The 55,917-nt window shown below is 64.1% G+C and carries 49 protein-coding genes and 1 tRNA gene (2 of these 50 running past the window's edge); 20 read left to right on the top strand and 30 right to left on the bottom strand.

Translation table 11 applies throughout. The features are described from left to right. Positions 1–700, top strand: partial view of a sensor domain-containing diguanylate cyclase gene (locus LNV09_RS01995; protein WP_263555394.1) — the 3' portion only. It extends 1,016 nt beyond the left edge of the window; the window shows 700 of its 1,716 coding nt (coding positions 1,017–1,716); its start codon lies off the left edge, out of view; it ends in the stop codon at positions 698–700. Between the two features lie 11 nt (positions 701–711). Here the strand turns inward: LNV09_RS01995 and LNV09_RS02000 are convergent, their stop codons facing one another. The 3 genes from LNV09_RS02000 to LNV09_RS02010 form a co-directional block, all read right to left on the bottom strand. Then, positions 712–1,728, bottom strand: coding sequence for an HD domain-containing phosphohydrolase (locus tag LNV09_RS02000; RefSeq protein ID WP_263555395.1), 1,017 nt, complete (start codon positions 1,726–1,728; stop codon positions 712–714). Between the two features lie 9 nt (positions 1,729–1,737). Next, positions 1,738–6,315 (bottom strand): PAS domain S-box protein, encoded by a 4,578-nt coding sequence (locus LNV09_RS02005; RefSeq protein WP_263555780.1) that lies wholly within the window; start codon positions 6,313–6,315, stop codon positions 1,738–1,740. 163 nt (positions 6,316–6,478) lie between these two features. After that, positions 6,479–7,249 (bottom strand): ParA family protein, encoded by a 771-nt coding sequence (locus LNV09_RS02010; protein ID WP_263555396.1) that lies wholly within the window; start codon positions 7,247–7,249, stop codon positions 6,479–6,481. 249 nt (positions 7,250–7,498) lie between these two features. On the opposite strand from LNV09_RS02010, the gene LNV09_RS02015 reads away from it, so the two are divergent. Beyond that, a complete protein-coding gene (locus LNV09_RS02015; RefSeq protein ID WP_263555397.1) occupies positions 7,499–8,536 on the top strand; it encodes an SdiA-regulated domain-containing protein in 1,038 nt (345 codons plus the stop codon). Here the strand turns inward: LNV09_RS02015 and LNV09_RS02020 are convergent. Together LNV09_RS02020 and LNV09_RS02025 are read right to left on the bottom strand one after the other, a co-directional pair. Then, the gene (locus LNV09_RS02020) at positions 8,533–9,453 is read right to left on the bottom strand and encodes a CHAD domain-containing protein (RefSeq protein ID WP_263555398.1); all 921 of its coding nucleotides are present in this window, start codon (positions 9,451–9,453) and stop codon (positions 8,533–8,535) included. The genes LNV09_RS02015 and LNV09_RS02020 overlap by 4 nt on opposite strands. 15 nt (positions 9,454–9,468) lie before the next feature. Then, positions 9,469–10,362, bottom strand: coding sequence for a DMT family transporter (locus tag LNV09_RS02025; RefSeq protein ID WP_263555399.1), 894 nt, complete (start codon positions 10,360–10,362; stop codon positions 9,469–9,471). A 93-nt stretch (positions 10,363–10,455) separates the two neighbouring features. Between LNV09_RS02025 and LNV09_RS02030 the strand changes: the two genes are divergently transcribed. The 3 genes from LNV09_RS02030 (at position 10,456) to LNV09_RS02040 (ending at position 13,389) form a co-directional block, all read left to right on the top strand. Then, complete coding sequence (locus tag LNV09_RS02030) at positions 10,456–11,406, top strand: LysR family transcriptional regulator (RefSeq protein WP_263555400.1); 951 nt, start codon at positions 10,456–10,458, stop codon at positions 11,404–11,406. A gap of 154 nt (positions 11,407–11,560) precedes the next feature. After that, positions 11,561–11,836: a TIGR03643 family protein gene (locus LNV09_RS02035; RefSeq protein ID WP_263555401.1), complete on the top strand. Its 276-nt coding sequence runs from the start codon at positions 11,561–11,563 to the stop codon at positions 11,834–11,836. Beyond that, on the top strand, positions 11,836–13,389 hold the full coding sequence (locus LNV09_RS02040; protein ID WP_263555402.1) for an FAD-binding domain-containing protein: 1,554 nt from the start codon (positions 11,836–11,838) through the stop codon (positions 13,387–13,389). Before LNV09_RS02035 ends, LNV09_RS02040 begins: the two co-directional genes overlap by 1 nt. 14 nt (positions 13,390–13,403) lie before the next feature. Here LNV09_RS02040 and LNV09_RS02045 read toward each other — a convergent pair whose 3' ends face one another. Further along, a complete protein-coding gene (locus LNV09_RS02045) occupies positions 13,404–14,039 on the bottom strand; it encodes a response regulator (protein ID WP_263555403.1) in 636 nt (211 codons plus the stop codon). Continuing rightward, on the bottom strand, positions 14,032–15,468 hold the full coding sequence (locus LNV09_RS02050) for a sensor histidine kinase (RefSeq protein ID WP_263555404.1): 1,437 nt from the start codon (positions 15,466–15,468) through the stop codon (positions 14,032–14,034). The genes LNV09_RS02045 and LNV09_RS02050 overlap by 8 nt, the downstream gene beginning before the upstream one ends. A gap of 294 nt (positions 15,469–15,762) precedes the next feature. On the opposite strand from LNV09_RS02050, the gene LNV09_RS02055 reads away from it, so the two are divergent. Then, positions 15,763–16,893, top strand: a complete 1,131-nt coding sequence (locus LNV09_RS02055; protein ID WP_263555405.1) for a PEP-CTERM sorting domain-containing protein — start codon at positions 15,763–15,765, stop codon at positions 16,891–16,893. A 530-nt stretch (positions 16,894–17,423) separates the two neighbouring features. Here the strand turns inward: LNV09_RS02055 and LNV09_RS02060 are convergent. The 5 genes from LNV09_RS02060 to LNV09_RS02080 form a co-directional block, all read right to left on the bottom strand. Further along, the gene (locus LNV09_RS02060; protein ID WP_263555406.1) at positions 17,424–18,317 is read right to left on the bottom strand and encodes a transglutaminase family protein; all 894 of its coding nucleotides are present in this window, start codon (positions 18,315–18,317) and stop codon (positions 17,424–17,426) included. Next, positions 18,314–20,899, bottom strand: coding sequence for a circularly permuted type 2 ATP-grasp protein (locus LNV09_RS02065; RefSeq protein ID WP_263555407.1), 2,586 nt, complete (start codon positions 20,897–20,899; stop codon positions 18,314–18,316). Before LNV09_RS02065 ends, LNV09_RS02060 begins: the two co-directional genes overlap by 4 nt. 68 nt (positions 20,900–20,967) lie before the next feature. Continuing rightward, complete coding sequence (locus LNV09_RS02070; RefSeq protein ID WP_263555408.1) at positions 20,968–24,396, bottom strand: transglutaminase family protein; 3,429 nt, start codon at positions 24,394–24,396, stop codon at positions 20,968–20,970. A 14-nt stretch (positions 24,397–24,410) separates the two neighbouring features. Next, positions 24,411–25,358 carry an alpha-E domain-containing protein gene (locus LNV09_RS02075; protein ID WP_263555409.1) on the bottom strand — a complete coding sequence of 316 codons (948 nt, stop codon included), beginning with the start codon at positions 25,356–25,358 and terminating at the stop codon, positions 24,411–24,413. Positions 25,359–25,371: 13 nt separating this feature from the next. Then, positions 25,372–26,841, bottom strand: a complete 1,470-nt coding sequence (locus tag LNV09_RS02080) for a circularly permuted type 2 ATP-grasp protein (RefSeq protein WP_411969191.1) — start codon at positions 26,839–26,841, stop codon at positions 25,372–25,374. Between the two features lie 290 nt (positions 26,842–27,131). Between LNV09_RS02080 and LNV09_RS02085 the strand changes: the two genes are divergently transcribed. Then, positions 27,132–27,995 carry a transglutaminase-like domain-containing protein gene (locus LNV09_RS02085; RefSeq protein ID WP_263555410.1) on the top strand — a complete coding sequence of 288 codons (864 nt, stop codon included), beginning with the start codon at positions 27,132–27,134 and terminating at the stop codon, positions 27,993–27,995. 308 nt (positions 27,996–28,303) lie between these two features. On the opposite strand, the gene LNV09_RS02090 is transcribed toward LNV09_RS02085, so the two are convergent. Continuing rightward, positions 28,304–28,783 (bottom strand): nuclear transport factor 2 family protein, encoded by a 480-nt coding sequence (locus LNV09_RS02090; RefSeq protein ID WP_263555411.1) that lies wholly within the window; start codon positions 28,781–28,783, stop codon positions 28,304–28,306. A 409-nt stretch (positions 28,784–29,192) separates the two neighbouring features. Beyond that, positions 29,193–30,218: an AraC family transcriptional regulator gene (locus tag LNV09_RS02095; RefSeq protein ID WP_263555412.1), complete on the bottom strand. Its 1,026-nt coding sequence runs from the start codon at positions 30,216–30,218 to the stop codon at positions 29,193–29,195. Between the two features lie 211 nt (positions 30,219–30,429). Between LNV09_RS02095 and LNV09_RS02100 the strand changes: the two genes are divergently transcribed. Together LNV09_RS02100 and LNV09_RS02105 are read left to right on the top strand one after the other, a co-directional pair. Next, positions 30,430–31,077 carry a hypothetical protein gene (locus LNV09_RS02100; protein WP_263555413.1) on the top strand — a complete coding sequence of 216 codons (648 nt, stop codon included), beginning with the start codon at positions 30,430–30,432 and terminating at the stop codon, positions 31,075–31,077. 108 nt (positions 31,078–31,185) lie between these two features. Beyond that, the gene (locus LNV09_RS02105; protein ID WP_263555414.1) at positions 31,186–32,883 is read left to right on the top strand and encodes a mechanosensitive ion channel family protein; all 1,698 of its coding nucleotides are present in this window, start codon (positions 31,186–31,188) and stop codon (positions 32,881–32,883) included. A gap of 6 nt (positions 32,884–32,889) precedes the next feature. On the opposite strand, the gene LNV09_RS02110 is transcribed toward LNV09_RS02105, so the two are convergent. Beyond that, positions 32,890–33,453, bottom strand: coding sequence for a cytochrome b (locus LNV09_RS02110; RefSeq protein WP_263555415.1), 564 nt, complete (start codon positions 33,451–33,453; stop codon positions 32,890–32,892). Positions 33,454–33,581: 128 nt separating this feature from the next. On the opposite strand from LNV09_RS02110, the gene LNV09_RS02115 reads away from it, so the two are divergent. From LNV09_RS02115 to LNV09_RS02125, 3 genes are all read left to right on the top strand, one after another. Beyond that, on the top strand, positions 33,582–34,154 hold the full coding sequence (locus LNV09_RS02115) for a sigma-70 family RNA polymerase sigma factor (protein ID WP_263555416.1): 573 nt from the start codon (positions 33,582–33,584) through the stop codon (positions 34,152–34,154). Further along, positions 34,151–34,342, top strand: a complete 192-nt coding sequence (locus LNV09_RS02120; protein ID WP_263555417.1) for an anti-sigma factor family protein — start codon at positions 34,151–34,153, stop codon at positions 34,340–34,342. The genes LNV09_RS02115 and LNV09_RS02120 overlap by 4 nt, the downstream gene beginning before the upstream one ends. 78 nt (positions 34,343–34,420) lie before the next feature. Further along, complete coding sequence (locus LNV09_RS02125; protein WP_263555418.1) at positions 34,421–35,071, top strand: TVP38/TMEM64 family protein; 651 nt, start codon at positions 34,421–34,423, stop codon at positions 35,069–35,071. 118 nt (positions 35,072–35,189) lie between these two features. Here LNV09_RS02125 and LNV09_RS02130 read toward each other — a convergent pair whose 3' ends face one another. The 4 genes from LNV09_RS02130 to LNV09_RS02145 all read right to left on the bottom strand — a co-directional run bounded on the left by LNV09_RS02130 (position 35,190) and on the right by LNV09_RS02145 (position 39,141). Continuing rightward, entirely contained in the window at positions 35,190–36,761 is a 1,572-nt protein-coding gene (locus LNV09_RS02130; RefSeq protein ID WP_263555419.1) for a hypothetical protein, read from the bottom strand. Next, positions 36,758–37,627: an ABC transporter ATP-binding protein gene (locus LNV09_RS02135; protein WP_263555420.1), complete on the bottom strand. Its 870-nt coding sequence runs from the start codon at positions 37,625–37,627 to the stop codon at positions 36,758–36,760. The genes LNV09_RS02130 and LNV09_RS02135 overlap by 4 nt, the downstream gene beginning before the upstream one ends. Before the next feature lie 502 nt (positions 37,628–38,129). Continuing rightward, positions 38,130–38,204 (bottom strand) — tRNA-Arg (locus LNV09_RS02140). Between the two features lie 16 nt (positions 38,205–38,220). Beyond that, complete coding sequence (locus LNV09_RS02145) at positions 38,221–39,141, bottom strand: LysR family transcriptional regulator (RefSeq protein WP_411969208.1); 921 nt, start codon at positions 39,139–39,141, stop codon at positions 38,221–38,223. 127 nt (positions 39,142–39,268) lie between these two features. On the opposite strand from LNV09_RS02145, the gene LNV09_RS02150 reads away from it, so the two are divergent. The 3 genes from LNV09_RS02150 (at position 39,269) to LNV09_RS02160 (ending at position 42,588) form a co-directional block, all read left to right on the top strand. Then, positions 39,269–40,549, top strand: coding sequence for a PEP-CTERM sorting domain-containing protein (locus LNV09_RS02150; protein ID WP_263555422.1), 1,281 nt, complete (start codon positions 39,269–39,271; stop codon positions 40,547–40,549). A gap of 2 nt (positions 40,550–40,551) precedes the next feature. Further along, positions 40,552–41,904 carry a hypothetical protein gene (locus LNV09_RS02155; protein WP_411969192.1) on the top strand — a complete coding sequence of 451 codons (1,353 nt, stop codon included), beginning with the start codon at positions 40,552–40,554 and terminating at the stop codon, positions 41,902–41,904. A 114-nt stretch (positions 41,905–42,018) separates the two neighbouring features. After that, the gene (locus LNV09_RS02160; RefSeq protein ID WP_263555424.1) at positions 42,019–42,588 is read left to right on the top strand and encodes a c-type cytochrome; all 570 of its coding nucleotides are present in this window, start codon (positions 42,019–42,021) and stop codon (positions 42,586–42,588) included. Positions 42,589–42,642: 54 nt separating this feature from the next. Here LNV09_RS02160 and LNV09_RS02165 read toward each other — a convergent pair whose 3' ends face one another. The 8 genes from LNV09_RS02165 to radA form a co-directional block, all read right to left on the bottom strand. Next, positions 42,643–43,170 carry a DUF2946 family protein gene (locus LNV09_RS02165; RefSeq protein ID WP_263555425.1) on the bottom strand — a complete coding sequence of 176 codons (528 nt, stop codon included), beginning with the start codon at positions 43,168–43,170 and terminating at the stop codon, positions 42,643–42,645. Between the two features lie 2 nt (positions 43,171–43,172). Further along, positions 43,173–44,150 (bottom strand): YheT family hydrolase, encoded by a 978-nt coding sequence (locus tag LNV09_RS02170; RefSeq protein ID WP_263555426.1) that lies wholly within the window; start codon positions 44,148–44,150, stop codon positions 43,173–43,175. A gap of 11 nt (positions 44,151–44,161) precedes the next feature. Then, positions 44,162–44,611, bottom strand: a complete 450-nt coding sequence (locus LNV09_RS02175; RefSeq protein WP_263555427.1) for a YybH family protein — start codon at positions 44,609–44,611, stop codon at positions 44,162–44,164. A gap of 2 nt (positions 44,612–44,613) precedes the next feature. Beyond that, complete coding sequence (locus LNV09_RS02180) at positions 44,614–44,826, bottom strand: zinc-finger domain-containing protein (protein ID WP_263555428.1); 213 nt, start codon at positions 44,824–44,826, stop codon at positions 44,614–44,616. 18 nt (positions 44,827–44,844) lie between these two features. Next, positions 44,845–45,780: a branched-chain amino acid transaminase gene (locus tag LNV09_RS02185; RefSeq protein ID WP_263555429.1), complete on the bottom strand. Its 936-nt coding sequence runs from the start codon at positions 45,778–45,780 to the stop codon at positions 44,845–44,847. A gap of 64 nt (positions 45,781–45,844) precedes the next feature. After that, complete coding sequence (locus LNV09_RS02190; RefSeq protein ID WP_263555430.1) at positions 45,845–46,261, bottom strand: hypothetical protein; 417 nt, start codon at positions 46,259–46,261, stop codon at positions 45,845–45,847. A gap of 11 nt (positions 46,262–46,272) precedes the next feature. Then, complete coding sequence (locus LNV09_RS02195) at positions 46,273–46,635, bottom strand: antibiotic biosynthesis monooxygenase family protein (protein WP_263555431.1); 363 nt, start codon at positions 46,633–46,635, stop codon at positions 46,273–46,275. 2 nt (positions 46,636–46,637) lie between these two features. After that, entirely contained in the window at positions 46,638–48,005 is a 1,368-nt protein-coding gene (gene radA, locus LNV09_RS02200; protein WP_263555432.1) for a DNA repair protein RadA, read from the bottom strand. 85 nt (positions 48,006–48,090) lie between these two features. Between radA and LNV09_RS02205 the strand changes: the two genes are divergently transcribed. From LNV09_RS02205 to LNV09_RS02220, 4 genes are all read left to right on the top strand, one after another. After that, positions 48,091–49,893, top strand: a complete 1,803-nt coding sequence (locus tag LNV09_RS02205) for an HDOD domain-containing protein (protein ID WP_263555433.1) — start codon at positions 48,091–48,093, stop codon at positions 49,891–49,893. Positions 49,894–49,918: 25 nt separating this feature from the next. Then, positions 49,919–51,070: an HD-GYP domain-containing protein gene (locus tag LNV09_RS02210; RefSeq protein ID WP_263555434.1), complete on the top strand. Its 1,152-nt coding sequence runs from the start codon at positions 49,919–49,921 to the stop codon at positions 51,068–51,070. A 66-nt stretch (positions 51,071–51,136) separates the two neighbouring features. Continuing rightward, entirely contained in the window at positions 51,137–51,766 is a 630-nt protein-coding gene (locus tag LNV09_RS02215) for a LysE family transporter (protein WP_263555435.1), read from the top strand. After that, on the top strand, positions 51,766–52,647 hold the full coding sequence (locus tag LNV09_RS02220) for a DMT family transporter (protein WP_263555436.1): 882 nt from the start codon (positions 51,766–51,768) through the stop codon (positions 52,645–52,647). The genes LNV09_RS02215 and LNV09_RS02220 overlap by 1 nt, the downstream gene beginning before the upstream one ends. Before the next feature lie 3 nt (positions 52,648–52,650). Here LNV09_RS02220 and LNV09_RS02225 read toward each other — a convergent pair whose 3' ends face one another. The 3 genes from LNV09_RS02225 to alr form a co-directional block, all read right to left on the bottom strand. Beyond that, a complete protein-coding gene (locus LNV09_RS02225) occupies positions 52,651–53,022 on the bottom strand; it encodes a PspC domain-containing protein (RefSeq protein WP_263555437.1) in 372 nt (123 codons plus the stop codon). Between the two features lie 139 nt (positions 53,023–53,161). Beyond that, positions 53,162–53,566: an alternative ribosome rescue aminoacyl-tRNA hydrolase ArfB gene (gene arfB / locus LNV09_RS02230; protein WP_263555438.1), complete on the bottom strand. Its 405-nt coding sequence runs from the start codon at positions 53,564–53,566 to the stop codon at positions 53,162–53,164. A gap of 6 nt (positions 53,567–53,572) precedes the next feature. Beyond that, positions 53,573–54,682: an alanine racemase gene (alr, locus tag LNV09_RS02235; RefSeq protein ID WP_263555439.1), complete on the bottom strand. Its 1,110-nt coding sequence runs from the start codon at positions 54,680–54,682 to the stop codon at positions 53,573–53,575. A gap of 148 nt (positions 54,683–54,830) precedes the next feature. Here alr and lplT point away from each other — a divergent pair, with 148 nt between their 5' ends. Then, a protein-coding gene (lplT, locus tag LNV09_RS02240; RefSeq protein WP_263555440.1) for a lysophospholipid transporter LplT crosses the window boundary here: on the top strand, positions 54,831–55,917 show its 5' portion. It continues 203 nt past the right edge of the window; the window shows 1,087 of its 1,290 coding nt (coding positions 1–1,087); the start codon lies at positions 54,831–54,833; its stop codon lies off the right edge, out of view.

The raw sequence follows: 55,917 nt of genomic DNA on the forward strand, positions 1-55,917 counted from the left end.
GGCGGGTTTCAATTTTTTGGTCGCTGCGCTGTGCGGCATGCTGGGCACCCTGGTCACGGCCTTGTCGACCTGGAGCATCCTGCCCTTCAGGACTTGGACCTTCCATGCGCTGGAGATTGGCTTCATCCTGGAGGCCAGCCTGCTCGCCCTGGCGCTGGCCTATTGGGTACGCCAGCAGCAGGACGCAGCGCTGCGTGCCGAGCAGATGGCGCGTTTGGACCCTTTGACGCAGCTGCGCAATCGGCGTGCCTTTCTGGAGCTGGCGGGCTCGTGCTGGAGTACCGCGCTGCGCAGTGGGCGCCCGCTCAGTTTGATCATGCTGGACCTGGATCATTTCAAGCAGATCAATGACGAGATGGGCCACAGCGCCGGCGATAAGGCGCTGGTGAAGGTGGCGCGCCTGCTCGATCAGGGCTGCCGCGCCGGCGATATTCTGGCGCGCTGGGGTGGCGAGGAGTTTGTGCTCTTGATGCCCGAGACCGACCTCGGCCAAGCCTGCGCGTTGGCGGAACGTCTGCGTGAGGTGATCGAACAAAGCCGACCGGCGCTCAACAATGTGGCGCCCGAGCTAACGGCCAGCATCGGCGTGGCCGAGCGCGGCGAGGCGCTGCGTCTGGAGGACTTGATCAATGCTGCCGACGCCAAGCTCTTCGAGGCCAAGCACCTGGGACGCAACCGGGTGGCACCAGCGTTGGCTTGACTGAGGCAGGCTTAAAGTTCGGCCGGCATGGTCAGCGGGCCGGTTGCCTCGCGTTCGTCCCATTCGTTCTTGATCACTTGAATCTGCGGCAAGATCGACATGAACACCTCGATCAACCTGGGCTCGAAATGCGTGCCTGCGCCCGCCAACATGGTCGCGAGCACCTGCTCCATCGGCCAAGCGTCTTTGTAAGGCCGACGCATGCCCAGTGCGTCGAATACATCGGCAATCGCGGTGATGCGCGCCGACTCAGGGATGGCTTGGCCAGTGAGGCCGTTGGGGTAGCCGCTGCCGTCCCATTTCTCGTGATGGCATAGCGCGATCTCGGCCGCCATCTTGAACACCGGCGCCTGGCTCATGCAGAGCACCTCAAAGCCGATCTGCGCATGCGTTTGCATCAACGCGAACTCGGCGGTGTCGAGGCGGCCCGGTTTGCACAAAATCGTTTCAGGAATGCCAATCTTGCCGGTGTCGTGCATTGGTGCGGCCAGCTCCAGCAGACGGCGATCGGCCCGGCTCCAGCCGCAGGCGCTGGCGATCGCGCCGGCATAGGCGCCCATGCGCCAGATATGCGCGCCGGTGTCTTTGTCTTTCAGATGGGCGGCGGCGGCCAGCATGTAAATTGCGTCGTGATAGACCTGCTCCAGCTGTGCCACGCCGACCAGCGACAAATGCGCCTTCACACGCGCCAGCACGATCGGCGCCGACACCGGCTTGATGATGTAGTCCACCGCGCCGGCGGCAAAGCCGCGTGCCTCATCCCCGACCTCGGACAAGGAGGTCACGAAGATCACCGGGATCGCGTGTGTGGCCGCATCGGCTTTGAGCTGGCGGCAAACGCTGTAGCCGTCCATGCCGGGCATTTGCACATCCAGCAGCACCAGCGCCGGCGCATGCTTGTGGGCGGCGGCGATCGCGTCGAGCCCGCTGCGGGCGAACACCAGGGGGTAGAGCGGCGACAAGATCTGGCGCAGCACGGCCAGGTTGCTCGGGTCGTCATCGACGATCAACAGCGGCGAATTCGACATGGGCATTTCCTAGGCAAGGTTCAGGCGATCGGCGAGTTCCTGGGTGGCCACTTCTGCTGCCCTGAAGTCGAACGACTCTACCGCAGACCGGATGGGCTGCAAATACGCGGCCGGCAGCCCTGTGGCCAGCTGTGCCAGCAGCGGCTCCACCAACTCCGGTGTATCCGCATCGAGTTTTTTCAGCAAGTCTTTCAGGCCGGCTTGCAATTGCGCGCGGCCTTGCGCCGACTCAAGCGCGGGCGTGGCAAGGGCTGGCGCCCCAGCCTCGCAGCTCGCGCTCACGGCCGCGCCGAAGCATTCGATCGATTGCCAGGCCTGCTGCAGCGCGGTTTGCAGTGGCGGCCATAGGATCTCGGTCGCAGGGTCGGCCAGCAGCGCACTTTCAGCCTCTGCGCACAGCCGGGCCAGCCGGCTCAGGCCCAAATTACCGGCCGAGCCCTTGACTTTGTGCAGCAAGGCTGGTGCATTGTTCCGGTCGGCTTGGAGCTGGGTCAGCAGCTCTTGATGCTCGGCCGCAAACAGCTTGAGGTGGCGGCCATAGAGTTGCGCGTCACGCCAGACCTGCAAGCCATGTTGGTGATCCAGGCCGTCGAGTTCGCCCAAGGCTTGCAGGGCCTGGCTGAGCTTCGCGTTCGGACCGGACGGCGTATCTGGCCTCGCTTGCGTCACCGCCGGCTCGCCGATTTGCCCCTTGGCGGGCAGCCACTTCAGCAGCGCCGCATAGAGCTGGCGCGGCTCCACCGGTTTGGGCACAAAGTCATTCATGCCTGCGGCCAAACAGCTTTGCCGGTCTTCCTCGAACACATTGGCCGTCACGGCCAAGACCGGCAACTTGGCCCGCGCGGGCAAGCGCCGGATGGCACGCGCCGCAGTCAGCCCGTCCATCTCTGGCATCTGCATGTCCATCAGCACCAGGTCATAGGCCTCGCGGGCCACGGCCTCTACCGCCTCGCGGCCATTGCGCGCCAAGTCCACCTGCAGCCCGCAGCCCTCCAGCAGCAAGCGACCCAGCTCAAGATTGATTTCCACATCGTCCACCAGCAAGATGCGGGCGCCGCCATGCTGGCTGCGCAGGGCCTGCTCGAGCTCGCTGGCAGCGCCCAAGATGGGCAGCGCCAGCTGGGGTTCGCCGCGTGCGAGCCGGGCGGTGAACCAGAAGGTGCTGCCCAGGCCGGGCTCACTCTGCGCGCCGGCCTCGCCGCCCATCAGGCGCGCCAGCAACTGGGTGATGGTCAGGCCCAGGCCGGTGCCGCCGTATTTGCGGGTGATGGAGCTGTCCGCTTGTTGAAAGGCCTGGAACAAGGAGCCCAGCTCTTGCGCGGGAATGCCGATGCCGCTGTCTTGCACCTCGAAGCGCAGCAAAACGGCTTCGTCCGGGGCCGCTTGCGCGGCTTGAGCCAACTGCACACGCACGCTGATCCGGCCTTGGTCGGTGAATTTGAGCGCGTTGCCGACGAAGTTCAGCAGCGCCTGGCGCAGCCGCGTCTGGTCGCCGCGCAGCCAGTCGGGCGTGCCCTCGCCCCTCTCCATGCTCAGTTGCAGGCTCTTGGCATGGGCCTGGTCGGCCATCATCGAGTAGACCTGGTCGAGCAGGGCGTCGAGGTGGAAGTCGCGCTGCTCCAGCGTCAAGCGGCCGGCTTCGATCTTGCTGACGTCCAGGATGTCGTTGATGGTGGCCAGCAGGTGCGCGGCCGCCACGTCAATCTTCTTCAAGCGCAGCAATTGGCCGGGCCTCGGCTCGTCGCGGCGCAGCAGATGGGTCAGGCCGATGATGGCGTTCATCGGCGTGCGGATCTCGTGGCTCATATGGGCCAGAAAGCTGCTCTTGGCCAGGTTGGCAGCCTCGGCGGTTTGGCGCGCCAGCGCCAGCTCGCTGGTGCGGTCCACCACCAGCTCCTCCAGATGGTGGCGATGCTGGTTCAACTCTTCGCCGATGCGCTTGCGTTCGGTGATGTCCTCCTTCAGCGCCACGTAATGCGTGAGCTTGCCGTCGGCCTGGTAGATCGGCGTGATGATGGCGAACTCGGCATACTCGCTGCCGTCTTTGCGGCGGTTGGACAACTCGCCTTTCCAGATCTGGCCCTGATTCAAGGCCGCCCACAGGCCGGCATAGACGGCGTCGGGCGTATGGCCGGACTTCAGAATCGAAGGTTTCTGGCCCAGCAACTCTTCGCGGCTATAGCCTGAGGAATCCACAAAGGCCTGATTCACATATTCGATCCGCGTGTCCAGGTCGGTGATGAAGATGCTTTCCGGGCTTTGCTCGATCGCCATCGACAACATGCGCAGGCGCTGCTCATTGGCTTTTTGTTCGGTCACGTCGATCACGAAGGCCAGCACGCAGGGCTGTTCGTCCAGCTCGGTCACTTCGCCCGACAAGCTGATGGTGCGCAGCTCGCCGCTGCTGGTGCGCCACTGCGTTTCATAGCCGATCAAGCGACCTTGCTCGCGGATGATCTGCATCCATTCCTGACGCTGCGACTCGCGCTGCCAGAAGCCCAGCTCGGTGGAGCTGCGGCCCAGCACTTGCTCGGCCGTCCAACCCAACTCGCGCTCGAAGTTGCGGTTGACTTGCAGGATGCGACCTTCGTTCAGCGTCGTGATGGCCGCCGCAATCGGGCTGGACTGAAAGGCGGTGGCAAAGCGCCGTTCGGAGCGGCGCAATTCGGCTTCGGCAAAGGCACGCTGGCGCTCGCGCTCGAAGTTGGCCAGTGCATAGTCCACCTCGCCCGCCATGGCCAGCAGCAGCTGGCGTGTTTCGGCGTCGAAGGCATCGACCTCGGCAGCGGTCAGCACCAGCACGCCGCAGGCGCGCCCGTCACGGTGCAGAGGCAGCGAGGCGCTCGCTCCCCAGCCATTGGCAAGGCCCAATTCCAGCCAGGGCCGGGTGCGTGGGTCTTTGATGAAGTCTTGTACCCAGCAAGGCGCATCCTCCCGGATCGCCGGCCCGGAAGTGCCTTGGCCGCCCGCTGCCAGCGGGTCCACGCTGACCGGCACCTGGTCCATATAGTCGACAGCGACGCCAAAGCGCGCCTGCGGCCTAATTTGCAAAGTGAGCGGATCCACAAAGCCAATCCAGGCGGTTCTGAGACGGCCCAAGATCACCGCGCTGCGGCACATGCGGTCAAACAATAGCTGCTCGTCCTGGCTGTGCAGAATCGCTTGGTTGGATTCGTACAGCGCCGCATAAAGATCGGCCTGACGCTGTATCTTTTCGGCGGCGTAGATGCTGTCGCTGATGTCTTGTACGGTGGCCAGAAAAAGGCTGACGCTGCCATCGTCGGCGCGCAGGCATTTCACATTGACGTCGGCATGCACGGTGTGGCCGTCTTTGCGGAAGTAGCGCTTTTGCAGGCGATAGCCCTCGGCCTCACCGCGCAAAACGCGCTCGAACAGCGGCAGCTCCTCGGCCAAGTCTTGCGGGTGCGTGATCTCGGCCCAGTTCATGGTCTGCAGCTCTTGGCGCGAGTAGCCCAGCAAGTCGCACAAATAGTCGTTGAAGTGGCCCAGGGTCTTGGACGCCGGCTGCGAGCTGGCCATGCCGATAAAGGGCAGCTCAAAGAACTGCTGAATCTGCCGCTCGGCTTCACCTTGCTTGACCAGCAGGGCCAGGTCTTGCTCGCGCTCTTGCGCACGCTGCATCTGAGCAATCGCCGCCAATAGCGAGGTCATCGCCAGCAAGCCCATCAAGCCGCCCCAGAACAAGCCCTCGCGCACCGGCTGCAAGACCTCGTCGCGATTCATCTTGGCGAGCAAGGTCCAGGAGCTGCCGCGCACTTGCCGGTAGGCGCCCAACACGGCCACTTGGGCGTGGTCCAGCCCTTGCGTCCGGCCCGGCCCATGGGCAAGCAGCGCTTGTGCGGCCGGCCGTTCGCTCTCGCTCAATGGCAGGCGCAGAGGTGCCGAGCCTGCCGGCCGGTGCTGGGGGCTGTTCAAAAACAGCGCCGCGTCGCCATCGCGGCGCAGCAGCAGAGTTTGGCCGCTGTCGCTGACCACCGGCCAGCGCTGCATATAGGGGAATAGAAACTGCTGCGGATCAATGCGCAGCAGCACGGCGCCTGCGACCACCTGTGCAGCGCCGTGGTGATGGATCAGCGGCACCATCAGATCCAAGCGCATGCGACCCTGCTTGTCGGCCCCGAGCTCGGCGACTTGCAGCTCGCCGGTCTGCACGGCTTGGCGCACCAAGGCGGCGTCCGGCGCGTTCGCCTGCAAGGGCTCACCGGTACTCAGCACAGCCTCACCCGAGCTGCTGAAAAGCGCAACGGCGGCATAGCCATAGGCTTGCTGAATGGCCAGCAGCTGCTTTTCTACATGCTGCCGATTGGCATCGGTGCTGGCGCTCTTCAAGCTCAGCACCTCGTCGATCAGGCTGCCATTGCTCATCAATGCGCGGCCGTCGCTGAGCCGCTCACCCAGCCAAGACTCGACCTGCTCCGTCTTCAGCTGGGCAATCGCCTCCAAATTGGCAAAGGCCTTGTTTTCGGCCTGCGGTGTGGCCCAGTGCAGATAGGCCCAAGCCAGCAAGGGCAGCGCTGCCGCCATGCTCAACAGCATCAGCAACAAGCGTCTGTGGCCCCTGGGCATCTTCAAGTTCAGCTGCTCTCAGATGTGGCGCCGCACCATGGCACCTGTGACGCATTGCGGGCTTGCGAATGCGTCTTTTGATCCTAGCAGGCGCAAGCGCCTGAAAATTGCCAGCTAAGCCGGGTGAAGGTCGGCTATTTCGCTATTTGCTGCTACGCCGGGCCTAGCCCTGACGCAAGGCCTCATACAGCGCCACGAACTCCTGTGTCAGCTTGTGGCGCGGGTCCAGATGGATCATCGGACGTGCCAGCTCATGCGACTCCTTGACCTTGACGCTTGCGCTGAGGTAGGGCGCCAGCACCGGCAGGCCCTCGTCAATCAGCGCTTGTACGGTGCGCTGCGGCAGCGCGGCGCGGGCCTGGAACTGGTTGACGATGATGCCCTCGACTTCCAATTCGGCGTTGTGATCGGCCTGGATTTCCTTGACGTTGTCGAGCAACTCATACAGCGCGCGGCGCGCGAACTCATCGCAGTCAAACGGAATCAAGCAGGTCTCGGCCGCGATCAGCGCCGAGCGGGTGTAGAAGTTCAGCGAGGGCGGGGTGTCGATCCAGATTTCGTCGTAGTCCTCGCCCAGCTCCACCAGGGCCTCGCGCAGCTTGTAGATTTTGTAGCGGCTCTCGAGCTTGCTGTGCAGCTCGTCCAGCAAGGGGCTGGCCGGCATCAGGTGCAAGTTTTCCCAGGGTGTTTCGATGATGAAGTCGCTGGTCTTGGGGTTGCGAACGCTGAATTTCAGCGTCGTTTCGAAGAACTCGGCGGCGCCGGGCTGCTCTGCATCGGCAGCCTCACCGAGCAGATAACGGCTGGAATTGCCCTGCCGGTCCAGATCGACCAACAGCGTGCGCCGGCCCTGATATGCGGCAATGGCCGCGAGATTGCTGGTGATGGTGGACTTGCCGACCCCACCTTTTTGATTGAAAACAACGCGGCGCATTCGCTTATCCCTGGCTGAATTGCAATGGCGCTATTGTGCACTGCAGCAAGACGCCGCGAGCTCAGGGTATCCGCCAGATTGCCGGCCTAGCTGCCTGCGCGCCCCCTCATCCGGGGTGTCTGAAGCGCGCCGATGTGGGCTTTTGTGACAGTCCCCATAAAACTGTCACATGCTGCGGCCACACTCGCGCCGCTTTGGCTTGTTTGCCATCCTTCGGTTCCATCCTCGTTCTCCACCCTCTGGCCCATCATGAAACTCAATCAATCGATCCTCGCCCTCGCGGCTACCTTGTTGGCGACAGGCTTCGCCCAAGCCGGCAGCTCCCTCAATCTGAACAACTACAAGGTGGACGGGGTTTACGCCTTGGACATCTTGGGCGGCACCACGGCCGGACAGATTTCGGGTCTGGAGGCCTCGGCGGTCAGCTATGCGAGCGACCGTGGCACGCTGTTCTTTGTCGGCGACGAAGGCACCGGCGTGGTCGAAATCTCGCGCACCGGCCAAACCCTGGGCAAGATGGCCTTCGACTGGGCCGGCACCGGCAGCACCAAGCATGACACCGAAGGTCTGGCCTACCTGGGCAATGGCGTGCTGGTGGTCAGCGAGGAGCGCTTGCAAGATGTCTACCGCTTCAGCTTTGTGAACGGCGGCAGCGCGGCTTTGAAGAACAACTTTGTGTCCATCGCCAATAACGCGGTGGGCAACAACGGCATCGAAGGCATCAGCTATGACGCGCGCGGCGATGGCAGCTTCATCACCATCAAACAGCAGACGCCCCAGAACATCTTGAGCGGCGGGCTGAGTTTTGCAGCGGCCACCGGCGCCCCGCCGAGCAACTCCGGCGACGGCTCCACCCCGCCGGGCGGTGGCGTGTCCACGATGGTCAGCTTGTTCAATCCGGCTTCGATGGGCCTGAGCACCTTGTCGGATGTGCAGACGCTGTCCTCGGTGGATGCCTTGGCGGGCAGCGCGGCTGCCGACAATCTGCTGGTGCTGAGCCTGGGCTCGCGCAAGTTGGTGGAAGTGAACCGCCAGGGTCAGGTGCTGAGCAGCTTTGATCTCAGCAATGTTGTGCCGAATAACGGCATCGAAGGTGTGACCGTTGATGAGTTGGGCAATATCTATTTGGTTGCCGAGCAGGACCAAACCGGTGGCGCTTTGCCTGGCGTGAAGTCGCAACTGATCGTGCTGTCGGCGATCTCGCCGGTGCCCGAGCCTTCGACCTATGGCTTGATGGCCTTGGGTCTGGGTTTGCTGGGCCTGCGCGCCCGCCGCCGCCAGGCCTAAGTCGACGCAGATGGGCCCACCCTTTCGAGGCCCAGCCCGCGCAGCAGCGGACCCAAGCTAGCAATCCGCTGCTGTGATTGCGCCCACAGCATGCCGCGCGCAAATGCGGCCTGTTCTAGCAAGGCCGGCTGCGCCTGGGCCAAGTCCAGCAGCAGCAGCCGGGCCACTTCGGCGTCATTGTTTTGCCCCAGCAAGTCCTGCAAGGCGGACAACTGAGCCAGTGTCGCCTTGCCCTTGGCAGCTTCAAGAGTGCCGAAGAATTCGTTCGCATAACGCATTTTCTTGACGGCAATGCGCAGCTGATGCCTGGCCGCTGCGCTGGGCTGTGCTTGCGCCTTCAGCGCAGCGGCCCGCAGCTTCTTCTTGCGGCGCCTCAGCATGGCCGCAGCGGCCGGTGCAAGCGACTCACCAAGCGCTGTCGGGCGAGGAGCATCAGCGCGCCAGCTGCAGGCTTTGAGCCATTGTTCGAGTTGCTTCACCAAAGCTTGGTAGCGCTCTGTCTTGAGCGTACGTGCGGCTGCGCCGCGACGGCGCTTGGCTGTGGTGACGCTGATATGCAGCAGCACTTGCAAATCTTCACTTGGGCCGAGCGCCATCAAATTGGGCAGCGTGCTGCCGGCCAGCACCTCGGCGTCGCGCGCTGCCCCCAGCCGCTGCCCCAGCCATGCGAGCTCGGCCAGCAGCGCCGGCGGCGGCGCAATCCAGGGTTTGAACAAAACCAAAGCCGAGCGCAGCCGGCGCAGGCCGACGCGCATCTGGTGCACGAACTCGGCCTCGGCGCTGTGCCGCAAGCCCGCCTCGTTGGCGCGTACTTGGCGCAGGCAATTGCGGGCGATTTGTATAAAGCCTTGCTCCAGCGTGATGCCGGGGCGGAGCTTGACGGGCCGGGCTTTGGACGGTTTGAGCGAGTTGGGCATGGCGGCCAGCTTAGCTCAGCCGCGCCGCATGCTCGTCCACAGCGCCGCCAGCACGATCAGCGCGCCGCCTGTCCACGCCAGCGGGCTCAGCGACTCACCCAGCCACAGCACCGCGAACAGCGCGCCAAAGGCCGGCTCGCTGCCCATCAACAGCGCCACCCGGCTGGGTGAGCTGTGCTTGAGCGCCCAGTTCTGCGCAAAGAAGGCGAACACGGTGCAGCCCAAAATCAAATAGACACTGGCCGACCAAAATGCGGCGTCACCCGGCAAGGCAGGCAGGCCGTTCGGCGAAAGCAGGGCGAGGCCGAGGCTGCCCAGACCGATCACGCCGGACTGCACCGCCGTCAAGGCCAAAGCGGGCGCGCGCCGATCACGGCTGAGCTTGCTGGTCATGCAAACGGTGATGGCGCGCAGTAGTGCAGCGCCCAGCATCAAACCGTCTCCCAAACCGATCTGGCCCAGCAAGCCGCCACTCAACAAGGCAGCACCCAGCAGCGAGACGGCCGCAAAGCCGAACATCGCCCGCGCCGGCCGCCGCCCCAGCAGCCCCCATTCGACAAAAGGTGTGAACACCACGCACAGGCTGATCAAAAAGGCTGCATTGCTGGCTTGCGTCAGCGCGACGCCAAAGGTCTCGCACAGGAAGATCAACAACATCAGGCCGCCCAAGGGCAGGCCGCAGACCAGCGCGTCGCGGCGCTGTTCGGCATCGGCCCGCAGCAAGGCCGGCAGCAGCAGGGCGAAAGTGACGGAGAAGCGCAGCGCCAAAAAGCCCAAAACCGGGTAGAAAGCCAGCGCGCCCTTGGCCACGCCGTAGCTGCTGCCCCAGACCATGGCCACCAGCAAGAGCATCAGGTCAGACAGGCGCAGCAGATGTGTATGGGGATGGGGCAGGGTCAGGCTGGACATGGTTTTTTGGAAGGCGAGTGCAAGAGACCTGTGGATTATTCAGTTTTGCCTTGGCGGTGATAATCTGGCAGTTCGGAATAACACTTGTGCGCCATGAGCATCAATTACTCGTTTGAGGCTTTGCCGGACATGGCTATGTTTGCCTGCGTCGTCGAGGCCGGCAGCTTCTCGGCGGCGGCGCGGCAAGCGGGTGTCAGCCCTTCGGCGGCCAGTCGGCAAGTGGCGCGCCTGGAAGCTTTGTTGCGGGTGCGGCTGCTGGAGCGCACGACCCGCAAGCTGCGCCTGACCGAGGCAGGAGCGGCCGCGTATGCGCAGTGCCAGCAGATGCTGGCGGCGGCGCGCGAGGTGATGGCGCTGAGCGACAGCGGCCAGGCGGACAAAGCGGCACGGCCCAGCGGACTCTTGCGCGTCAGCTGCCCCAAGGCGATCGCGCGCCATTTGATCCATCCTTTGATGCCGGCCTTCCTGGCGCAATACCCGCTGGTTGATGTGCAACTGATCGTCACCGACCGAACCGTGGACCTGTACCAAGAGTCGATTGACCTGGCGATCCGTGTCGGCGACGCGCCGCCGCCGGGTCTGGCCGGCCGGCCCCTCTTGCGCCTGCGCCATATCCTGTGCGCCAGCCCGGCCTACCTGCGCCAGCATGGCAATCCAGTGCATCCGCGCGAACTGGCAGCGCACAGCTGCCTCTATCTGGGGGAAGACGAGCGTGACCGGCAGTGGCGCTTTACACAGCGCGGCGGTGAGACGGCCACGGTCAAGGTCAAAGGGCGTTATGTCGCCAACCACAGCGAGCTGCGACTGGAGGGCGCGCTGCATGGTTTAGGTATCGCCAGCCTGCCCGAGTTTGTCGCCCGCGAGGCCTTGGCGAGCGGGGGCTTGCAGCCGGTCTTGGCGGACTGGGAGCATGGCACCGACTACGCGGGCATGGCCTGGCTGCTCTACCCGTCGAACCGCTATGTGGCACCCAAGCTGCGGGTCTGCATCGACCATCTGGTGGCGGGTTTGGCGGACGAGGCGCCGCATCGCATCAGCGAGTGATCATCAAACGGCCCTGGCAGCGAGCCGCACGCGTCGACAGAGTCAGGAAAATACCCTGTCGAAGTGCTGGGCCTTGCTCGGACGGCCAGAATCGCGCCTGTGCCAAAGGGCTTAACGAGCCGCTCGGCCCCGCTGCCAAACTCAGGATACTCAGATGAACCAGGCGTTAGTCAAGACCGTCCCCTTTGCACCGACGCAAGCCGATGTTTCCCGTATCGTCGAGATGGCCTGGGAAGACCGGACATCGTTCGACGCCATTGAGGCCCAGTTCGGCTTGAATGAGTCCGCTGTGCTTGCACTGATGCGGCGAGAGCTGAGGCCTTCATCGTTTCGCATGTGGCGCCAGCGCATGGCCGGCCGCCGCACCAAACATGCGGCGCTGTGCGGCGCCAAGTTGCTGCGCCACCGCGCGACCCATACCCGCCAGTAATGGATCTCGGCAGCGTGCCTGCGCGGCGGGCTTTGGTCTGGTTCAAACGCGATTTGCGGGTGCACGATCATGCGCCGCTGGTGGCCGCTCAGGCCTGCAAGGACGCGCTGGCCTTGTTTGTCATTGAGCCTGAATGGCTGCAAAGCCCCGAGTGCGATGCCAGTCATGTGGAGTTCTTATTGGCATGCTTGGCGGAGCTGCGCGAGGCCTTGGCCTTGCGGGGTTTGCCCCTGCTGGTGCGAGTGGGCTCCGTCGTACCGGTGCTTGCCCAGTTGCACAGCGAGCTGGCGTTCACCCATCTATTGAGCCATGAAGAGACCGGCCCGGGGTGGACTTATCGGCGCGACCTGCAGGTAGCAGCCTGGTGCAAGACGGCCTCCATCGCGTGGCAGGAATTCACCCAGACCGGGGTGGTGCGGCGCCTGCCCAGCCGTACGGGCTGGGCACAGCGCTGGCAGGCGCGGATGGACGCGCCTGTGCATAGGCTGGACGGTAGTTTCACTGCGGCGGTAGCGCTTGCCCAAGCGGAGCTGCCCGACCTAGCCAGCCTGGGGCTGGCGCCGCACCGCAAGACCTTGCAGGCGGCCGGTGAAAAGGCGGCGCGGCGCATGCTCAAAAGCTTTCTGCAAGTACGTGGCTACAACTACCGCAAAGCACTATCCAGCCCCTTGAGTGCCGAACAGGGGTGCAGCCGTCTGAGCCCCCACCTGGCTTTCGGCACGCTCTCCCTGCGCACGGTGCACCAGGCCACCGAGCAAGCCATTGCCCGCGCGCCTGACCGCGAGCTGGCCTATGCGCTGCGCGGCTTTGCCGGGCGGCTTCGCTGGCACTGCCACTTCATGCAAAAGCTCGAAGATGAGCCCGGCATCGAGTTCCACAACTTTGCCCGTGTCTGCGATGGCTTGCGGGAGGACGACTTCAATGACGGCCATTTTGCGGCTTGGTGCACAGGTCGCACGGGCTACCCCATGGTGGACGCCTGCATGCGCTCGCTGGTCGCCACGGGTTGGCTCAACTTTCGCATGCGGGCGATGCTGGTGAGCTTTGCCAGCTACCACTTGTGGCTGCATTGGCGCCAAACCGGCCTGTTTCTGGCGCGGCAATTTCTGGACTACGAAGCGGGCATCCATTGGAGCCAGATGCAGATGCAAAGCGGCACCACGGGCATCAATACGCTGCGCATCTACTCCCCGACAAAACAGGCGCTGGACCAGGACCCGCAGGGCTTGTTCATCCGCCGCTGGGTGCCCGAACTTGGCCGTGTGCCGCTGCCGTATTTGGCCGAGCCCTGGAAGATGGACTTGAGCGTTCAGCGCCTGGCAGGCTGCGGGATCGGCGTCGATTACCCTTGCCCCATCGTCGACGACAAGGCGGCGACCCAGGCCGCCAAAGACCGGATGTATGGCTTGCGCAAGACCGAGCAGGCGCGAGAAGAGGCCGACCAAGTGCAGGCCCGTCACGGTTCGCGCAAAAGTGGCTTGCCGACCTCGGCGCCGCGGCGCAAGAGCAAAGCAGCTGTGCCCCCTTCGCTGCAGGGCGAGCTGTTCGCTTGAACGGCCAGCCGGGCCTAGTGCTGCACCCGGCTCGCCAGCAGCGCCGCCTCGACGCGGCTGCGCACCTGCAGCTTTTGCAAGATATTGGTCACGTAATGCTTGATCGTCTTCTCTGACAGGAACACGCGCTCGCCGATCTCGCGGTTGGTCAGGCCGGTGCCGATCAGCGCGAGGATCTCGCGCTCGCGCTCGGTCAATTCCTGCAGCGGGTCAGGCGCCCGGCCCTGCGTCAGCGACACCAGCATCTCGGCCGCGATCGACGGCGACACATAGACCTCGCCGGCCACCGCCGCGCGCACGACACGGGCCAGCTCCCGCGCCGACACGCCCTTCAACACATAGCCGCGCGCGCCGGCCTTCAGGGCAGCGAGTAGCTTGTCTTTGTCCTCCGAGCCGGTCAGCATCACGATGGCCGTGGCCGGGCAAGCCATGGCGATTTTTTCGGCCGTCATGATGCCGTTCCAGCCGGGCATGCTGATGTCCAGCAAGACCACCTGTGGCAGCAGGCTTTGGGCCAGCGCGAGCGCCTCTTCGCCCGAGGCGGTCTCGCCGACGACCTTGAAGTCGGGGTCCAGTCCCAGCGAATGCACGACGCCCTGGCGAAACAGCGGATGGTCATCGACGACCAGGATCTCTATCAACTCAGTCATCATCATGTCCGTCTGGATGCAAGGGTAGCGTGACCCGGATGGTGGTGCCTGCAGCAGGCGCGCTGCGTAGCTCGAAAGTGCCGCCCAGCACCTCGACGCGCTGGCGCATGCCGCGCAGGCCCAGCTGCGCCTCAGCCACCGCTGCCTGTGTATCGAAGCCCGGGCCGCTGTCGCTGATCTCGACGTGCAGGTGGGTGCCGTCGTGATGCAACAGCACCCGGCATTGCCGGCCCTGCGCATGGCGATGAGCATTCGACAGCGACTCCTGCAGCAAGCGGTACAAGGTGACCTTGACCCTGAACGAGGGCTCGGGCAAATCGCCTGTGGCGCCTGTGGCTGCGGCGGCGGTCGAGGTCTGCACGTTGACCACCGTGCCGGTCTTGCCCTGGAAGTCGCGCACCACCCGCGCGACCAGCTCGGCTGCACCGAGCGGGCCGATATCAGGCAGTTCGAGGTCGGAAGAGATGGCGCGCAGGTCCAGCAACGCCGACTGCACCGCCAGCCGCGCCGGCTCCAGATGCTTGCTCGACCAGGCCGAGGGCCCGTCAGCGCCGTCACCGGGCGTGGCATCGGCCGCGTTTTGCAACTGCATCAGCGCAAAGCCGAGATCCTGACCCGGCCCATCATGGATGTCAGCGGAGATGCGCTGCAGCAGGTTTTCGTTCAGCGCAGTGGCGCGCTCGGCGGCGCGGATGACGCGCTCCTGCAATTGCTGGTTCTGCTGGTTCAGCTGCGTCAGCTGCAGGACCTTGTCGCTGAGCTCGGCGCGCTGCTGCACGATGGTGCGGCTGCCGCGCCGCACCAGCACGAACAGCATCAGATAGGTCGTCAGCATGCTGCCTGCGACCAGCAACCAGCTGCGCCGCTGCGCCGCACCGGCCTCGCGGTCGACTTCATCCGGCCGCTCGTAGAACTCGGCAGCGGCGATCACCTCGCCGGTGCGGTCCGCGTGAATCGGCGTGTAGGTCTCGATCAGGCGCGGCATCGGCTGGCCATGCTGGGTTTGCTCGGCATTCGAGCGCGCACTGATCTCGGAAAAGATATGCCCGGCCAGCGCATCCGCCAGCCCGTGGTCGATCGGGAACTTGCGCCCCATCGTTGCCGCGTCGTTGCTGTACAGCACCAGACCGTCGGGCCGCCAGATCTTCAGCGAGACGATTTTCTGCCCCAGCGGCGTGTTGGCGAGGTCGGCGCCGATAGCTTCGATATCCGCCGCGCTGAGTACGTCGCCACGTCGCAGCGTCTGCACATGCGGTGCCACGAAGCTGTCGACATAGAGCGCCGTCACCGCGCCGATGCGGTGCACCACGCTGTCCTCGACCTGGCGGCCTACCCACCAGCCAATTGCCAGCGTCGCGCCGAGCAGGATGGGAAAGCTCAACAACAAGAATTGCTCGGACAGAGAACGGTCGGTGAAGAGGTTTTTCATGGAGGGGAATCGGCTGCGCGACTGGATCTGCAATGCTGCATTCGCCAGGGTCGCAAGTGTCGGAAGGGTCGGGCCCGCGCCGTCAGCCTAACCCACTCGAGCGCCCGCCGCCATGGACCAAGGTCTGAAAATTTCCCGACCTTGGCCGGCCCGAATAAGCGCCGTTCAGGCCTGCCATTGCGGCCTCGTCCTGCCTAGCATAGGTCCGGTGAAAAGCAGTCCTGCAAGGGCGGCGCGGCCTGCGCTGCGAGCCGGCGGCTTGCCACCCACGCAACTCAATCGAAGGAGCTAGACATGACGATGAAATCATCCAAGCGGGCGCCCTGGCGCAAATCGGCAGTGAGCCTGGCGGCCTGGCTGGCCCTGCTGACCGTGCCGTTCGGCGTGCAGGCGCAGGTATTCGGCAGCCTTGGCAACTTTGATGCCGTCAACGATACCGGCCACGAGGCTCATGGCTTTGAAATTGAAATTGAGGACTCTTCCTTCGACCGCAGCAAGATCTACAGCGTGTTCGGGCTGGACCGCGACTTCGGCGTGCCGCCGACCTCGGTCGAACGCTACGGCGCCCCGACCATCATCGACCTGCCCGGCTTCGGCGTGCGCATCCGCTACCAGGCCAACTTCGCCAATGGCGCCTGGAGCGTGGGCACGCCGACCGGCCCCTATCCGCTGGCCGGCGACAGCTGCTGGGCGCTGGGCAACCCCTCGTATAACTCCGGCGCATTGACCTGTGACCATTTCGGCATCGGCACCTACGGTTCGCCTGCCAAAGTCAATTACAACTGGTTGGTAGACCCTGGCAATAGCGGCACGCTGACGGCGCAGCAAGCATCCATCCCGGTGGTGAACTTCGCCTACGCAGGCGCGCCGGTGCCGGCGGGGCAAGCGCGGCCTGTGGTGGCCGAAATCGAGGCGCACAAGGCCGAGAACGAATTGTTCGGCACGCCGTTCTGGGTCAAGGTGTTTTCCAAGCATGTTGACCATAACGTCAAACTCGAAGATCTACTGAAGGGTCATGCCGATGTGCCCAAGGACGCCGAAATCGAGACCGAATTTGAGATCTTCCAAGCCGGCGACAACAATGGCAAAAAGCTGGCGAACCTCGCCCTCAACCCGGCCGATGCCGCGCTGGTGCTGCGTTATGAGTTCTACAAATACATCGGCGACCTGAGCGCGTCCGGCGAAGCGCTTTGCAGCGGTGGCGGTGGTGGTGGTGGCGGCGGCGGCGGTGGTGGCCACGGCGGTGGAGGTGGCGGCGCCGGTCCAGCCGATTGCGGCGGGCTGGGCGACTATGTTGGCGCGCAAATGGCGGCTTTCAACGCCGTGCAGCCGCCGCTGGCTGCTGCGGTGCCGGAACCCGGCAGCTTTGCGCTGTTGTTGGCCGGGCTGGCCTACTTCGGGCTGCGCTTGCGGCCGCGGGATTAGGCCATTCGCGCGCTCCAGCGCAGGTATGACGGGCATGGAGCGCTGAACCAAGGGCGTCCGGCAGAGCTGCAAAGCTCTGCCAGGCGTTGCAGTGTGGGCGGGCTCCTAGGAGGGTCAGACTTGGAAAATGATGGCTTAGCCACGCAACGACCGCTGCTTCGGCACGCTGCCTGGAGTTTGGCCAGACGGCCCGCCGAACCTGGAAGCCGGCTCAGCGCCCGGAGCCGCTGCTTGGCCGCCAGGCTGACTGCATGAAAATTTTCTATCAGGCCGGCTGGGCGCGAACCTCAGGCAGCGTAATTTTCCCTTCTATCCTCTCCATCCAGGCTCAAATTTCTTGTTCCTGCAGTAGCCAAGAAGGAATTAGCTAGCCAGGATGGAGGGGATGAAAGCAAAAAACGGGCGAGTGGCCCAAGCCATGCGCAATCCCTGCCAAGAGTTCATTCCGAGTGGCAATACCGGGCACTTGGAAGCCGCGTCAAACCCAGTCTGGCCATGTCACGATGACGAGTGCAAACGCACGAATCGCCTCACCCCAGCGGCGTCACCGTCACCTTCACTTGCAACTGCTGCGCCCCGCCGCCCAGCACGATGCCGCGCATCGGCGTCACGTCGCTGAAGTCGCGGCCCCAACCCAAGGTGATGTGCTCGCCCTGCACCAGGCAGCGGTTGGTCGGGTCAAAGTCAATCCAGCCATGCAGCGGGCAAAACACCGACACCCAGGCATGCGAGGCATCGGCACCGACCAGGCGCGGCTGGCCGGGCTTGGGGTGGGTGAGGATGTAGCCGCTCAAATAGCGCGCCGGCAGGCCCAGGCTGCGCAGGCAGCCAATCATCAGTTGCGCAAAGTCTTGGCAGACGCCGCGGCGGCCGCTCAAGACCTGCTCCAGCGGCGTCGAGATCTCGGTCGCCTCGGCGTCGAACTTGAAGTCGGCAAAGATGCGCTGGGTCAGGTCCAGCGCTGCCTCAAGCACCGGCCGGCCGGGGCGAAAGCTCGGGCGCGCATAGAGCTCCAGCGCCGCGCTCAGCTCGACATGCGGCGAGGCGTAGAGATAACGCGTTGCTTCCAGGGTGTCGGGTGACTGTGCGCGCTGCACCAGGTCACGCGCCAACTCCCAGGGCTTGGAGCCCTGCAGCTGGGCCATGCTGGGCCGCTTGCTCAAACTCACCAGCGACTCGGCATGCACGTTGAGTGTCTTATGCGGCGCCATCAGGGTCAGGCGGCGTGTCGGGTTGCCGAAATAGTCGCGGCCCTCGCTGGCCTCATGTTCGCCGGGACGCACCAAGACCCGGTGCGATTCGGTCGCCTGCAGGGCAAAGCTGCGCGGCGTCAGATGCAGGTATTGCTGAGACAAGGTGACCGGGCTTTGATAGCTGTACTCGGTCTCATGCTCGACCCGGTAGCGGATGCTGGTGGCATTCATCGCTGGGCCGCCTTCTCGCCGGTGTAGCTGAAGAATTGCACGCTGACCAGCTCGGACATCGATTCGGCGGCACGCCGTATGCGCAGCAGCAACTGCGTCAGACGCGCGTTGCCGGGATACAGCTCGGTGGCCGGCGCCAGCGCCAACAGCTGCTCGCGCACGGCCTGCATCTCAGTGCCACCAAAGCTGCTGCTGGTCGTGCAACTGCCGGCGGCCAGCGCAATCTTGTCCATACCCTTGGTGATGCCGTCGAGCTGGAACAGCACCGAGCGCGGGTTGCTGGCGTCCAGCAGCAGCAGGTCCAAGACCGGCAGCCACTCGGGCTGAGCGCGGTAGCGTGCGCGGTAGGTGACGATGCTGTCGGCCAGCTCCAGCAGCCAGTCCAGCTCGCCGTCGGCGTCCATGCTCAAAGCGCTTTGCAAGACCTGGCATTGGTACTGCAAGCGTTCCAGCCGCCGGCCCAGCGACAAAAAGCGCCAGCCCAGATCGCGGTTCATGCCGTCCAGCGCAAAGCCGGCCATCGTCATCGAGGCGGCGGCGGCCTCGTCGAGCAAGGTCATCGCGTCGGCTTGCGACAGACGCTTGGCCTCGGGCGGCGTTTGTTGCAGCATGCGATTGAGGGCGCGCCAGTTGTCTATCGATAGCCGCTCACGTAACTGGCTGGCGCTGCGGTAGAGCTGCTGCTGCTGGCGCGCCAGGCCGGGCACTTCGGGCGACACCACGGCCAGCAGCAAGGCCTGTTCGACCTGCGCGTCGCTCAGTGGCGGCAAACGCTCGGCGGCTTCCTTGTCTTTGGGCGGGTTCTTGCCGTCGAGCAGATGATGTTGCGCGCACAGCGCCTTGACGGTCGGCCACTCGGCGCCTTGAGAAGCGGGGCGCAGGTTGAACAAGAAGTTCAGGCTGACGCGCAACAGGCGTGCGATATTGTCGCAACGCTCGGCATTGCGGCCGAACCAGAACAGGTTCTCGGCTGCGCGGCTCGACACATGGGTGTCGTCGCGCACCAGATCGGCCGCCGTGGTGGTGCGCGAGAGCGGCCGGTGCACGTCTTGCAGTGGCAGCTCGCGCGCCTGCACCCAGGTGTCCTTGCTGCCGCCGCCGCGCTGCAGCGTGATCACGCGCACATCGGGCCCGGTGGCCACGCGCGTCAGGCCGCCGGGCATCACCACATAGCCGGTCGGCGTGGCACAGGCATAGACGCGCAAGCCCATTGCACTGGCGCCCAGGCCACCATGCGAGCCTGCACGTGAGCCATGACCTGGCTTGCTCAAATCGGCGCGCCAGACCGGCGCCTGCGACAGATGCACCAGTTCCTGCGCCACATAGTCGGCCGGATGAGCGCGCAGCTTGGCGATGAAGGCCGCCCGCTCGGCGCCCTTCAGGTCTTGGCCGAAGACGGTGAACTGGCGGCTTTGCGGGAAGCTGGGCTTGATCACCAGCCGGTCCAGCTTGGCGATCACCTGGGCCAAGGCGGCCGGTTCGCCGCACCACCAGGTCGCGACAGATGGCATCTTCAGCGGCGCACCCAGCACGCGCTGCGACAGCGCCGGCAAAAAGCCCAGCAAGGCACCCGACTCCAGCAGATTGGAGCCCAGGCTGTTGGCGATCAAGACATTGCCCAGCCTGGCGGCTTCAATCAGGCCAGGGATGCCGAGGCTGGAATCGGCGCGTAGCTCCAGCGGATCGCAATAGTCATCGTCGACCCGGCGCATGATCACATGCACCCGCTTCATGCCGGACAAGGTCTTGTGCCAGACCATGCCATTGCGCACGGTCAAGTCCGAGCCTTCCACCAGCGGCAAGCCCAGGTGGCGCGCCATATAGGCTTGTTCGTAATAGGTCTCGTTGTAAGGGCCGGGTGTCAGCAAGACGATCAGCGGCGGCTCGCCGGCGCGCAGCGGCGTGCTGCCGCTGTTGGCGCATTGGTGGCCCCAGTAGCTGAGGCTGTCGCGCATTTTGTCGAAGAAGCCGGTCAGGGGACGCACATTCAGGTCGCGCATCAGATCGGGGAAGGTGCGGCCAATCACCGCGCGGTTTTCCAGCGCATAACCGCTGCCGGACGGTGCTTGTGTGCGGTCGGCCACCACCCACCAGCGGCCGCTGGGCGCGCGCGCCAGGTCCACCGCATAGAAGTGCAGGGCAATGCCGTCGCGGTGGCGCATGCCATGGCAGGGGCGCAAGAAGCCGGCATGACCGTGGATCAAGGCCGGCGGCAACTGGCCCTGCTGCAAGAGCAGTTGCGGGCCGTAGACGTCCAGCAAGATCTGATTCAAGAGCGTGGCGCGCTGCGTCACGGCGGCCTCGATCTCGGCCCACTCGTTGTGCGGCAAGATCAGCGGCAGCACGTTCAAGTCCCAGGGCCGGCCGGCGCCACGCGTGTCGGCGTAGACGTTGTAGGTGACGCCGTTTTCGCGCACCTGGCGCTGCACCGCCTCGTCGCGCTCGCGCATCACGCCCGGTGCTTCGCGCGCCAGCGCCGTCAGCAGCGCGCGCCAATGCGGGCGGGGCTGACCGTCGGCGCCCAGCATTTCGTCAAAGCGGTCGGTGGCGGCCGGGTAGCCGGCAAGGAGTCGAGAGGGCACGGTGTGGCGAGCAGGTTCGCGAGGGGACTAGAGGGCCGTGATTATCTCTGCACGCGTGGCCACCACGTTCACAGCGGCTGCCAGCGCAGATCCAGCGTCAGCGGAAAGCTCGGGTTGAGCGGCTCCTTGAACACCGTCATCGGCCCCGGCGTGTGGCCATGTGGCCAGAAGCGCGCGAAGCGCCTCGCCTCGGCCGCATTGGCGTTGACGGGCGAATGCTCCTCGCTGCGCCCGCCCGGATGGACGACGTGATAGGTGCAGCCACCGATCGCGCGGCCACTCCAGGTGTCGACCAGATCAAAGGTCAGCGGCGCTTGCACGCCAATCGTCGGGTGCAAGGCCGACCAGGGGCTCCAGGCGCGGAAGCGCACCGCCGCCACATATTCGCCAGGGATGCCGGTCGGATGCAGCGGCAGCATGCGGCCATTGCAGGCGATCACGTGGCGCCCATCGGTCAGGCCACGCACCAAGAGCTGCATGCGCTCGACCGAGGAGTCGACATAACGCGCCGTGCCACCGGCGGCCATTTCCTCACCCAAGACATTCCAGGGCTCGATCGCCTGCCTCAGCTCCAGCTCCACGCCCTCATAGACGACGGTGCCGAAGCGCGGGAAGCGGAACTCGATGAAAGGGTCGAACCAATGGTCCTCAAAGGCATAGCCGGCCGCACGCAGGTCGCGCGCCACATCGCGGATATCTTGCGCCACAAAATGCGGCAACATCCAGCGGTCATGCAGTGCCGTGCCCCAGTGCACCAGCTTGGCCTGGTAAGGCTGCTGCCAGAAGCGCGCCACCAGCGCGCGCAGCAAGAGCATTTGCAGCAAGCTCATGCGCTCATGCGGCGGCATCTCGAAGGCGCGGAACTCGACCAGGCCCAGGCGCCCGGTCGGGCCGTCGGGCGAGTAGAGCTTGTCGATCGAGAACTCCGAGCGATGCGTGTTGCCGGTCAGGTCGACCAACAGGTTACGCAAGAGGCGGTCAACCATCCAGGGCTTGTCGCCCGGCATCATGCCCGGCAAGACCCGGTCCATCTGCTGGAAGGCGATCGCCAGCTCATACAGATTGTCGTCACGCGCTTCGTCCACGCGCGGCGCCTGGCTGGTCGGGCCGATGAAGGTGCCCGAGAACAGATAGGACAGGGCCGGGTGGTTCTGCCAATAAGTGATCAGGCTTTTGAGCAGATCGGGGCGGCGCAGCATCGGGCTGTCTTCGGCGGTAGCGCCGCCCAAGGTCGCATGGTTGCCTCCGCCGGTGCCGGTGTGGCGGCCGTCGACCATGAACTTCTCGGTGCCCAGGCGGCTCAGCCGCGCCTCTTCATAGAGCGTGCCCATGGTGTAGACCAGCTCGTTCCAGCTTGCCGACGGATGCACATTGACCTCGATCACGCCGGGGTCCGGCGTCACGCTGAGTAGCTTGATGCGGGGGTCGCGTGGCGGGCCATAGCCTTCGATCCACAGCTTGAGCTGCAGCTTGGCGGCACTGGCTTCAACGATCTGCACCAGGGCCAGATAGTCTTCGATGCGTTTGATCGGCGGCATGAAGACATGCAGGCGCCCATCCCGGACTTGCACGCACAGGGCAGTGTGAATGACGTCGCGTGGTGCCGGCGTGGCGTTGTGCTGGCCGGCCAAAGGAGGCGGCGTTGCCTCGGATTCGGCACTGGTCGAGCGACCCAGGGTGGCACGCGCCAGCCGTTTGGCCGCCGCCAGCGCGGCGCGTGGGCCCCGCTGAGTTTCGCGGTCAGCATGGGTCAATTTGACGTCCAGCGTCGCCTTGGCTTCCAGCAGCGCGCTGCGTTCGGCAAAGGGGTCGAGATCGAATTCGGCTTCTTGCTCTTCCGGCAAGACCCAGGGCAGCGAGTTCAGCGGCAGTCGCAGGCCTAAGGGGGAGTCGCCGTCGATCAGGTACAGATGCTCGCGCTTGAGCGGCCAGGCCGAGCTGCGCCAGCTGCTGCTCAGGCTCACGCCGGGCTCAAACGGTGTCGGCGCCAGTGGCAGCACATAGCCCACGACTTCGCCCAGGCCCTTGTCCAGCAAGCGGGCCAGACGGCGGCGCTGCTCGGAGTCGCTCAGATCAGCGAACAGCGGGTTCAAATTGCTCGGCAGGCCCTCTTCGATCTGCGCCTGCTGGCGCACGTCTTCATAGGCGGGAATGGCGCTGGCGGCGGGCAGATGCAGACCCTCCAGCAGCGCGGCCATAAAGCGTTCGGCTTCGGCCTTGCCATAGCCGTCGTTGCTGCCTTCTGCCGAGAACAGCGAGGCGTCGCGCCACATCGGCTGGCCGTCGACCCGCCAATAGATATTCAGCGCCCAGCGCGGCAGCGGCTCGCCCGGGTACCACTTGCCCTGGCCGTAATGCAGCATGCCGCCGGGGGCGAAATGTTTCTTGAGCCGCAGCATCAGCTGGCCGGCCAGCTCGCGTTTGTGCTCGCCATGCGCCTCGGTATTCCATTGCGCGCCGTCCATATCGTCGATGGACACAAAGGTCGGCTCGCCGCCTTGCGTGAGGCGCACATCATTGCGCTTGAGGTCGGCGTCGACCTGCTGGCCCAGGCGGTCTATGGCCTGCCAGTCGGCATCGGAATAGGGCTTGGTGACGCGCGGATCTTCATGGATGCGGGTCACCGTCATCTCATGCACGAAAGTGACTTCGGCCTTGTCGGTGAAGCCGCTGACCGGAGCAGCCGACGAGGGCAGGGCGGTGCAGGCGAGCGGGATATGGCCTTCGCTGGCCAGCATGCCCGAAGTCGGGTCGAGGCCAATCCAGCCGGCGCCGGGGATGTAGACCTCGGTCCAGGCATGCAGATCGGTGAAGTCGACCGCCGTGCCGCTGGGGCCGTCGAGCGAGGCTTGATCGGGCTTGAGCTGGATCAGATAGCCGGACACAAAACGCGCGGCCAGGCCCAGCGAGCGCAGGATCTGCACCAGCAGCCAGGCGCTGTCTCGGCAGGAGCCCGAGGCTTTTTGCAGCGTCTCCTCGGGCGTTTGAATGCCCGGTTCCATGCGCAGCAAATAGCCGATGCGGACCTGCACGCGCTGATTCAGATAGACCAGAAAGTCATTCGTCGGCAGCGACGTGCTGAGCATCTCCGTGCGTACCGCCTCTATCCATTCCTTCAGCATCGGGCCGGGCGGGTCGACCTGCAGATAGGGCCCCAACTCCGCCGCCAGTTGGGCGGGGTAGGCAAAGGGGAAGCGTTCGGCGTACTTTTCGACGAAGAAGTCAAACGGGTTGATCACCGTCATATCGGCGACCAGATCGACGGTGAAGCTGAGCTCTTCGGCCTTCTCGGGGAACACAAAGCGGCCGATGTAATTGCCGTAGGGGTCTTGCTGCCAATTGATGAAATGCTCGGCCGGCTCGACGGTGAGCGAGTAGGAAAGGATGGGCGTGCGCGCATGCGGCGCTGGCCGCAGCCGCACCTCATGCGGTGACAGTGTCACAGCGCGGTCGTAGCGGTAGCTCGTTCGGTGATGCAGTGCGACGCGGATGGCCATGTGTGCCTAATTAGTTAAACCGACGGATTCAAGAAGTCGCGGCTGATACCCACCCCGAGCTTGCCGACGCGATCCAGAAACTGGCTCAGGAAAACATGCAAGCCAGGTTGCAGGATTTCATCGATGCTGGCGAACTCCAGGTCGGCATGGATACGGCCGGCCAAGCGCAGCGTCTCGCCCGACTGGTTGTTGGCGACCCGCTTCAAGTTGCTGAGCAGGCGCGCCATGCAATGCGCCAGCGAGCGCGGCATATCGGGCCGCAGAATCAGCAGCTCGGCCACCTTGTCCGGCGTGATCACATTGCTGTAGACCTTGCGGTAGACCTCAAACGCCGACACCGAGCGCAGCACGGCTGACCAATGGTAGAAGTCGCGCGCCCCAGGGCCGGACGGCTCGGCCGCCGCTTCGAGTGCGTGGAACTTCACGTCCAGCAGCCGTGCGGTGTTGTCGGCCCGCTCCAGGAAGGAGCCGATGCGCAGGAAGTTGAAGGCCTCGTCCTGCAGCATGGTGCCCACCGTCACGCCGCGCGACAGATGCGAGCGGAACTTGACCCATTCGCACAGAGCGGCCGGGTCTTGGCTCAGCAAGCCGTCGGCAATCATCCGTTTGAACTCCAGCCAGGTCTGGTTGGTGGTTTCCCAGACTTCGGTGGTCAACGTGCCGCGCACCGCGCGGGCGTTCTCGCGCGCTTCGCGCAGGCAGCTCAGGATGGACGAGGGGTTGCGTTCGTCGCTGACCATGAAATGCTTGACGCGTTCACTGTCGATTTCGCCCCAGCGGGCTTGATAAGGCCCGGTCAACTCGGAGATCGACAGCAGGCTGCGCCAGCCCTGCTCGGCGGCCTCGGCCGACTGCGGCAGCAGCGAGGTCTGGTAGTTGACGTCCAGCATGCGGGCGGTGTTTTCGGCCCGTTCCATATAACGGGAGAGCCAAAACAGGTGGTCTGCGGTTCTTGAGAGCATTGTTCTTATTCCTTCAATCTTCCAACACCCAAGTGTCTTTAGTACCTCCGCCCTGGCTGCTGTTGACGACCAGCGAGCCCTCTTTCAGCGCCACGCGGGTCAGGCCGCCGGGCACGATTTGCACCTTTTCTCCTGACAGCACAAAAGGCCTCAGGTCGATGTGGCGCGGCGCAATGCCAGCCTCGACAAAGGTCGGGCAGGTCGAGAGGCTCAGCGTTGGCTGGGCGATGTAGTTGCTCGGGTTGGCCAGCAAGCAGGCGCGGAAGTCTTCGATCTCCTGCTTGGTCGCTGCCGGGCCGACCAGCATGCCATAGCCGCCCGCACCATGCACCTCCTTCACCACCAAGTCGGCCAGGTTGTCCAGCACATACTTCAGGTCATCTGCCTCGCGGCAGACATGCGTGGGCACATTGTTCAGGATAGGTTTTTCGCCCAGATAGAACTCGATCATCTTGGGCACATAGGGGTAGATGGACTTGTCATCCGCGATGCCGGTACCGATGCCATTGGCCAGATTGACATTGCCGGCCTTGTAGGCCTCGACCAAGCCCGCGCAGCCCAAGGTCGAATCCTTGCGGAAGACCTTGGGGTCGAGGAAGTCGTCATCGAGGCGCCGGTAGATCACGTCGACCCGCTTCGGGCCGCGCGTGGTGCGCATATAGACGATGCTTTCCTTGACGAACAGGTCTTTGCCTTCGACCAGCTCCACGCCCATTTGTTGCGCCAAAAAGGCATGCTCGAAATAGGCCGAGTTGTACATGCCCGGCGTCAGCACCACCACGGTCGGCTCGCTCTTGGCGTTCATGCTGTGGGGCCCAACGCTGCGCAAGGTTTCGAGCAGCAGGTCGGGGTAATGGGCGACCGGGGCGATGCGGTGCTGCGAGAACAGATCGGGGAACAGCCGCATCATCATCTTGCGGTTTTCCAGCATATAGCTGACGCCGCTGGGCACACGCAGATTGTCTTCCAGTACGTAGTAGCTGCCGCTGCCGTCGGGGTTGGCGGCGCGCACGATGTCGATGCCGGCGATCTGCGAGTAAATATCGCGCGGCACGTCAACGCCCATCATCTCGGGACGGAATTGCGCGTTGTTGAGGATGGGCGCCTCGGGCACGATGCCGGCCTTGATGATCTCCTGGCCGTGGTAGACATCGTGAATGAAACGGTTCAGCGCGGTGACGCGCTGACGCAGGCCGGCTTCCATCTCGCGCCATTCCAGGGCGGGAATGACGCGCGGGATCACGTCGAATGGAATCAGGCGTTCGGTGCCTTCGCCGCTGTCCTTGTCGCCATAAACGGCGAAGGTGATGCCGACGCGGCGGAAGATCACTTCCGCTTCTTCTCGGCGCAAGCGCATGGTTTCTTCGGTTTGGCCGGCCAGCCAGCGCTCGAAGGTTTGGTAATGCGTCCGGGCCGTGGGCCCAGGGAACTCAAAAGTGCCCGGTGCGCCATTGAAGTGCATTTCGTCGAAGCGGGATTTCATTCATGCTCTCCTTTGTCTTTGATGTGTGAGCAATATCCGGGCCATGCGCTCGCTGGTGCGTGCGAAAGCGCCTTGCGTTCAAAATCGGGCCTCGCTGCACCAGCATGGTCGCATGCGTCGCACCATCTTGGTGTTGACTGTTGCGCCGGCCGATGACAATTGAGCCAGTGCGGGAAAGTGCGTCCTGACAGAGTGGAACGCGCACCGCATAATGGCGACCCGCAGCGCAATACCGGCTGACGGCTGCCTTTTTAGTGCCCGCGCTGGCCCCGCTCAAACCGGAGCCTTCCATGCTCAGATTCCAATTCACCGTTGAGCTGAGCTACGAGATCGAAGCGCCGGGTTGCGATTTCATTTTCAATCTGCATGCCGCACAAACGCCGCAGCAGACCGTGCTGCAAGAAACGCTCAGCAATAGCCAGGGCGTCAACTCCGTGCTCTACGTCGACGCGCTGACCCAGACCCGCTACCTGCGCCTGCAGGCGCAGGCCGGCCAGCTGACGATGAACTACAGCGCCAGCGTTGATCTGGACCATGTGCTGACGCCGCCAGAGCTGCTGAGCGAACTGGCCGTGGCCGATCTGCCTGGCGCTGTCCTGCCCTTTGTCTACCCCAGCCGCTATTGCGAGTCGGACCGGCTGTACCGGCTGGCGGTGCAGGAGTTCGGCAAGCTGCCCAAGGGCTATGGCCGGGTGCTGGCGATCCGTGACTGGGTGCAGGCGCGCACCAGTTTCCAGGCCAACTCGTCCACCGGCACCACCACGGCGGTGGATACGCTGGTGGACCGCGCCGGTGTCTGCCGCGATTTCGCCCACCTGATGATTGCCCTGTGCCGGGCCTTGAACATGCCGGCCCGCTTCGTCACTGGCATCGATTACGGGCTGGACTTGAGCCTGCGCGCACAGGATTTTCATGCCTATGTGGAGGTCTATCTGGGTCAGCGCTGGTATTTGTTCGACCCCTCGGGCGTGTCGATCCCGATGGCTTTGATTCGCATCGGCACCGGCCGCGACGCCGCCGACACGGCCTTCGCCACCATCTTCGGCGGCGTGCGCGGCGCTTCGCCGGTGATCCACATCGAGGCTGTCGCTAACGCCCAAGGTCAAGTGGTGCTGCCCGAGCATGTGAAGCAGGGCCTGTCGACTGCGAATTGAACGCCGCCTGCCGCACTGCGCCGGAGTCCTATGGCGCAGTGCGTCATATGCTGGAGGGCGCAGTGTTGGCGGTGCTGAGCAATACAAGCGCGCAGATGCCGAGCTTGCAGATCGAGTCCTGGGCGATGGTGCTGTCGGATGTGGCGGCGACCGACCGACCCTGCAGATTGGGCCCGCGTCAACTGGCGATTGAAGGGCAGCGGCCGGAGCTCTTTGGGCCAGCAAGTCGAGAAGCAGTCTCTGGCTCCGGGCCGGACCGTCATAGCGGGTGTAGGGGCCCTGGCTGGCATTCGCAGTCAGTCAGGTAATCAATCCGGTCCATGCCCATAGCTGAACGCCCGAGTGATGGCCCAAGCGTTTCCTTGCTGATGCCACAAGATCGTAAATTCGGCGCGTCCCTCACAAGGGTGCGTCGCGCCGCCAGCCTTGAAGTGGCAGAACTGGTGCACGCCACGCGCCAACGCCCCATAGTCCTTGATCGGCCATACCTTGAGCGTGCCCGGGACCAACTCGCGTTGGAATTTTCCGCACACGTTCTGCCTCGTTTGGGAAATCATCGCGTCGCGCGTCCAGGTCACCCCGCCAAGGTCGTGATAGAACTCGACTTCAGGGGCGAAGTAGCTCGCGTATTCGTCCAACTTGCCGCTTGCGCTGCAGTCGTTGAAGGCTGCAAACGCAGCGCTGTCAAGCGCGGCGATCGTCGCCGTGAGCTCCGCTTCGGGCGAGGCATGGGCCGCGTTTGCGGCGATCAGACTAGCCGCAAGCAGCAGGCGCGGGATTGGATTCATGGTGATCCTTGCGAAGTAGGAATGCCGGACTGTGCTGTGATGGGCGGTCATCAGGCAAGCATGGCGAGACCATCGGCTGGCATGTGGTGATAGGCCGCAGCAGCGGCCGACGAGCATGGTCGGCAAAGCGCAAGGCCTGACCCTCTGGCCCGTTTTGCTTTTCTTTATCCCTTTCATCCTGGCCAGAGATTTTCTCCGTCGCCGCGCGCCCAGCTTCGCCTTGCCAGACAATTTTTAGATGGCGCCCGTGACCACGAAAGAACCTGAGCCAGGATGGAGGGGCAGAACGGGAAGAAGGGGGAGAAAGGGAATCCGGGGCTAACTGCGCGGGCTGAAGATCTCGCACAGCCGGCTACCTGCACTTTGCTGGCACGGCCCCCAGGTCAAAACCAGTCCTGCGCTTTCATCATCAATGCAAATGTTCCCGCCATGCGCTGGGTGCTTGGCCCGTCCAACGTCGGAAGGCGCGCGTAAAGCTGGAGATCTCCGCAAAGCCAAGGATAAAGGCGACGTCCTGCACATCATGCTCGGGGTCGCGCAAGAGGTTCTGCGCCAACTCCAGGCGCGTCTGTTGCAGCAACTCGGCGAAACCGAACTGCTCCACTTCGAGCCGGCGCTGCAAGGTGCGTTCGGTCATGTGCATGCGCTCGGCCACCGCTGCGCGCGAGATGTGGCCCGAAGGCAGCATGGTCAGCAAATGGGCCCGCACTCGGTGGTGGGTGGCGCCGCTGTTCAATTCGGCCAGCGTGGCCGCCAAAATCTTCTCCGCGCTCAAGGCCATGCCGGGGTGGCCGCCGGGCAGCGGCGCGTCTAGCTGCGAGGCCGTGAAGGCCACCGCCGTGCAGGTCGCGTCCACCTCGACCGCGCAGCCCAGGCTGGCCGCCAGCAGCGCCGTGCCGGCATTGCGCCCATGGGCCAGACGCACGGCCGTGGGCGTGAAGGCTTGGCCGCTGGCGCCGGCATAGGCGCTGCGGCACATTGCGCCGACCACGCCGGCCCAGGTGTCATGGGTGAGCGCCAGCACACCGGGGCTGGCGTGATACTGCAGCCAGACCAGTTCGCCTTCTTGTTGCACGCGTAATACCGCAATAGAGCTGACCAAATCGTAGTAGCGCACCAAACGCCGGGTTGCCTCGCGCAAGCTGGTGCTGGCCAACCAGGCCATGCCCAGCAGCCCCAAGGCACGCAGATTGAATTGCCCGGCTATCTCCACGGCCAGTCCGGGATCATGCTCGCAGGCGGCCTCGGCCAAACGCCAGAACTGGATGGAGTCGCGCTGGCTGATGCGGCTGCGCTGATCGAGCAATTGCTGCGGGCTGATATTGGCGCGACGCAGCAAAGCGTCGCCGTCCAAGCCGCGCAGCAGCAAGGTCTGATGCAGCGGCAGCAGCAGCCCGCTGGAGACGCCATCACGTTGTCGAGTGAGTTTGGGCACGCTGGGGCAACTCCATTTCAATCTGCAGAAACAACAGTAACGTCGATCTTAGCCGGCTTGCCTTTTCGGCGGGGCGTCTTAAAAACCGACGATTGTCCGGAACTGTCAAAGCCCTGGCTTCTTCGGACATGGGGAAAACCCTGACTATTTTTTAGCATGCTTCACATGGCCGCTGTAGTTGGCGGGCCAGCACAGCCAATCTGGAGATGCGATGTTTGACTCAGGGCCTAAATCACCTAAACCACCCAAGGCGTTGGGTTTTCAATTGCCGGTCGATGCCCGTATCGAGACGGTGTTTGCGCTGCTCAATCAGCGCCCGGAGTTTGCGCGCATCGGTGCGGAGTGCGTGTTCGCAAGAGATGAAGTCGCGGCGTTGTTGAAGCTGTCGGGCGACCCCTGGACGGCCGCCATGCTGGCCGAGTTGGCGAATGCACGCTGGCAGGCGGAGGCCGTGGCCGAGAGTACGCGCTATGACAAGGTGGTGCTCAGCTTGCTGGGTACCGTGCGCACGCGTGACCATACCCTGCGCTTGATGAGGCGGGCCGTCAATCGACCGATCGAGGCCGCAATGTTGCAAGCGCAGGAGTTGCTGAGCCGAATTCAAGCCGACAAAATGCCTTTGACCGAAGCCGCCCGCCGGCAAATGGATGAAAACCTGCTGGGCCTGCAAAGCGCCTGGTTGCTTTACAGCGATCGCCTGTTGGCAGCCTATATGCTGCTGCGTGACCAGCCCACAGCTACCAGCGCGCCAGCGCGGCCCGAGCCCGCCAGCCAGCGGGCTGCCGAGACCCGGCCCGGCAGCGTGGAGTCAGAGCCGTTGAGGCGCCGCCACACCGACGGCTTGCCGACCCTGCACTGAGGGCGATATGCTCGCGCGGCGCACGAGGCCGACTCGGCGCCGGGTCGTGCGCCGTTGATATTTCTTCGCGACGCTTACCCGCCGACCGTTCTGTCCGGGTGCCTGTCAATGCGCGTTATCAATGCCGTCCTGAGTCTTTCCCCCGCTGCTGGCCTGCGTGGCCAACGGCAAGTTTGGCGGATGGTGCTGGGCTTGGTATTGCTGGCATGCGGCCCCGGTCTTGCGGCTGCGCAGGTGCCGGCAGTGACAACAGCGCAAGCCGCCTCGTCCGCCAACAGCTCTGCACCTTCGACGCCGGAGGCGGCGGTGGTCATTTTCAACCGCACCATCGCGGTCTACAGGGCGCCGTTTCTCGGCGTTAGCCCAAGCGAACGGGCTCGCCGCACGCATCTGTATATGAACGAGGTGCTGGCACGCACAGGTGCCGGCGAGGTGACGGTCAAGCACGAGCCGCAAGGCCGCATCGTGATGATTGACGGCGAGATGGCCTTGGTCTTGACGCCCGAGGATGTGGACGTGAATGGGTCCAAGACCTTGGACGAGACCGCCGCAGCGGCCAAATTCCAGCTCGAACAGGTGATTGCCGAGACGCGCGAGAGTCGCGACGAATCGCGCCTGCTGCGCGGCCTGCTGATCGCCGCCGTCGCGACCTTGGTGTTTGTCGGCCTGGTCGTGCTGTTGCGGCGCGGTCAGCGTGCGCTGGCCGCCTGGTTGGCCGGGCAGATGAGTCGGCGCGCGGCCGAGCTTGAAGTCGCCGGCACTCAACTGCTGCAGGGAGACAAGGTCTTGACGGCGGTCAGCTTTGTCGTGCGCGGCGCGGGCTGGGCCTTGCTGGCGCTGCTCAGCTATGAATGGCTGAGCCTGGTCTTGAGCCAGTTCCCCTACACCAGGCCCTGGGGTGAGCAACTCAGCGGTTACTTGTGGCAGGTGGTGCTGCGCCTGGCCGGCGGTATTTTGGGTGCCTTGCCGGACCTGTTTGTGGCGCTGCTGATCTTTTTGCTGGCGCGGGCCGTGGTCAATTTGGTCAACCCTATTTTCAACCGCATCGAGCGCGGCGAGGCTTCGCTGGGCTGGCTGGACCGCGACACCGTGCGGCCCTCGCGGCGCATCATCAGCACCGGCATCTGGCTGTTCGCGCTGGTGATGGCCTACCCCTATTTGCCCGGCTCCAGCAGCGAGGCCTTCAAGGGCGTCTCGGTGCTCCTGGGGCTGATGATCTCGCTCGGCGCATCCAGCATCGTGGGCCAGGGTGCCAGCGGCATGATCTTGATGTTCACGCGCACCATCCGCGTCGGCGAGTACGTGCGAATTGACGGTAACGAGGGCACCATCACCGAGTTGGGTATGTTCAACACGCGCATCCGCACGGGCCTGGGCGAAGAGTTGTCGATCCCGAATTCCTTGGTGATGGGCTCGGTGACGAAAAATTACTCGCGCGCCGTCAAGGGCCCCGGCTTCATCGTCGACACCACCGTAACGATTGGTTATGACACGCCCTGGCGGCAGGTCGAGGCGATGCTGATCGAGGCGGCGCATCGCACGCCTGGTGTGTTGGTCAACCCCTCGGCGCGGGTGTTCCAGACCGCACTGTCGGACTTTTACCCCGAGTACCGCCTGGTCTGCCAGGCCGTGCCCAGCCAGCCGCGGCCGCGCGCCGAGGTCTTGAGCGCCTTGCACGCCAATATTCAGGATGTGTTCAATGAATATGGCGTGCAGATCATGTCGCCGCATTATTTGGGCGACCCGGCCGAGGCCAAGTTTGTGCCCAAGACAGCTTGGTTTGCGGCGCCGGCCAAGGGCGGCTGAACGCGACTATTTGGCGGCGATTCGCTGGCCCAGCATGCGCCGCAAGACACCGTCTTTGTAGACCAGATGATGTTTGAGCGCACCGGCGACATGCAAGAGCAGCGCCAGGATCAGCAAATAGCCGATCCACTCATGCATGGCCTCGCCGAACTCGGCCACGCTCTCGTTATAGGGCAGGGCCTCGTTCGGCTTGTCTGCGCTGTGCTGGCTGGGCACGATTTGAAGGCCGAAGACGGCGATGCCGTGGCCGCCGGCGCCCGAATTCATCATGCCGCTGATCGGCATCAGCAGCGTTGCCGTGATCAGCAGCCAGTGCACCAGCTTGGCCATGCGGTGCTCTAGCGGGGAGCCCCCGGCCAGTTGCGCGGGCCAGCCGTTCTTGACGCGCCAGACCACGCGGGCCAGGATCAAAACAAACATCAGCACGCCGACCGACTTGTGTATCGGGTAGAGCACCCAGACTTCGGCATTGCTCATGTAGAGGCCCACAGCGGTGAGCGCGATCATGCCCAGGCCAACCAGCCAATGCAGAGCGACGGAAGCGGGGCTGAGTTTGGCGGCGGTATCCATGGACGTAGTTTGTTAGTTGTGGACTGGACATTCTGGCAGTCTTTGGTGGCGGGGCTGATGGTCATAGGGCCTGTCACCGCGCTGTGTTTACACTGCGCCCTCAAACCTGCCGGGACTCGCCTTAGTTCATGAACGACATCGCCGCCCAATTGAACCTGCTGCGCCCACAGTTGCTGAAGTTTGCGCAAATGCAATTGCGCAATGCGGCTTGGGCCGAAGATGCCGTCTCCGAGACGCTGCTGGTGGCAATCGAGAAGCCGCAAAGTTTCAGCGGCCTGTCCCAGCTCAAGACCTGGCTGATCGGCATCCTCAAGCACAAGCTGGTCGATCAGATCCGCCGCAACTGCCGCGAGATGTCAAGCACGCAAGAAGACGCCGAGGATCTCGACGAGGATTTGTTCAAGGCCGATGGTCATTGGCGCGAGCGGCCCAAGGACTGGGGCGACCCCGACCATTGCTTGCGTCAAGTCGACTTTATGAAGGTAATGGAGGCCTGCGTCGAGCACCTGCCCGGGCAGCAAGGCCGGCTCTTCATGATGCGGGAATGGTTGGAGTTGGATACTGAGGAAATTTGCCAGCAGCTGAGCATCAGCCCGAGCAATCTGTGGGTGATGTTGCACCGGGCGCGGCTGCGTCTGCGCGAGTGTCTGCAACTGAATTGGTTTGATGCGCAGGAATTGCAGGCGGGGGTGGCGACATGATTGGCCTGCCCAATTGCAAAGAAATCACGCGCCTGGTGCTGGAGGGTGAAGAGCGCCCACTCGGCCGAGCCGAGAAACTTGTCGTTCGAGCGCATTACCTGATCTGCCGGGGCTGCACCAATTTCGGCAAGCAAGTCGAGCTGATGCGCAAGGCTTCGGCGCGCTGGCGCAATTATTCCGAAGACTGAAGCTTGAAGGGCGTAAGGTTTTAGAGTTTCGAACGACCAAGCGGTGCTGTCATTGCATTGCCCAAGGGAGTTCACCGTGTGTACAAGCAACTCATCAACGCCCATTCGTCGGGGCAGGTGCCGAACGGCACAACAATTGGCTCGCAAGCCGCGTTGATGCGCGCGCCAATCGTGCGCATTTTTGCGCTGGCCGTCATCCTGCTCCTGCTCTGGAGTCTGGTTCGACTCACGGGCTTGCAGGTCTTTTTCACGCAGGCCCGGTTGCAGGAGGTCTTGCTGGGGCACCCAGTCCTTGCCGTGTTCGGATTTAGTCTGCTCTTCATGGGCGGCAATTTGGTGCAGGTGCCAGGTTTGCTTTTTCTTGCCGCTGCTGAACTCACCCTAGGGCCACTGAGGGGTGCAGCGCTGACCTATTTGGCGGCCTGCCTCGCCTGTATCAGCACCTTTGCTGTGAGCAGAACGATCGGTGGCGATGCGCTGCGCTGTTGGGATTCGGGAAGCCTAGGGCGGAGCCTGTTTGCGCAACTCGACCGCCGCCCCACGCTCACCGTGTTCGGCCTGCGCCTGTTGTTTCAGACGGTGCCGGCCTTGAACTACAGCTTGGCTTTGTCCGGCATTCGATTTCGGCACTACTTTTGGGGCACGCTGCTCGGCCTGCCTTTGCCCATCTTGCTTTACAGCATCTTCATCGAGCAAGTGGCGGGGTGGCTGCATCTCGCCGCGCCGTGATTCGCCTCAAGGTCCGCTGCTGCCGCTGGATCAGATCTAGACCGATCCGAGCTTTGTGCGCGGCGTGCCGGCTGCACAGTGCCGAGGTACGGGCACGGGGCACGGGCACGCGCCCAGCTCAAGCGTGCCGCCGCAAGTTCAAAATCTGCCCCAGCGCCAGCAGTCCAAGCCCCATGGCCAGGTAGCTGCCCACGGTCACTGCAGTCGCCGAACCATTGAATCCAAGCGGATCGAACCAGGCCAGCTGGGGTGTCTGCACCGACAGGTAGAGGCCGAACAGGAACAGCGACAGGTAGGCGCGGCCACTGCCGGTGCTCTGGCCCAGGAAGCTGGCCAGCGCACTGAGGAAGACCAAGCCGCTCAGCAGTGCGGCGGCCAGCAGGGGTGCACCCACTCCCCAGCGCAGCAGCACCGGCAGGCACAAGATCAGCCCCAGGGCCAAGCTGGCCAAGCACTGCCGCAGAAAGCGTGCCCGCGGGCCACCTGGCGCGGCGCTGGTCAGCGCCAGCATGCCCACCTGATGGTCGCGCGCGGAGACGTCGCTGATCAGGATCCCCCACAGCGTGGCCGCAGCGCACAGCACCGAGCCCAGGCTCGCCGTCGGGCTGGCGACGCCGGCCACCATCACGCCCAAGCCCAAGAGCAGAGCCAAAGGGCTGGCACTCAGGCTGACCAACACCTCGGCCGCCACCTGGCCGGCCAGTCCCGGCCAGCGGGCGCACCAGGGCAACAGGCGATTCGCGCCCCGGCCCAGCGGCTGCAGCAGGCGCTGCACCCAGGCCAGCCAGGCTTTCTGCTGGCCTGGGCTGGCACGCACCTTGTCAGGCGAATAGCGATGGAACAGCCATCCCGCCAGGCCCAGCGGCAGCAGCGCCAGCAAGGCCGAGCCTGCACGTAGGGCCAGCAGCTGCAGGGTCCAAAAACTACCCTGCAATTGCACCGGGGCGAGGCTGCTGTCAAAACCCGAACCACCGAGGCTGAATTGCCGCACCTGCAGCAGCTCGGACATGCGCAGCAGATGGGTGGGCAGGCCCGCAATATCAAACACCAGCCAGGTCGTGATCTCACGATGCTCGGCGCTCATCACGATGGGCAGGGCGGCGAACTGGGCCGCCCACAGGCAGAAGAACAGCAGGTCGCCGCGCTTTCCCATCAGCGGCGGCCAGGCGTCAGCCAGCACGGCCATACTGGCCGTGAACATCAGGACGGGGCCAAGTACCAGCGCATAGGTCGTCAGATAGACCAGCGGTTCCAGCGGACCTGCGCCGCGCATCAGGTGCAGAACGCAAACAGTCAGGAGCAGACCCAGCATCAAGGTCGCGAGATAGAGCAAGGCACCCAACCAGCGCGCCAGCAACAAGGCGCTGTTGCTCACCGGCGTGGCCGCCAGCACCGCCGCCACGCCGCTGCGCAGGTCCAGCTGTGTGCGACCACGGACCAGGTAGAAGCCGGCCAAGCCCATCAGCATGCCGGCGATCAGCGCTGTGCCGAAGGCCAGGGTCTGGCTTTGATAGGCCAGGCGCTGCTTGCCCATGACCATCAGGGCGCGGCCCGTGGCCGGGTCGGCCACCAGCAGCCAGCACAGGGCCACCATGACCAGCAAGCACACCAGGCTGCTCAAGCGGCGCGACCGCAGGCGGAACTCATCCTGCACCAGGGCCCGTACGGCCAGCAGAGCGTCGCGGCTCATGCCGCCACCGCGTGCAAGGCATAGCGCTGCGCCATCAAGGCTTCCTCGAGGCTGGGTTCGCCCAGCTGAGCATCGTGGCAAGGCTGCTGGCCATGGGCCATGCGGACTTGGATGCGCTCGCCCTGACGCTGCGCATGCAGCACATGGACCTGGTCGCGCAGTTCTTCGTAGTGGGCCGGCTCCAGCAAAGCCGTCCAGATGCGGCCGCGCGCGCCTTGCAAGAGCTGCTCAGGCGTGTCGAAGGCCACCAACTTGCCCTGGCGCAAGATGGCCAGGCGTTGGGCCATGTTCTCGATGTCGGAGACGATGTGGGTCGAGACGATCACCAGCTTGGAAAACCCGATCTCGGACAGCAGCTTGCGAAAGCGCAGCCGCTCCTCGGGGTCCAGGCCGGCCGTGGGCTCGTCGACGATCAACACGTCGGGATTGTTCAGCAGAGCCTGTGCGATACCTAGGCGCTGGCGCATCCCACCGGAGAAGCCGGCGGCCATGCGATGGGCTTGCTCATGCAGGTTGACGAGTTCCAGCAAGCGCTGGATGCGGGCCGGGTCGCGGACACCCTTCAGTGCTGCGAAGTACTGCAGGAACTCCAGCGCGGTGAGGTGGGCCGGCACGCCGAAGTCCTGCGGCAGATAGCCCAGACGACGGCGCATGGCCTCGGGTTTGGCGACGATGCATTGGCCGTCTAGCAGGATGCGGCCGCTGGTAGGCCGGCTCAGGGTGGCCAGCAGCTGCATCAGCGTGCTTTTGCCGGCACCGTTGTGGCCCACCAGTCCCACCACGCCAGGGCCCAAGTCGAGCGACACCCCGTCCAGCGCGCGCAGCTTGCCGCCGTGAACCTTGACCACCTCTTGAATGCTCAGCATCGCCAGTCCCCCAGCCCTTGTCGGACGCTTGAAAAGTAGGCAGCTTTCACCCAGGAATAAGTGGCATCCACCAGGTCGCAGATAAGTTGAGCATTCACGTCAGGGAGGTCTATCGAGTTGCGCCAGATGCCGCGAGGGCTGCTGCTGCGGCTATCGGACGCCGGAAGGCGGCGTTGCGCGCCCAGGCAAGTGCATATCGGTTGATTGAGCGTGACGTGGCAATATCCCGCGTGGCTCAAGCTTTGACCGCGCGGAAGTCAAAAATTACACGACGCATCGTCCACGATGAGATGGCCAAGAACGGGTTCGCCTTACGGTGGACTGAGAGTAGGGATGTACTCAGCAGCGTGCGAAGCACGGTCGCTGCTTTGGAGGACGGCACCCAGCCTCGACACACGTTTCCGGCACATCCTGAGCAGGCCAAGAGTTCCGGCACTTGCTGAGCGTCCGCTCAGGAAATGGCGGATGCCACAGCTTTGTGAACCCTGGTGATTCACTGATTTGGTGCGACCGGCAAGAATCGAACTTGCGCCTAAGCCTTCGGAGGGCCCAATGATATCCACTTCACCACGGTCGCTGGCTGGAGCGGCATTCTAACCCGCGCCTGCTTGGGTCTTGGCAAACTCGGCCAGCAGGGCCAAAAATGTCGTCACTGCAGCGGCAGGCGCAGCACGCCGGCGCACCAGCGTCATCGGCGCATCCAGCAGCTTGGCTTCCTTCAGCGGGCAATAGACGATCGCCTCCGGGTGCGTGCCCTGCATGGACGCGGGCACCACCGAGATGCCAGCGCCGGCGGCAACCAAGTTGAGGTTGCTCATCATGCGGTCGACTTCGGCCGCAATGCGCGGCTTGACGCCGAGCGCCGCGCATTGCGCCAGCAAATTGGCATACAGGCCGGGCGCGCCAGGGCGCCGTGCCAGGATCAAGGCTTCGTCATGCAGATCGACCAAGCTCAGGCGCGGGCGGGCGCTGCGGCCAAGCAAGAGCCGGTGATCGATGGGCAGCGCCAGCACCACCGGCTCGCGGAACAGCGTCTCGAACAGCAGCTCGGGGGGCTCGCTCACCGGCACGCGTATCAGCCCGCAGTCGAGCCGCTGGGCCAGCACGGCGGCCGTGATGTCGGCCGCATTCGCTTCACTCAGCGCCAGGCTGATGTCAGGGTAGCGGCGCCGGCATTCGCGCAGCGCGGCCGGTGTGAAGCGGTGGGCCGCCGCCGAGCTGGTGAAACCCAAGCTCACACAGCCCCGCTCGCCCTGCGCCAAGCTTGCCATACGCTGCTGCATATCGGCCATGTCCTGCAAGAGCTGGTTTGCCTCGGCCTGCAGCAAGCGGCCCGCTTCGGTCAGCCGGACGCCCTTGGGGTGGCGCTCAAACAGCTGCAGGCCCAGCTGCAACTCGAGCGCCTTGATTTGCTGGCTCAAGGGCGGCTGCTGCAGGCCTAAGCGGGCCGCCGCGCGGGTCATATGACCTTCTTCGGCAACGGCCTGAAAGTAGCGCAGCTGGCGCAAGTCCAAGGGCAAGCTCGTCATATGCAAAAAGTATTGAAATAACCGAATCGGCGTATTTGACCTTATGTTGTCTTGTGCCCATAGTCCGCTCCAGCCGGCCGCCGAGCCGCCGCACTTCAATTGGAGACAAGACATGAGCCCATCCCTCGCCCGACGATCAGCCCTTTCTGTGCTGTGCCTGACCCTGCTGGGCGCCGCCGCTGGCGCGCAGGCCGATCCAATCACGATTTTGTTCGTCGGCAATAGCTACACCTTTGGCCGCGTCGACCCGGTGATGAGCTACAACGCGGCCAATGTGCATGACCTCACCGCCGCCTTCAATGCGATCAATCCCAGCGGCACCAACAGCTACCCGCTGGTTACGCCGCCCGCCACCGGCGGCTCGTTCGAGCAACACCCCTGGGGCGGCGTGCCCGGCGTGTTCAAGAAAATGACCGATCAGGCCGGGCTTGACTACGACGTGTCGCTGTCGACCCGCAATGCCGCCTCGCTGCGCGGGCAGTTTCTCAACACCGCCAACGCGACCTGGGACTTGCGCGGCAATGTGGCCTCGCAAAGCTGGGGCAAGGTGGTTTTGCAAGAGCAAAGCGATGCGGCGCTACCGCCGGGCAAGGGCAAGAACGCCAACCTGGCCACCTTCAATGCCTATGCCGATCAGTTCGAGCGCTTCATCCATAACGGCGCGGCGCAGGCCTATACCGAGACGCAGCTCTTCGGCAGCCTGGCGGCCTGCACGGCCACCGGTTTGAGTGCCGCCAGTTGCAACCTCAGCCGCGTGATCCCGAAGAACAACAACGCCAATGCCAACACGCAGATCTATCTGGAGCAAAGCTGGGCCCGGCCCGATATGGTCGAGGCGCACAAAATCACCACGCCGGACAAAACCACCCCGAACGGCGCGCCCATCGTCGACACCAGCAGCGCCGGCGGCGCGGCGACGCTCTACTACGGCAGCTTGGCCGGCATGACGAATGACCTGCACAAGTCCTTCTACGACAAGGCGGCCAGCAACAGCGGCTTTGCCGGCGTGGCGCCGGTGGGCGATGCGTTTCAGCGCGCGGTCGACCAAGGTCTGGCCTTGGGCCAGGGCTTTTACGATGCCAATGGCCTCTATGTCGAACCGAGCGATGGCAGCATGAATCTGTGGTGGTTGGACCGCACCCATGCCAGCAAATACGGCTCCTACCTGAGCGCCCTGACGCTGTTCGGCAGCATCACCGGGCTCGACCCGCAAAGCCTGGGCCGGCAGGAGCAGGCGGCGGCCGATCTTGGCATCAGCGCCGATGCGGCTTGGGCGCTGCAAGGCGTGGCGGCAGCGCAGCTGGGCTTTGCCGTGGCGGTGCCCGAGCCCGGCACTTGGGCACTCAGCTTGGCCGGCCTGCTGCTGATAGGTTTGCGCACACGCCGGAAATGAGCATGCGCGAGTTATCGGTTTGTGTCGGCGCGTTGTTGGCGGCGCAGCTTCTATCTGGCTGCGCGCGCCCTTCCATGCCGTCAACCCATGCCGAGCTTGCCCCGCAGCCACGCGACTGCCCGGCCGATTTGGCCGCAGGCACGCGCTGCCTGGGCGGGCAAGACTCGGCCGGCGCTTTCTATCTGATCGCGCTGCCCAAGGACTGGGCCGGTGTGCTGGTCTTGCACGCGCATGGCGGGCCGGAGTTGGGTCCACCCAAGGCCGAACGCGTGGTCGAAGATTTGAAGCGCTGGGCCATCATGGTCAAGGCGGGTTACGCCTGGGCCGGCTCGAGCTTTGCCCAGGGTGGGGTGGCCGTGAGTGCGGCGGCCGCTGACACCGAGCGCCTGCGGCAAATCTTTGTGGCCCATGTGGCCCAGCCCAAAACCACCATCCTGCATGGCCAATCCTGGGGGGCCAGCGTGGCGGTCAAGGCCGCCGAAAAATACGCCGCGCCTGACAGCATTGCCCCAGCCTACGACGGTGTTTTGCTCAGCAATGGCGTGCTCGGCGGCGGCACCCGGTCCTACGACTTCAGGCTCGATCTGCGCGTGGTCTATCAATACCTCTGCGCCAATCATCCCAGGCCCGACGAGGCGCAATACCCCTTGTGGATGGGCCTGCCGGAAGCTGCCAGCTTGACGCGGTCCGAGCTGGCCGCCCGGGTGGAGAGTTGTCTGGGCTTGGCGATACCCGTGCCCCAGCGCACACCCGAGCAGCAGGCTCGCCTGCAAACCATTTTGAAGGTGATTCAGATCCCGGAGCGTTCACTGCTGGGGCATTTGAACTGGGCGACCTGGCATTTTCAGGATGTCGCACTCAAGCGCAGTGGGGGCGCGAGCCCCTGGGGCAATATCGGCGCGCGCTACAGCGGCTCGCTGGACGACGCCGCCTTGAATGCGGGCGTACTGCGCTATGCCGCCGACCCGCAGGCCGTTGCCAAGTTTGGGCAGGATAGCGATCTCAGCGGTCGCATCGGCCTCCCTGTGCTGGCGGTGCACGGCATTCATGACCCGATCGCTTTTGTCGAGTTGGAGTCGCAGTTCCGCGCCACGGTGGCGGCGGCGGGGCAGTCCGGCCGGCTGGTGCAAACCTTCAGCGATGACGGCGAACACAGCTATCTGAGCGACCCGGTTTATCCGGCCTTGATGGCGGAGTTGTTGGTCTGGGTCAAGCAGGGCGATAAGCCCAGTCCGGCCAGCGTGGCGCAACGCTGCAAGATGATGGAGTCTCGTTTCGGCCCCGGCTGCCGGCTGCTGCCGACCTATCAAGCGGCTGAATTGGAATCAAGGGTGGCGCCACGCCAACGGCCTTGATCCCGGTGCGTCAACGGGCTAGATATAATCTGCCGGTTTTGCGCCCTGCGTATTTGCGGGGCACAGCCCTTTTTTTTCTCTGCCCAACACGGCTAATCGGCCAACGAGGATTTCATGAGCGCAAACAACAATCACGAGAACGCAAAAGCTCAAGCGCACGCTCACGAGGAAGAGGCCCATGAAGGCCCGATCAAGACGCCCAAACAGCTGGCTTGGGCGGTGTTTTTCGCCTTCGTTGTGCCCATCATCGTGATCATCATGCTGGCTAACTACGTCAGCACCGACACGAAACCGGCCGCCGGCAGCGAAGCTCTTGAGGCGATGGCCGTGGCCGGGCGTATTCAGCCCATCGGCAGCATCGAATTGAAGGATGCGAACAACGTCGCGACGCTGAAGACCGGCGAACAAGTGTTCCAGGCGCAATGCGCGGCTTGCCACGCCACCGGCGCGGCCGGTGCTCCCAAAGTCGGCGACGCAGCAGCTTGGGGCCCGCGCATCGGCGCCGGCTTCGAGGCGCTGCTGCACTCGGCCTTGAAGGGCAAGAACGCCATGGGCGCGCAAGGTGGCGGCGACTTCAGCGACTTCGAAATCGGCCGTGCGGTGGTCTATATGGCCAACCAGGGTGGCGCCAAGTTTGACGAGCCCAAAGCTCCGGCAGCAGCGGCTTCGGCAGCCGCTAACTGAAGCGGCTTTCCAGAGCAAAAAAACCGACCCGCTGAGGTCGGTTTTTTTATGCGCTCAAGGCAAGGGATTCAAGACCACCCGATGCCGCTGCAGTAACTCGGCATGCGTGCTGGGCCTGGGCGCCCAAAGTCCGGCATCTACGGCCTGTGCCGCCCAGTCCATGTCCATGCTGTGCGCCAGACCCAGGCCCAATGGGGTTGAGAGGAAGAGGCGGTCATGTTCATCCAGCCAACTGGACTCGACCTTGCAACTCAGTCCGGTGTGCGTGTGCACCAAGCCGTCATTGATCAAATCTGCGCCCAGCCTGAACACCCAGGGTGCGGCTTCGAGCTGCAGATAGACGCGTTGTGGCCCGTTCTGGAAGAACCAGCAGCCCGACTCGTCTGCCGCGTAGTTGCGCTCAATGAACTGGCGCAGCTTCTCATGCGTGATGCGGCTGCCTTTGATTTGGGGGAACGGCCCCGCCGCCTGGATGCGCTCGTCGCGCATATACCAATCGCCGCGCGCGTCCAGCGCCAGCCAGCCGTAGCAATGCGGCACATTGGGCCATTTCTTCAGCGCCGCGGCGACGATGGCATCCATCGCTAGAGCGCCCGCGCCAACCAGTCACAGACTTGCTCGGGCATGCCGAACACATGGCCGGGCGGGCGACCTTGGGCGAAGCCGACATGGCCGCCCTGCGCCGGCTGCCAGAGCTGCACATAGGACCCTGCATCTTGCTGGCGCGGCAGGCTGGCGGCCGGCACAAAGGGATCATTGCGAGCGTTCAGCACCAGCGCCGGGATGCGGATGCGTTTCAGATGCGGCTTGGCCGAGGCGCGCGCCCAATAGTCCTCGGTGCTGCGAAAGCCATGCAGCGGCGCGGTGAACAAATTGTCGAACTCGTACAGATCGCTGGCCGCGCGCAGCCGCTCGCCGTCGAACAGGCCCGGATGCTGCTGCAGTTTGCGCAGCGCCTTGGGCACCATGGTGCGCAAAAACATACGGGTGTAGACGAGGCGGTTGAAGCCTTGGCCGATGGCGTGGCCGGCCGCAGCCAGATCGACCGGCGAGCAGATCGAGCAGACCGCCCGCGTGGTGGCGGCCGCACTCTGGCCGTGCTCCTCGGCCCAGCGCAGCAAGGCGTTGCCGCCCAGCGAAACACCGGCCGCCAGCACCGGGCCATCATGCATTTCCTTGAAGCGCGCCAGCATCCAGCCCACCTCCTCGAAGTCACCCGAGTGATAGGCGCGCGGCGCCAGATTCAGCTCGCCCGAGCAGCCGCGGAAATGCGGCATCGCAAACGCCCAGCCGCGCGAGCGTGCAACGGTGGCGAAGGCTTGCGAGGAGTGGCTTTGCGAGCTGCCTTCCAGACCGTGGAACAAGACCAGCAGCGGTCGCTCAATGGCCGGGTCATCACCGGGATAGTCCAGCCAGTCAACATCGACAAAATCACCGTCGGGCGTGTCCCAGCGCTCGCGCCTGAAGTCGAGCTTGGGGCCTCCGGTATGGCGGGAAAAGAGCGCGGGCCAGATGGTCTGCGCCTGGCCGCCCGGTAGCCAGCGTGGGGCTTGGTACTGCATAACACTGGGTTTCAATGCAAGGTCGCCGGCTCTTCGATGACTTCCTGGATGTCATGCGCGGTGCCGGGGCTGGCATGGTGCACCACCATGCGCCAACCCATCGCCGTCTTCAGGTAGACATTGGTGGCGATCACCCAGGCGCTTTGCTGACCCCCGCTGCCTTCTACGATGACACGCTCCAGCACCTGATGGATGGCGGTCTCATTGGTCTGCATGCGCCGAACGCGTTCGGGATGCACCGAGATCGCGCCTTGGGCGAACACGACCTCGAAGGCCGCCCGGATCGCACCGAGGCCAACCACGCGCGGCCCGCCAGGGTGGACGCAGGAGACCTCCTCCTCGTCCGACCAGACTGCCATCAGCCGGCTCAAATCGGCCTGCTGCAGCGCTTCGTAAAACTGCGCCTCGGTGTCTTCGGGCGAGGACAGCAGCGCAGCGGCCGGCACTTTGGGGTGATGCATATTCAGTGGTGGCCGTGCAGCACTTCACCGGCCTTGAGCTTGTAGACTGTGCCGCAATAAGGGCACTTGCCTTGGCCGTCATGGCTGAGGTCGATGAAGACCTTGGGATGGCTGCTCCAAAGCGCCATCTTCGGATTGGGGCAGGCGACGACGCCGGGGCCTTGTACGTCGGCGGCGCTGACTTCAACGATGGATGTGTTGGTGCTGTTGCTCATGATGATTTCTCTCTCAGCTCAGACCAGGCTGAGCCAATGCGCATATTTCGGATTGCGGCCGTTGACGATGTCAAAGAACGCGGCTTGGATTTTCTCGGTGATCGGTCCACGTGTGCCGACATAGCTGCCGGTGCCCAGCTCGATGCGGTCCAGCTCGCGGATCGGCGTGACCTCGGCGGCGGTGCCGGTGAAGAAGGCCTCGTCGCAGATATAGACCTCGTCGCGGGTGATGCGCTTTTCCACCAGCTTGAGCCCCAGGTCTTCGCAGATGTGGAAGATCGTATTGCGGGTGATGCCGTTCAGCGCGCCGGCCGACAGATCGGGCGTGTAGACCACGCCGTTCTTGATCACGAACAGATTCTCGCCCGCGCCCTCGGAGACAAAGCCCGAGGCGTCGAGCAACATCGCTTCGTCATAGCCATCCTCGGTCGCTTCCATATTGGCCAGGATCGAGTTGGTGTAATTGCTAACAGCCTTGGCCTGCGTCATCGTGATGTTGACATGGTGGCGTGTGTAGCTGCTGGTCTTGACGCGGATGCCGCGTTTCATGCCGTCTTCGCCGAGGTAGGCGCCCCAGGCCCAGGCGGCCACCATCAAGTGAATCTTGTTGCCCTTGGGGCTGATGCCTAGCTTTTCGGAACCAATCCAGACCAGCGGGCGCAGGTAGCAGCTTTCCAGCTTGTTCTCTCGCACGACCTGGCGCTGCGCCTCTTCGACCTGTTCTTGGGTGAAGGGGATCTTCATGCGCAAAATCTTGGCGCTGTCGAACAAGCGCCGGCTGTGCTCCTGCAGGCGGAAGATCGCCGGACCCTTGTCGGTCTTGTAGGCGCGCACGCCCTCGAAGGCACCGCAGCCATAGTGCAAGGTGTGGCTCAGCACATGGATCTTGGCGTCACGCCATTCCACCAGCTCGCCGTCCATCCAAATTTTGCCGTCGCGATCGTCCAGTGACATGGGCCTGTCCTTGCTGCATTGAAAGGGGGTTTAGCCGCCAATTCTAGCGGCGCTGCCGCCGGCCTTACTGGTTTTGCAGGGTCGATGCCGGCAGCGTGTCATCCGGCTCGGCCGGGCGGTTCAGCAACCAGCTGACAACATGGCCCTTGCTCATCACGACTTCCAGCTGCACGCCGCCGGCGTCGATCCAGCCATAGGTCTCGGGGCTGTCGCTGAGCTTGCGGCCCAGGCTGCGGCTCAAGGGCAGCAGGTCGATCAGCTTCATGCCGACTTGCAACTTGGCATTGAGCATCACCGCGCTATCGATCTGCCCAACCGGTGCTTCGGAGGCCGTGCGCATGATGCGCATCAGCCGTCCGAACTGCAAAAGCAGCCAGAACACCACCACGCTGAGCGCCAGGATCACGCCCTTCCAGCCCCACAACAAGCCGCCAGCGATAAAGGCGATGACGGCCAGCGCACTTCCAATCCAAGTATTCATGGGAGCGAATGCTAACCGCGTGACGCCAACATCGGATCGGCGCTGCCATCTGCAGCATCCCAACCGTAGGCGCGCTCGACCTTGGCGATGCGCAGCGCATAGTGGCTGTACCAGTCGGCGCGGCCTTGGTTTCTTGCCTGCTCATGCTCGCCTTGGCGGCGCCAAGCAGCAATGTCTTGCAGGCCGCGCCAATAGGACACGGTGATGCCTAAACCGTCGGCGCCGCGCACGCTCTCGACGCCTAAATAACCCGTTTGTTGCGCCGCCAGCTCGACCATGCGGTCTGCCATCTCCGCATAGCCCAGCTCGACCGAGTTACGCTGGCTGGTGAAGATCACCGCGTAATAGGGAGGCTCGAACTCGAAATTCTTCATCGTCACAGTCCTCTGGCCAGATCCATCGCTTCTTCAATCCGCTCGACCGCATGCACGGTCAGCCCCTCGATTGCCTTTTTCGGCGCGTTCGCCTTGGGCACCACGGCGACGCTAAAACCGAGCTTGGCGGCTTCCTTCAGCCGCTCCTGACCGCGCGGCGCCGGGCGCACCTCACCGGCCAGGCCGATCTCGCCGAAGGCAATGAAACCCTTGGGGAGTGGGCGGCCGCGCAGTGAGCTTTGGATCGCCAGCAGCACCGCCAAGTCGGCCGCCGGCTCGCTGATGCGCACGCCGCCGACCGCATTGATGAACACATCCTGATCATTGGTCGCGACGCCGGCATGGCGGTGCAAGACCGCCAACAACATCGCCAAGCGGTCCTTGTCGAGGCCGACCGAGAGCCGCCGCGGACTCGGCCCGCCGCTGTCGACCAGCGCTTGCAACTCCACCAGCAGCGGCCTTGTGCCTTCCAATGTGACCAGCACGCAAGAGCCCGGCACCGGCTCGCCGTGGGTACTCAGAAAAATAGCGCTCGGATTGGCAACACCTTTCAAGCCCTTCTCGGTCATCGCGAACACGCCGATCTCGTTGACGGCGCCAAAGCGGTTCTTGATCGCCCGCACCAGCCGAAAGCTCGAATGCGTGTCGCCCTCGAAGTACAGCACCGTGTCGACGATGTGCTCCAGCACGCGCGGGCCTGCAATTGCACCTTCTTTGGTGACATGGCCGACCAGCACGATGGCGCAGCCGCTGGCCTTGGCGGTGCGGGTCAGCTGCGCCGCGCATTCGCGCACTTGGGCGACCGAGCCGGGTGCGGATGACAGGTGTTCGGAATAGAGCGTCTGGATCGAATCGATCACGCAAAAAGCCGGGTGTTCGGCCTCCAGCGTGGCGAGGATTTTCTCCAGGCTGATTTCGGCCAGCACCCGTACCTTGCTGCCGGCCAGGCCGAGGCGGCGCGAGCGCATCGCGATCTGCGCGCCCGATTCTTCGCCGGTCACGTACAGCACCGGCAGCTTGTGGGACAAATCTTCAATCGCCTGCAAAAGCAAGGTGGACTTGCCGATGCCGGGGTCGCCGCCGATCAAGACCACGCCGCCGGCGACGATGCCGCCGCCCAGCACGCGGTCCAGCTCTTCCTGGCCGGTGGGGGTGCGCTCGAAGTCGGCGGCTTCGATCTCGCTCAGCGTGGCTACCGGCTGGCTTTTGGCCAGCGCTTGATAGCGGTTGTTTTTCACGCTGACGCCGACTGTGTCGGCGACGCCCTCAATCAGCGTGTTCCAGGCACCACAAGATGGGCATTTGCCCAGCCATTTGGGGCTCACGCCGCCACAATCGCTGCAGGTGTAGATTGATTTTTCTTTGGCCATGGGGCAGATTGTCCCTGCAAGTCGGGCTTCAGGTTTTTAGCAAAACTGCCGATGGTCTTAGTTCCGTCAACAGGGACCGTAAAGAATGACTACAGAGATATCGGAGCTGCCGGCCGCCGCAGCCGAGGCGCCCGCAGAGGCAGCCGGCGCTGCGCAAGCCGAACTGAGCGCAGAAGAGCAAGCCGCCGCTGAGGCCGAGGCTGCCCGGCTGCAAGCCCAGCGGGATGCCGAACGTGAGGCCGAAGAAAAGGCCGCGGCCGAGCGCGAGGCGCGCCACAAGCGCCTGATGCAAAAGATTGCCAAACAAGCCGACTTCGCTTCGATGAAGGACTCGGTGCGCTTGATGCAAAAGATTTCGCGCTCCGAAAACGCCCATGCGCGCGCGCTCAGCGGCGCGATCTCGGAAGACATCGCGATGACGGCCAAGCTCTTGCGCCTGGTCAATGCGGCGTTTTATAGCTCGGCCGGCGGCGGCTCCATCACCAATTTGCAGCGCGCGGTGGCGTTGATGGGCTTTCAGACCGTCGGCATGATGGCCAATTCACTGATGCTGTTTGACCGCCTGCCCAAGGGCTCGGACGGCAACCGGCTGCGCGAGGAGTTTGGCCGCGCCCAATTGGCCGCGCTGCTGGCGCAGCAGTTTTGCAACCGCAGCAAGCAGCTGGAGGTGGCCTATCTGGCCGCTTTGTTCCAAAACCTCGGGGGCATGTTGGGGGGCTTGCATTTCCCCGAGGAGTTGCACGGCTTTGAAGAAAAGCTGGCGGCGCGCGGCCTGGACGTCGGCAAGCAAGAATGGATGGACGCACGCGACAAGCTGGCGCGCGAACATTGGGGCGTGGACATCGAAGACATCGCGATCGACGTGGCCGGGCAATGGGGTTGGCCCGAAACCGTGCGCAACGGCATGCGCCGCCTGCAGCCCAGCAGCAGCGAGCGCGCCGCCAGCGCCGAGGAATACCAGCGCGTGCTTTGCACTTCGGCCAATGTCTTGGCGGCTCAGTTGCTGGGCCTGCCCGGCGGCGGCTCGGCAGAAGAAAAGGCCGAGGCCCGGCGCGCCTGCGTCGAACGCTTTGCGGCCGAGATGGCTGTGCCTTTGAGCCTCAACCCCGAGCCGCTGGTCGAGGAAGTGGCGGGCGTGCAGCAGGTCTGGGACGACTTGGCGCAGGTGCTCGGCTTTGGCCCGGTGGCGGCGCCTGCGGTGGCGAAAAAACCCAAGGAGGCCGAGCTGGCCAGCAAGCCGGCGCCCGCGAAGCTGGGCGCTGCGGCGCCAGTTGCTGCGCCGGCAGCAGCGGCCAAGCCCACCGCCATAGCCGCCGCCAAACCGGCAGCGCCAAGGCCCGTAGCGCCGACGCTGCCGGTCAACCCGGCGGTGGCCGAGTCGCTGTCTGACGCGCTCGAAAAACTCAGCGGCCTGGTCTTGGCCGGAGCGCCTGCCGGCCAATTGCTGCAGCTTTGCATGCGCCAGATGCATGAAGCCTTGAACCTGCGCCGCGTGGTGGTCTGCCTGCGGGACGGCAGCGGCGCCATGTTGAAGGGCGGCATGGGCGTGGGCGAGCGCGCAACGGCTTTGGCGCCGGTATTCCAAATCCCGCTGCAGCCGCCGAACGAACTGTTCGGCCTGCTCTGCAGCAAGGGCGCCGATACCTTGATCTCGGACACCGCTGACCCGGTGATCGCGCAGCGCCTGCCGGCCTGGTTCCGCAACCAGGTGCAGGCCGGCACCTTTGTGCTGCTGCCCATGGTGGCGGGCGGCCAAGTGCTCGGCGCCTTCTACGGTGACAAGGCCGATGCGGGCACCTTGCAGATCAGCGAGCGGGAGTTGACCTTGCTGAAGACGCTGCGCAACCAGGTCGTGATGGCCTTGCGCTTTGGTGGCGGCAACAACTAAGGGCTTTCCCCCCGGACCACAAATCATGCAATTGCTGAAGCTGGTCGCGGAACAAATTCGGATCGGGGCACGCCTGCCCTTCAATGTGCGCGACGCCGAGGGCGGCCTGCTCTTGGCCTGCGGGCAGATCGTCATCAGTGCGGCGCAGCTGGCCGCCTTGTTGGCCCGCGGCATGTATGCCGATATGGCGGAGCTGCGCGCCCTGCAGGCCGGCGACAAGGTGCCCACCGAGCCGCCGCCGCTGGCAACGCGCTGGGCGCAGGCGGTCTGGGCCGTCGATGCAATGTTGAAGACCTTGCCCGACGGCCTGCACTTCATGGCAAGTTGCGATGAGGCGGCCAGCGAGGTGATCGCCCTGGCAGTGCAAGATGGTGATCTGGCGCTCTACCAAACCGTGCGTCAAGAGGGGCTGCAATTGCGCCTTTACGGCCTCACGCATGCCTTGTACGTCGCCACGCTGAGCCTGATGGTGGCGCGCCGACTGGGCTGGGCCGAGGTCAGGCAGCGCAGAGTCGTCAAGGCGGCCTTGACGATGAATGTCAGCATCATTGAGCTGCAGGGCGTCTATGCCATGACGGGTGGGCGCCTGACGGCCTCGCAGCGTGAGCTGCTGCGGCTGCACCCGGAAGAAGCCTACAAGCGCCTGCGCGCCGCCGGCATCGATGACGAGGAATGGTTGCAGGCGGTGGCTCAGCATCATGAGCAGGCCAGCGGCAGGGGCTACCCCAAGGGCGTGCGCGATATCTGTGAGATGGCGCAGCTGCTGCGCCTGGTGGATGTGTTCCTGGCCAAGATCAGCTCGCGCGTCAATCGGCCGGCGCTGGAGATCAAGGTCGCCGCGCGCCAGGTCTATGAGCAAAACCCGGGCAACCCTATGGCCGCGTCCTTGATCAAAGAGTTCGGCATGTATCCGCCGGGCGAGTTGCTGCGTCTGGCCAATGGCGATTTGGCGGTGGTGATCAGGCGCGGTGCTACGCTGCAATGCCCGCTGGTGATGGCGCTGGCGGACAGCCGAGGTCAGCTCAAGGCGCAGCTGCAACGCTTTGACACGGCGCAGCGCGAATACGCGGTGGTTGGTGTCGAGGCCGACAAAAGCATGATGGCCCGCATGCCCAGTGAGCGGCTCTACGGCCTGTACGGCATGCATGGCTTGGACAGCTTGAATCCCAGCCATTGAGCAGCGAGGAAAACCCGTTCGTGCTACAAAGCCGGCTTGTTTTGTTTCAGCAGCTTAGGACTCACGATGGAATTCTCGACTTGGGCTGCATTTTTCGCCGCTTCTTGGGCGATCAGCCTGTCCCCCGGCGCGGGCGCCATCGCGGCGATGAGCTCGGGGCTCAATCACGGCTTTCGGCGCGGCTACTTCACCACCTTTGGTCTGATCCTGGGCATCCTGACCCAGATCCTCTTGGTCGGTGCAGGGCTTGGCGCCTTGATCGCCACCTCCAGCATCGGCTTCGCGCTGGTCAAGTATTTGGGCGTCGCCTACTTGGTTTATCTGGGCGTGCAGCAATGGCGCGCGCCGGCTACGCCCATGGTGGCGGCCCGCAGTGAAGGCCCGCAAATCACGCGCCGCCAACTGGTGCTGCGCGGCTGGGGTATCAATGCGGTCAACCCCAAGGGCACGGTGTTCCTGCTGGCGGTGGTGCCGCAATTCTTGAACCTCAAGGGCGATCTGACCCAGCAATACCTGGTGATCGCCGCGACGCTGGCCTTCACCGATATGGTGGTGATGGCCGGCTACACGGCCTTGGCCGCCCGAGTCTTGTCGGCCTTGCGCTCCAGCCACCACATCAAAATCATGAACCGCACCTTTGGCACGCTCTTCATCGCGGCCGGCGCCTTGCTGGCGACCTTCAAGCGCAGCGCCTGATGGCGCGGCTGTCTGCCCGCACCCTGTTCTGGGGCCCGACGCTGATCTGGGCCAGCACCTGGCATGTGATCCTTTATCAGCTGGCCAGCGGCGTGCCGGTGCTGAACTCGGTGGCCTGGCGCTTTGCGATTGCGGCGCTCTTGTTGATAGGCTTGGCGCGAATACGCGGCGAGTCCTTGCGCATGCCGGTGTCCGCCCACGGGCTGATGCTGGCCACCGGCATCGTCCAGTACAGCGGCAATTACTTTTCGGTCTACGAGGCCGAGCGGCATATCCCGACCGGCTTGGTGGCGGTTTTGTTTTGCCTGATGGTGTTCGGCAACGCCTTGTCCGGGCGGCTCTTTTTCGGTCAGTCGGTGACGCGGCGCTTCCTGGTTTCGGCCAGCGGCGGCGTGCTCGGTGTGGTGATGATTTTTTGGCCCGAGATTGCCGAGACCGGCGCGCGGCCTAGTGCAGCGTTGGGCCTAGGCTTGGGGCTGTTGGCCGTCTTGGCCGCCTGCATCGGCAATGTGCTGACGCTGACGCTGACCCGGCGTGGGCTGGCGCTGGTGCCCGTGCTGGCCTGGAGCATGGGCTATGGCGCGCTGTTTTTGATTCTGATGTCGCTGCTGAGCGGCCAGGGTCTGCACTTTGACTGGCATGCGCCTTATGTCTTGAGCCTGCTCTATCTGTCGGTGTTTGGCTCGGTCACAGCCTTTGTCTTGTATTTCAAGTTGGCCCAGTTGCAGGGGCCGGCACGGGCCGCTTTGACCGGGGTGGTGATCCCGGTCATAGCGCTGGTGATCTCGGCCGCGCTGGAAGGCTGGGTGCCGACGGTCTTGTCCGTCAGCGGCATGGCGCTGTGCCTGGTCAGCATCTATCTGGCGACCAAGCAGCGCTGAGCTTTACCTCAAGCGCAAGGGCTCCTCGCGCTCTTCCGGCACCAGCACCCACAGGATCAAGTAGGTAATCAAGCCGATGCCATGGCAGGGCAGGAAGGCAATAAAGATCAGCCGCCAGATCCAGGCGGCCAAGCCGCTGATCTGGCTCAAACCCCCGCACACGCCGCCCAACCAGCGTTCATCGCGGCTGCGTTGCAGACCGTTGATCGCGTGGCCCAGGCCGGCGCCTTGAGGCTGCCGGCGCGGCGCATCAGTGCCGTTGATGTCTGCTGCGCCGTCCAGCAGCTTGGCCTTGGCGCGACTGAATTCATCGTCGGACAGCAGGCCGGCTTGATGCAAATCGGCGAGGCGTTCGAATTCGTTGCTGAAAGACATGGTGAGCTCCTGATACTGCAGGCTGAAGTGCCATGCCTGCAGTCTGCGGTCTAGTTCGGCACGAAGCGAGCGGCGTGCGACGAACTGCAAGGCGCGCCGACCGAGGCGTTAAAACCTAGGGTAATCCCTGGCTATTCGTCTACTCACTGACCCGCCCACGCCCGGCCTTGATGCCGCTGCGCTGCGCCTTGCCTTCCAGCCGCCTCATCTTGGAGCCATAGGTCGGCTTGGTGGCGCGCCGGGTCTTGGGTGTGTGGGCGACGCCTTGCACCATCTCGATCAGCCGGGCCACAGCATCGGCGCGGTTTTGCTCCTGGCTGCGGGTTTCCTGCGCCTTGATGACGATCACACCTTCATTGGTGATGCGCTGATCAGACAGCGCCAGCAGCCGCTCTTTGATGATGGGCGGCAGCGTCGAGCGATGGATGTCAAAGCGCAGATGGACGGCGCTGGAGACCTTGTTGACGTTTTGCCCGCCGGGACCGCTGGCACGGATGAAGCTGAAATCGAGCTCCCAATCGGCCGGCGTCCAGTGCAGATTCACTGCAACTCAGTCCAGATGTTGAACGGTCACCGGCACGCGCTTGGCCAGCGCGCACATCAACTCATAGCCAATCGTGCCGGCTGCCTTGGCGACCTCATCGATGGGCAAGACCTGACCCTTGGGGCCTTGGCCCCACAGCGTCACCTCGCTGCCGAAGCCGGCCTGGGGCAAGGCGCTCAAGTCGACCGCCAGCATGTCCATCGAGACCCGGCCGACCGTCGTCGTGCGCTGGCCATTCACCAGCACCGGCGAGCCGCTCGGCACATGGCGCGGATAGCCATCGGCATAGCCGCAGGCGACCGTACCAATGCGCATCGGTTTGTCGGCCGTGAAGCTGCTGCCGTAACCGACCGTGTCGCCGGCCTGCAGTTGCTGCACGCCGATGATCCTGGAGCGCAGCGTCATCGCCGGCCGCAGATCCCAATGTTCCGGGCCATGCTCAGGGTAGTCGGGCACGCCGCCGTAGCTCATGATGCCGGCGCGCACCCAGTCGCTGCGCACGCGTGCGCTGTGGCGCAGGGTGGCGGCGCTGTTGCTGAGCGAGCGCTCACCGGGCAGGTCGGCGCAGACGGCCTCGAACACATCGAGCTGGTGCTGGATGCCGTCGACGCCGAAGCGCAGCGCGTCGGCGTCGGAGAAATGCGTCATCAGCGAAATCTCGTCCACCTGCGGCAAGGCGTTCAGCCGTGTCCAGGCGGCGCGGAAGGCGGTAGCGCTGAAGCCCAGCCGGTTCATGCCGCTATTGAGCTTCAGAAACACGCGGTGCGGCTCATGCGTCTTGTGCATCGCCAGCCAGTCGATCTGTTCCTCGCAATGCACGGCATGCCAGAGCTTCAGACGCGAACAGAGTTCCAGATCGCGGGTCTCGAAAGCGCCTTCCAGCAGCAAAATCGGGCCGCGCCAACCGAGCGCGCGCAGCTGCTGCGCCTCGTCCAGGTCAAGCAAGGCGAAGCCATCGGCACCGCGCAGGCCTTCATAAGCATTGGCGATGCCGTGGCCATAGGCATTGGCTTTGACGACCGCCCACACCATCGCATCCGGCGCACAGGCGCGCGCGCGGGCAAGGTTATGGGCCAGGGCGGGGACGTGGATGAGGGCTTCAATAGGACGCGGCATGGCCGAATTGTGGCATCTCGCCGAGGGGGCTTGGGCCTCGCCATCGCCCCCCCTAGAACAAGGCGCATGCTATAAACCCGGCGCAGCACCACATTTGCCGCGCGTTTTTGGCCGGGGTGGCGCCTTCTCAGCAGTTTTGAATGGGTTCATGAAAAAAGGCTTTTCCACCATCATGTCAGCGCAGTTCTTCAGCTCGCTGGCTGACCAAGCTTTGCTGGTCGGAGCCATCGAGATGCTGAAGAGCACGGGCTCGCCGGCCTGGCAGATTCCCGCGTTGGGCCCCATATTTGCTTTGTTTTATGTGGTGCTGGCACCTTTTGTGGGCGCTTTCGCGGACGCCGTGCCCAAGGGCAAGGTGATGTTTTATGCCAATCTGATCAAGATTGTCGGCTGCCTGATGATGCTTTTCGGCAGTCACCCGCTCTTGTCCTACGCGATCGTCGGCCTGGGGGCTGCGGCTTATTCGCCGGCCAAATACGGCATCTTGACCGAGTTGCTGCCACCTTCGCAACTGGTCAAGGCCAATGGCTGGATCGAAGGGCTGACGATTGCTTCAATCATTTTGGGCATCCTGCTGGGCGGTCAATTGGTCGGCCCGCATTTGTCGCCGCTGTTGTTGGGCTTTGAAATGCCCTTCATTGATACCGGCGTGGATACGCCACCTGAGGCTGCAATTGCCAGCCTGGTGATCCTGTATGTGATCGCGGCTGCCTTTAACCTGGCCATCCCGCGCACTCAAACGGCCTTGCAGCCGCTGGCTGGCAGCCCAATCGTGCTGGTGCGTGATTTCGCGGCCTGCAACTCGCGCCTGTGGGCCGACAAGCTGGGTCAAATCTCGCTGGCCACCACGACGCTGTTCTGGGGCATTTCGGGCAATATGCGCATCATCGTGTTCCCCTGGGCGGCGGCAGCACTCGGCTACTCCACCACGCAAGCGTCCACCTTGGGCGGTGTGGTGGCCTTGGGCACGGCGGTCGGCGCGGTGGCCGCGTCAATGTATATGCGCCTTGACAGGGCGACCCGGGTGATCCCGCTGGGCATCATCCTGGGCCTCTTGGTGGTCGGCCTCAACGTGGTGACGAATATCTGGGTGGCCGTGCCCTTCCTGATTTTGCTCGGGCTGGTCGGCGGCTTCTTGGTCGTGCCGATGAACGCCTTGCTGCAACACCGGGGCCATAACCTGATGGGCGCGGGCCGCTCGATCGCGGTACAGAACTTCAACGAACAAGCCTGCA

It is taken from the genome of Paucibacter sp. B2R-40 (assembly GCF_025717555.1).
In the GTDB taxonomy this organism is placed as follows: Bacteria; Pseudomonadota; Gammaproteobacteria; order Burkholderiales; family Burkholderiaceae_C; genus Paucibacter_A.

What these genes read in the sequence shown, in the direction of transcription:
- LNV09_RS02000 (WP_263555395.1), bottom strand. Translation starts at nt 1,728, where the DNA reads ATGTCGAATTCGCCGCTGTTGATCGTCGATGACGACCCGAGCAACCTG.
- LNV09_RS02005 (WP_263555780.1), bottom strand. Translation starts at nt 6,315, where the DNA reads ATGCCCAGGGGCCACAGACGCTTGTTGCTGATGCTGTTGAGCATGGCG.
- LNV09_RS02010 (WP_263555396.1), bottom strand. Translation starts at nt 7,249, where the DNA reads ATGCGCCGCGTTGTTTTCAATCAAAAAGGTGGGGTCGGCAAGTCCACC.
- LNV09_RS02015 (WP_263555397.1), top strand. Translation starts at nt 7,499, where the DNA reads ATGAAACTCAATCAATCGATCCTCGCCCTCGCGGCTACCTTGTTGGCG.
- LNV09_RS02020 (WP_263555398.1), bottom strand. Translation starts at nt 9,453, where the DNA reads ATGCCCAACTCGCTCAAACCGTCCAAAGCCCGGCCCGTCAAGCTCCGC.
- LNV09_RS02025 (WP_263555399.1), bottom strand. Translation starts at nt 10,362, where the DNA reads ATGTCCAGCCTGACCCTGCCCCATCCCCATACACATCTGCTGCGCCTG.
- LNV09_RS02030 (WP_263555400.1), top strand. Translation starts at nt 10,456, where the DNA reads ATGAGCATCAATTACTCGTTTGAGGCTTTGCCGGACATGGCTATGTTT.
- LNV09_RS02035 (WP_263555401.1), top strand. Translation starts at nt 11,561, where the DNA reads ATGAACCAGGCGTTAGTCAAGACCGTCCCCTTTGCACCGACGCAAGCC.
- LNV09_RS02040 (WP_263555402.1), top strand. Translation starts at nt 11,836, where the DNA reads ATGGATCTCGGCAGCGTGCCTGCGCGGCGGGCTTTGGTCTGGTTCAAA.
- LNV09_RS02045 (WP_263555403.1), bottom strand. Translation starts at nt 14,039, where the DNA reads ATGACTGAGTTGATAGAGATCCTGGTCGTCGATGACCATCCGCTGTTT.
- LNV09_RS02050 (WP_263555404.1), bottom strand. Translation starts at nt 15,468, where the DNA reads ATGAAAAACCTCTTCACCGACCGTTCTCTGTCCGAGCAATTCTTGTTG.
- LNV09_RS02055 (WP_263555405.1), top strand. Translation starts at nt 15,763, where the DNA reads ATGACGATGAAATCATCCAAGCGGGCGCCCTGGCGCAAATCGGCAGTG.
- LNV09_RS02060 (WP_263555406.1), bottom strand. Translation starts at nt 18,317, where the DNA reads ATGAATGCCACCAGCATCCGCTACCGGGTCGAGCATGAGACCGAGTAC.
- LNV09_RS02070 (WP_263555408.1), bottom strand. Translation starts at nt 24,396, where the DNA reads ATGGCCATCCGCGTCGCACTGCATCACCGAACGAGCTACCGCTACGAC.
- LNV09_RS02075 (WP_263555409.1), bottom strand. Translation starts at nt 25,358, where the DNA reads ATGCTCTCAAGAACCGCAGACCACCTGTTTTGGCTCTCCCGTTATATG.
- LNV09_RS02080 (WP_411969191.1), bottom strand. Translation starts at nt 26,841, where the DNA reads ATGAAATCCCGCTTCGACGAAATGCACTTCAATGGCGCACCGGGCACT.
- LNV09_RS02085 (WP_263555410.1), top strand. Translation starts at nt 27,132, where the DNA reads ATGCTCAGATTCCAATTCACCGTTGAGCTGAGCTACGAGATCGAAGCG.
- LNV09_RS02090 (WP_263555411.1), bottom strand. Translation starts at nt 28,783, where the DNA reads ATGAATCCAATCCCGCGCCTGCTGCTTGCGGCTAGTCTGATCGCCGCA.
- LNV09_RS02100 (WP_263555413.1), top strand. Translation starts at nt 30,430, where the DNA reads ATGTTTGACTCAGGGCCTAAATCACCTAAACCACCCAAGGCGTTGGGT.
- LNV09_RS02105 (WP_263555414.1), top strand. Translation starts at nt 31,186, where the DNA reads ATGCGCGTTATCAATGCCGTCCTGAGTCTTTCCCCCGCTGCTGGCCTG.
- LNV09_RS02110 (WP_263555415.1), bottom strand. Translation starts at nt 33,453, where the DNA reads ATGGATACCGCCGCCAAACTCAGCCCCGCTTCCGTCGCTCTGCATTGG.
- LNV09_RS02115 (WP_263555416.1), top strand. Translation starts at nt 33,582, where the DNA reads ATGAACGACATCGCCGCCCAATTGAACCTGCTGCGCCCACAGTTGCTG.
- LNV09_RS02120 (WP_263555417.1), top strand. Translation starts at nt 34,151, where the DNA reads ATGATTGGCCTGCCCAATTGCAAAGAAATCACGCGCCTGGTGCTGGAG.
- LNV09_RS02130 (WP_263555419.1), bottom strand. Translation starts at nt 36,761, where the DNA reads ATGAGCCGCGACGCTCTGCTGGCCGTACGGGCCCTGGTGCAGGATGAG.
- LNV09_RS02135 (WP_263555420.1), bottom strand. Translation starts at nt 37,627, where the DNA reads ATGCTGAGCATTCAAGAGGTGGTCAAGGTTCACGGCGGCAAGCTGCGC.
- LNV09_RS02150 (WP_263555422.1), top strand. Translation starts at nt 39,269, where the DNA reads ATGAGCCCATCCCTCGCCCGACGATCAGCCCTTTCTGTGCTGTGCCTG.
- LNV09_RS02155 (WP_411969192.1), top strand. Translation starts at nt 40,552, where the DNA reads ATGCGCGAGTTATCGGTTTGTGTCGGCGCGTTGTTGGCGGCGCAGCTT.
- LNV09_RS02160 (WP_263555424.1), top strand. Translation starts at nt 42,019, where the DNA reads ATGAGCGCAAACAACAATCACGAGAACGCAAAAGCTCAAGCGCACGCT.
- LNV09_RS02165 (WP_263555425.1), bottom strand. Translation starts at nt 43,170, where the DNA reads ATGGATGCCATCGTCGCCGCGGCGCTGAAGAAATGGCCCAATGTGCCG.
- LNV09_RS02170 (WP_263555426.1), bottom strand. Translation starts at nt 44,150, where the DNA reads ATGCAGTACCAAGCCCCACGCTGGCTACCGGGCGGCCAGGCGCAGACC.
- LNV09_RS02175 (WP_263555427.1), bottom strand. Translation starts at nt 44,611, where the DNA reads ATGCATCACCCCAAAGTGCCGGCCGCTGCGCTGCTGTCCTCGCCCGAA.
- LNV09_RS02180 (WP_263555428.1), bottom strand. Translation starts at nt 44,826, where the DNA reads ATGAGCAACAGCACCAACACATCCATCGTTGAAGTCAGCGCCGCCGAC.
- LNV09_RS02185 (WP_263555429.1), bottom strand. Translation starts at nt 45,780, where the DNA reads ATGTCACTGGACGATCGCGACGGCAAAATTTGGATGGACGGCGAGCTG.
- LNV09_RS02190 (WP_263555430.1), bottom strand. Translation starts at nt 46,261, where the DNA reads ATGAATACTTGGATTGGAAGTGCGCTGGCCGTCATCGCCTTTATCGCT.
- LNV09_RS02195 (WP_263555431.1), bottom strand. Translation starts at nt 46,635, where the DNA reads ATGAAGAATTTCGAGTTCGAGCCTCCCTATTACGCGGTGATCTTCACC.
- radA (WP_263555432.1), bottom strand. Translation starts at nt 48,005, where the DNA reads ATGGCCAAAGAAAAATCAATCTACACCTGCAGCGATTGTGGCGGCGTG.
- LNV09_RS02205 (WP_263555433.1), top strand. Translation starts at nt 48,091, where the DNA reads ATGACTACAGAGATATCGGAGCTGCCGGCCGCCGCAGCCGAGGCGCCC.
- LNV09_RS02210 (WP_263555434.1), top strand. Translation starts at nt 49,919, where the DNA reads ATGCAATTGCTGAAGCTGGTCGCGGAACAAATTCGGATCGGGGCACGC.
- LNV09_RS02215 (WP_263555435.1), top strand. Translation starts at nt 51,137, where the DNA reads ATGGAATTCTCGACTTGGGCTGCATTTTTCGCCGCTTCTTGGGCGATC.
- LNV09_RS02220 (WP_263555436.1), top strand. Translation starts at nt 51,766, where the DNA reads ATGGCGCGGCTGTCTGCCCGCACCCTGTTCTGGGGCCCGACGCTGATC.
- LNV09_RS02225 (WP_263555437.1), bottom strand. Translation starts at nt 53,022, where the DNA reads ATGTCTTTCAGCAACGAATTCGAACGCCTCGCCGATTTGCATCAAGCC.
- alr (WP_263555439.1), bottom strand. Translation starts at nt 54,682, where the DNA reads ATGCCGCGTCCTATTGAAGCCCTCATCCACGTCCCCGCCCTGGCCCAT.